General features: G+C 66.6%; 43 protein-coding genes and 4 tRNA genes (1 of these 47 cut by a window edge). 22 read left to right on the top strand and 25 right to left on the bottom strand.

All coding sequences use genetic code 11. The features are described from left to right. Window positions 1-111 precede the first annotated feature (111 nt). On the bottom strand, window positions 112-870 hold the full coding sequence (locus L0C60_RS02255) for an IclR family transcriptional regulator (protein WP_234504672.1): 759 nt from the start codon (window positions 868-870) through the stop codon (window positions 112-114). Window positions 871-969: 99 nt separating this feature from the next. On the opposite strand from L0C60_RS02255, the gene aceB reads away from it, so the two are divergent. The 7 genes from aceB to L0C60_RS02220 all read left to right on the top strand — a co-directional run bounded on the left by aceB (window position 970) and on the right by L0C60_RS02220 (window position 9,162). Further along, a complete protein-coding gene (gene aceB, locus L0C60_RS02250; RefSeq protein ID WP_234504670.1) occupies window positions 970-2,532 on the top strand; it encodes a malate synthase A in 1,563 nt (520 codons plus the stop codon). Between the two features lie 71 nt (window positions 2,533-2,603). Then, window positions 2,604-3,980, top strand: a complete 1,377-nt coding sequence (locus L0C60_RS02245) for an FAD-linked oxidase C-terminal domain-containing protein (protein ID WP_234504666.1) — start codon at window positions 2,604-2,606, stop codon at window positions 3,978-3,980. Beyond that, window positions 3,973-5,022, top strand: coding sequence for an FAD-binding protein (locus tag L0C60_RS02240; protein WP_234504665.1), 1,050 nt, complete (start codon window positions 3,973-3,975; stop codon window positions 5,020-5,022). The genes L0C60_RS02245 and L0C60_RS02240 overlap by 8 nt, the downstream gene beginning before the upstream one ends. A 4-nt stretch (window positions 5,023-5,026) precedes the next feature. Beyond that, on the top strand, window positions 5,027-6,292 hold the full coding sequence (gene glcF / locus L0C60_RS02235; protein WP_234504661.1) for a glycolate oxidase subunit GlcF: 1,266 nt from the start codon (window positions 5,027-5,029) through the stop codon (window positions 6,290-6,292). Between the two features lie 98 nt (window positions 6,293-6,390). Continuing rightward, window positions 6,391-7,611 (top strand): glycerate kinase type-2 family protein, encoded by a 1,221-nt coding sequence (locus L0C60_RS02230; RefSeq protein WP_234504659.1) that lies wholly within the window; start codon window positions 6,391-6,393, stop codon window positions 7,609-7,611. 5 nt (window positions 7,612-7,616) lie between these two features. Continuing rightward, window positions 7,617-8,735 (top strand): radical SAM family heme chaperone HemW, encoded by a 1,119-nt coding sequence (hemW, locus tag L0C60_RS02225; protein ID WP_234504657.1) that lies wholly within the window; start codon window positions 7,617-7,619, stop codon window positions 8,733-8,735. 28 nt (window positions 8,736-8,763) lie between these two features. Next, window positions 8,764-9,162: a PaaI family thioesterase gene (locus L0C60_RS02220; protein WP_234504645.1), complete on the top strand. Its 399-nt coding sequence runs from the start codon at window positions 8,764-8,766 to the stop codon at window positions 9,160-9,162. Here the strand turns inward: L0C60_RS02220 and L0C60_RS02215 are convergent. From L0C60_RS02215 to L0C60_RS02205, 3 genes are all read right to left on the bottom strand, one after another. Then, the gene (locus L0C60_RS02215) at window positions 9,159-9,548 is read right to left on the bottom strand and encodes an NADH-quinone oxidoreductase subunit 15 (protein WP_234504644.1); all 390 of its coding nucleotides are present in this window, start codon (window positions 9,546-9,548) and stop codon (window positions 9,159-9,161) included. The two genes, L0C60_RS02220 and L0C60_RS02215, sit on opposite strands and share 4 nt — an antisense overlap. 71 nt (window positions 9,549-9,619) lie before the next feature. Next, a tRNA-Val gene (locus L0C60_RS02210) sits at window positions 9,620-9,696 on the bottom strand. 7 nt (window positions 9,697-9,703) lie between these two features. Then, window positions 9,704-9,778 (bottom strand) — tRNA-Cys (locus L0C60_RS02205). 83 nt (window positions 9,779-9,861) lie between these two features. Between L0C60_RS02205 and L0C60_RS02200 the strand changes: the two genes are divergently transcribed. Together L0C60_RS02200 and L0C60_RS02195 are read left to right on the top strand one after the other, a co-directional pair. Beyond that, window positions 9,862-11,292 carry an ATP cone domain-containing protein gene (locus L0C60_RS02200; protein WP_234504642.1) on the top strand — a complete coding sequence of 477 codons (1,431 nt, stop codon included), beginning with the start codon at window positions 9,862-9,864 and terminating at the stop codon, window positions 11,290-11,292. After that, window positions 11,285-11,623 carry a hypothetical protein gene (locus tag L0C60_RS02195; protein ID WP_234504640.1) on the top strand — a complete coding sequence of 113 codons (339 nt, stop codon included), beginning with the start codon at window positions 11,285-11,287 and terminating at the stop codon, window positions 11,621-11,623. The genes L0C60_RS02200 and L0C60_RS02195 overlap by 8 nt, the downstream gene beginning before the upstream one ends. On the opposite strand, the gene L0C60_RS02190 is transcribed toward L0C60_RS02195, so the two are convergent. From L0C60_RS02190 to L0C60_RS02175, 4 genes are read right to left on the bottom strand one after another with little or no spacing between them, the layout of a single operon-like run. Next, window positions 11,596-11,892, bottom strand: coding sequence for a hypothetical protein (locus tag L0C60_RS02190; protein WP_234504638.1), 297 nt, complete (start codon window positions 11,890-11,892; stop codon window positions 11,596-11,598). The two genes, L0C60_RS02195 and L0C60_RS02190, sit on opposite strands and share 28 nt — an antisense overlap. Then, a complete protein-coding gene (locus L0C60_RS02185) occupies window positions 11,889-12,203 on the bottom strand; it encodes a hypothetical protein (protein WP_234504636.1) in 315 nt (104 codons plus the stop codon). The genes L0C60_RS02190 and L0C60_RS02185 overlap by 4 nt, the downstream gene beginning before the upstream one ends. 9 nt (window positions 12,204-12,212) lie before the next feature. Beyond that, a complete protein-coding gene (gene thrC / locus L0C60_RS02180) occupies window positions 12,213-13,268 on the bottom strand; it encodes a threonine synthase (protein WP_234504634.1) in 1,056 nt (351 codons plus the stop codon). 24 nt (window positions 13,269-13,292) lie between these two features. Next, window positions 13,293-14,297, bottom strand: coding sequence for a homoserine dehydrogenase (locus tag L0C60_RS02175; RefSeq protein ID WP_234504631.1), 1,005 nt, complete (start codon window positions 14,295-14,297; stop codon window positions 13,293-13,295). 23 nt (window positions 14,298-14,320) lie between these two features. Between L0C60_RS02175 and queG the strand changes: the two genes are divergently transcribed. Continuing rightward, window positions 14,321-15,466, top strand: coding sequence for a tRNA epoxyqueuosine(34) reductase QueG (gene queG, locus L0C60_RS02170; protein ID WP_234504629.1), 1,146 nt, complete (start codon window positions 14,321-14,323; stop codon window positions 15,464-15,466). Here the strand turns inward: queG and L0C60_RS02165 are convergent. Next, the gene (locus L0C60_RS02165; protein WP_234504625.1) at window positions 15,383-16,078 is read right to left on the bottom strand and encodes a metallophosphoesterase family protein; all 696 of its coding nucleotides are present in this window, start codon (window positions 16,076-16,078) and stop codon (window positions 15,383-15,385) included. The two genes, queG and L0C60_RS02165, sit on opposite strands and share 84 nt — an antisense overlap. A 61-nt stretch (window positions 16,079-16,139) precedes the next feature. On the opposite strand from L0C60_RS02165, the gene lnt reads away from it, so the two are divergent. Together lnt and L0C60_RS02155 are read left to right on the top strand one after the other, a co-directional pair. Next, window positions 16,140-17,471, top strand: coding sequence for an apolipoprotein N-acyltransferase (gene lnt, locus L0C60_RS02160; RefSeq protein ID WP_234504622.1), 1,332 nt, complete (start codon window positions 16,140-16,142; stop codon window positions 17,469-17,471). Next, window positions 17,450-17,537: transfer RNA gene (locus L0C60_RS02155), tRNA-Leu, on the top strand. Before lnt ends, L0C60_RS02155 begins: the two co-directional genes overlap by 22 nt. Before the next feature lie 20 nt (window positions 17,538-17,557). Here the strand turns inward: L0C60_RS02155 and L0C60_RS02150 are convergent. The 4 genes from L0C60_RS02150 to L0C60_RS02135 are packed head-to-tail and all read right to left on the bottom strand — an operon-like array spanning window position 17,558 to window position 21,471. Further along, window positions 17,558-18,307, bottom strand: a complete 750-nt coding sequence (locus tag L0C60_RS02150; RefSeq protein WP_234504619.1) for a class I SAM-dependent methyltransferase — start codon at window positions 18,305-18,307, stop codon at window positions 17,558-17,560. Further along, a complete protein-coding gene (locus L0C60_RS02145) occupies window positions 18,298-18,939 on the bottom strand; it encodes a class I SAM-dependent methyltransferase (RefSeq protein ID WP_234504618.1) in 642 nt (213 codons plus the stop codon). The genes L0C60_RS02150 and L0C60_RS02145 overlap by 10 nt, the downstream gene beginning before the upstream one ends. A gap of 4 nt (window positions 18,940-18,943) precedes the next feature. Then, a complete protein-coding gene (locus L0C60_RS02140) occupies window positions 18,944-20,533 on the bottom strand; it encodes an alpha-amylase family glycosyl hydrolase (RefSeq protein ID WP_234504617.1) in 1,590 nt (529 codons plus the stop codon). Further along, window positions 20,530-21,471, bottom strand: a complete 942-nt coding sequence (locus L0C60_RS02135) for an ATP-binding cassette domain-containing protein (protein WP_267962560.1) — start codon at window positions 21,469-21,471, stop codon at window positions 20,530-20,532. Before L0C60_RS02135 ends, L0C60_RS02140 begins: the two co-directional genes overlap by 4 nt. Window positions 21,472-21,615: 144 nt before the next feature. Here L0C60_RS02135 and otsA point away from each other — a divergent pair, with 144 nt between their 5' ends. Genes otsA through treS form a run of 3 tightly spaced genes read left to right on the top strand, consistent with a single transcriptional unit; the run spans window position 21,616 to window position 26,572 of the window. Then, window positions 21,616-22,965 carry an alpha,alpha-trehalose-phosphate synthase (UDP-forming) gene (gene otsA, locus L0C60_RS02130; protein ID WP_234504609.1) on the top strand — a complete coding sequence of 450 codons (1,350 nt, stop codon included), beginning with the start codon at window positions 21,616-21,618 and terminating at the stop codon, window positions 22,963-22,965. Next, window positions 22,962-23,651 (top strand): trehalose-phosphatase, encoded by a 690-nt coding sequence (gene otsB, locus L0C60_RS02125; RefSeq protein WP_234504607.1) that lies wholly within the window; start codon window positions 22,962-22,964, stop codon window positions 23,649-23,651. Before otsA ends, otsB begins: the two co-directional genes overlap by 4 nt. 17 nt (window positions 23,652-23,668) lie before the next feature. Continuing rightward, on the top strand, window positions 23,669-26,572 hold the full coding sequence (gene treS, locus L0C60_RS02120; protein ID WP_234504603.1) for a maltose alpha-D-glucosyltransferase: 2,904 nt from the start codon (window positions 23,669-23,671) through the stop codon (window positions 26,570-26,572). Here the strand turns inward: treS and ttuA are convergent. From ttuA to L0C60_RS02075, 9 genes are all read right to left on the bottom strand, one after another. After that, entirely contained in the window at window positions 26,569-27,528 is a 960-nt protein-coding gene (ttuA, locus tag L0C60_RS02115; protein WP_234504601.1) for a tRNA-5-methyluridine(54) 2-sulfurtransferase, read from the bottom strand. The two genes, treS and ttuA, sit on opposite strands and share 4 nt — an antisense overlap. A gap of 1 nt (window position 27,529) precedes the next feature. Next, on the bottom strand, window positions 27,530-27,727 hold the full coding sequence (gene ttuB / locus L0C60_RS02110) for a sulfur carrier protein TtuB (RefSeq protein WP_234504598.1): 198 nt from the start codon (window positions 27,725-27,727) through the stop codon (window positions 27,530-27,532). A 4-nt stretch (window positions 27,728-27,731) separates the two neighbouring features. Next, entirely contained in the window at window positions 27,732-28,859 is a 1,128-nt protein-coding gene (locus tag L0C60_RS02105; protein WP_234504596.1) for an acetoin utilization protein AcuC, read from the bottom strand. Continuing rightward, window positions 28,853-29,479, bottom strand: coding sequence for a CBS and ACT domain-containing protein (locus L0C60_RS02100; protein WP_234504592.1), 627 nt, complete (start codon window positions 29,477-29,479; stop codon window positions 28,853-28,855). The genes L0C60_RS02105 and L0C60_RS02100 overlap by 7 nt, the downstream gene beginning before the upstream one ends. A gap of 48 nt (window positions 29,480-29,527) precedes the next feature. After that, on the bottom strand, window positions 29,528-30,505 hold the full coding sequence (locus tag L0C60_RS02095; protein ID WP_039458780.1) for an ABC transporter ATP-binding protein: 978 nt from the start codon (window positions 30,503-30,505) through the stop codon (window positions 29,528-29,530). Continuing rightward, the gene (locus L0C60_RS02090; protein WP_039458776.1) at window positions 30,502-31,521 is read right to left on the bottom strand and encodes an ABC transporter ATP-binding protein; all 1,020 of its coding nucleotides are present in this window, start codon (window positions 31,519-31,521) and stop codon (window positions 30,502-30,504) included. Before L0C60_RS02090 ends, L0C60_RS02095 begins: the two co-directional genes overlap by 4 nt. A gap of 72 nt (window positions 31,522-31,593) precedes the next feature. Next, a complete protein-coding gene (locus L0C60_RS02085) occupies window positions 31,594-32,949 on the bottom strand; it encodes an ABC transporter permease (protein WP_243092437.1) in 1,356 nt (451 codons plus the stop codon). Between the two features lie 9 nt (window positions 32,950-32,958). Further along, window positions 32,959-33,942, bottom strand: coding sequence for an ABC transporter permease (locus L0C60_RS02080; protein WP_243092436.1), 984 nt, complete (start codon window positions 33,940-33,942; stop codon window positions 32,959-32,961). Between the two features lie 55 nt (window positions 33,943-33,997). Beyond that, complete coding sequence (locus tag L0C60_RS02075) at window positions 33,998-35,746, bottom strand: ABC transporter substrate-binding protein (RefSeq protein WP_243092435.1); 1,749 nt, start codon at window positions 35,744-35,746, stop codon at window positions 33,998-34,000. 116 nt (window positions 35,747-35,862) lie between these two features. On the opposite strand from L0C60_RS02075, the gene L0C60_RS02070 reads away from it, so the two are divergent. From L0C60_RS02070 to L0C60_RS02055, 4 genes are all read left to right on the top strand, one after another. Then, on the top strand, window positions 35,863-36,894 hold the full coding sequence (locus L0C60_RS02070; protein ID WP_243092434.1) for a zinc-binding dehydrogenase: 1,032 nt from the start codon (window positions 35,863-35,865) through the stop codon (window positions 36,892-36,894). A gap of 75 nt (window positions 36,895-36,969) precedes the next feature. After that, entirely contained in the window at window positions 36,970-37,977 is a 1,008-nt protein-coding gene (locus tag L0C60_RS02065; protein WP_243092438.1) for an NAD(P)/FAD-dependent oxidoreductase, read from the top strand. 57 nt (window positions 37,978-38,034) lie between these two features. Then, on the top strand, window positions 38,035-38,583 hold the full coding sequence (locus L0C60_RS02060; RefSeq protein WP_071677584.1) for a LabA-like NYN domain-containing protein: 549 nt from the start codon (window positions 38,035-38,037) through the stop codon (window positions 38,581-38,583). 7 nt (window positions 38,584-38,590) lie between these two features. Beyond that, on the top strand, window positions 38,591-39,610 hold the full coding sequence (locus L0C60_RS02055) for a hypothetical protein (protein ID WP_243092433.1): 1,020 nt from the start codon (window positions 38,591-38,593) through the stop codon (window positions 39,608-39,610). On the opposite strand, the gene L0C60_RS02050 is transcribed toward L0C60_RS02055, so the two are convergent. Further along, a complete protein-coding gene (locus tag L0C60_RS02050) occupies window positions 39,607-40,131 on the bottom strand; it encodes a ribonuclease FAU-1 family protein (RefSeq protein ID WP_234504574.1) in 525 nt (174 codons plus the stop codon). The genes L0C60_RS02055 and L0C60_RS02050 overlap by 4 nt on opposite strands. Then, complete coding sequence (locus L0C60_RS02045) at window positions 40,128-40,319, bottom strand: YgaP family membrane protein (protein ID WP_234504571.1); 192 nt, start codon at window positions 40,317-40,319, stop codon at window positions 40,128-40,130. Before L0C60_RS02045 ends, L0C60_RS02050 begins: the two co-directional genes overlap by 4 nt. A gap of 75 nt (window positions 40,320-40,394) precedes the next feature. On the opposite strand from L0C60_RS02045, the gene L0C60_RS02040 reads away from it, so the two are divergent. Then, window positions 40,395-40,471: transfer RNA gene (locus L0C60_RS02040), tRNA-Ile, on the top strand. A 44-nt stretch (window positions 40,472-40,515) separates the two neighbouring features. Continuing rightward, window positions 40,516-40,845 (top strand): tRNA-binding protein, encoded by a 330-nt coding sequence (locus tag L0C60_RS02035; RefSeq protein WP_234504568.1) that lies wholly within the window; start codon window positions 40,516-40,518, stop codon window positions 40,843-40,845. Here the strand turns inward: L0C60_RS02035 and L0C60_RS02030 are convergent. Continuing rightward, the gene (locus L0C60_RS02030; RefSeq protein WP_234504566.1) at window positions 40,842-41,873 is read right to left on the bottom strand and encodes an SIS domain-containing protein; all 1,032 of its coding nucleotides are present in this window, start codon (window positions 41,871-41,873) and stop codon (window positions 40,842-40,844) included. The genes L0C60_RS02035 and L0C60_RS02030 overlap by 4 nt on opposite strands. A gap of 61 nt (window positions 41,874-41,934) precedes the next feature. Between L0C60_RS02030 and uvrA the strand changes: the two genes are divergently transcribed. After that, window positions 41,935-42,248, top strand: partial view of an excinuclease ABC subunit UvrA gene (uvrA, locus tag L0C60_RS02025; RefSeq protein ID WP_234504563.1) — the beginning only. 2,545 nt of this gene lie beyond the right edge of the window; the window shows 314 of its 2,859 coding nt (coding positions 1-314); its start codon is at window positions 41,935-41,937; its stop codon lies beyond the right edge, outside the window.

Raw genomic sequence — 42,248 nt, 5'->3', positions numbered from 1 at the left:
GCATCTCCACCAGCTCCGCCGCCACCGAAATCACATAGACCGGGCGGTCCTTGTCCGTGACCCTGTCCATGGTCTTTAGCTCCTCCCGCTAAACCCTACTAACCCTTCTCATTATACGCCCCCTGAAAACCCTAGGCGCAACGAAGCGCGCTTGGCCGCCGCCATCACCCGGGGGGCGAGGAGCCTGGCCGCCTCCAGGGAAAGCCGGCTCGCCGGGGCGGAGAGGGAGATGGCCGCCACCACCTGCCCTGAAGGGCCGAAGACAGGGGCGGCCACGCACCGCACCCCCAGCTCCTTCTCCTCGTTGTCCAGGGCGTACCCTTGGGCCCGCACCTCCCCTAGCTCCTCCAAGAGCTCTTCCAGGCGGGTCTTGGTGTGGGGGGTGAAGGGGGTAAGGCGCAGGCCCTCCGGCACCCCCCTATAGGCCAAGAAGACCTTCCCCACCCCGGTGGCATGGAGGGGGGCCCGGCTACCGGGAGCGGTGAAGAGGCGCACCAGTTGCCTCCCCTCCACCTGGTCCAGGTACAGGGCCTCCTGCTCCCAGGGCACCGCCAGGTTCACGCTCTCCCCCGTTTCCGCCGACAAAGCCTCCATCTCGGGGCGCGCCGCCGAGAGGAGGTCCGGCCGCAGGTACGCCTGGCCCACGGCGAAGGCCCTGGGCCCCACCCGGTACACGCCCCCTTCCTCCGTCACGAAGCCCCGCCGGGCCAAGGACTGGAGGAGGCGGTAAAGGGTGCTCTTGGATAGCCCCGTGGCCTCGGCCAAGGCGGCAAGCCCCGCTTCCCTGGCCTCCGCCAAGGCCTCCAGCACCCGTAGCCCCTTTTCCAGGGTCTTGACCTCGCTTGCCCCCTTTTCCCTCGGCCTCGGCACGGGGGCTTAGGTTAGCATGGCCCGGGCAGTTTTTCAAGATGTGAAAAAGCATTCCGTCTATTGACAAACCCGGCCCCGCCCCCGTAAGCTCGGGGCACCATGAAGGGCGTGGAGATCACCAAAGACCACCCCCTCCTTAGGGAGGTGCTGACGGAGGAGGCCCTGAAGTTCGTGGTGGCCCTGCACCGGGAGTTCAACCCAGTGCGGAAAGCCCTTCTTGCCCGCCGGCACGAGCTTTGGGAGCGGTACAAGGCCGGGGAAAAGCCCGACTTCCTCCAGGAAACCGCCTTCGTCCGGGGCGGGGACTGGCGGGTGGCCGAGGCCCCCCAGGACCTCCTGGACCGCCGGGTGGAGATCACCGGCCCCGTGGACCGCAAGATGATCATCAACGCCCTGAACTCCGGGGCCAAGGTCTTCATGGCGGACTTTGAGGACGCCCTCTCCCCCACCTGGGACAACGTCATCCAGGGGCAGAAGAACCTCTACGACGCCGTGCGCCGCCAGATTGACTTCGTTTCCCCCGAGGGCAAGGAGTACCGCCTAAAGGAGAAGACCGCCACCCTGGTGGTGCGCCCCCGGGGTTGGCACCTGGTGGAAAAGCACGTGCGGGTGGACGGGGAGCCCATCTCCGCTAGCCTCTTTGACTTTGGGCTCTACTTCTTCCACAACGCCCACGAGCTCCTAAAGCGGGGAAGCGGGCCCTACTTCTACCTGCCCAAGATGGAAAGCCACCTCGAGGCCCGCCTCTGGAACGAGGTCTTCAACTTCGCCCAAGATTACCTCCAAATCCCCCGGGGCACCATCCGGGCCACGGTGCTCATAGAGACCATCCTGGCGGCCTTTGAGATGGAGGAGATCCTCTACGAGCTCAAAGAGCACGCCGCCGGGCTCAACGCCGGCCGCTGGGACTACATCTTCAGCTGCATCAAGAAGTTCGCCACCACCGCCCCCATCTTCCCCGACCGGGCCCAGGTCACCATGACCGTGCCCTTCATGAAGGCCTACACCGAGCTCCTGGTGAAGTCCTGCCACATCCACGAGGCCCACGCCATCGGGGGCATGGCCGCCTTCATCCCAAGCCGCAAGGACCCCGAGGTGAACGAGCGGGCCTTCCAGCAGGTGCGGGCGGACAAGGAGCGGGAAGCCTCCCAAGGCTTTGACGGCACCTGGGTGGCCCACCCCGACCTGGTGCCCGTGGCCCAAGAGGTCTTTGACCGCTACCTGGGGGATAAACCCCACCAGAAGCACGTGAAGCGCCTGGATGTAGAAGTGAAGGCGGAAGACCTCCTCCACTTTGAGGTCCCCGGGGGGAAGGTGACGGAGGGAGGCTTGAGGAACAACGTCTCCGTGGCCCTGCAGTACCTGAACCAGTGGCTTTTGGGGAACGGGGCCGCCGCCATCTTCAACCTCATGGAGGACGCCGCCACCGCCGAGATCAGCCGGGCGCAGCTTTGGCAGTGGGTCCACCGGGAAGCCAAGTTGGAGGACGGGCGCACCGTGACCCCGGAGCTTTACCAAAGGATCAAGGAGGAGGAGCTCGCCAAGCTGGGGGGCCGGGAGAAGGAGCGGTACAAGGAGGCGGAGGAGATCCTGGACAAGCTCGTCCTCTCGGAGGAGTTCATAGAGTTCCTCACCCTGGTGGCCTACGAGTACCTGGACTAAGGCCAAGGGCGGGGAAGGGGCGGGGAGCTTCCCCGCCTTTTGCCCTAAAGTGGGAGGAAAGGAGGGAAGCCGTGGGCTTTTTGGAAGAACTCAAGGCCCTTTTGCCGGGCAGGGTCCTCACCCAGGAGGCGGCCCTCGCCCCCTACGAGTCCGACGCCCTCACCGCCTACCGCAGGCGCCCCCTGGCGGTGGTCTTGCCGGAGAGGAAGGAGGAGGTGGTCCAGGTGGTGCGGCTTTGCCACCGCCACGGCGTCCCCTTCGTGGCCCGGGGGAGCGGCACCAGCCTAAGCGGCGGCTCCTTGCCCGTGGAGGGGGGGATCGTCCTTGCCTTAAACCGTATGAACCGCATCCTCAGGCTGGACCCCACCGCCCGCATCGCCGTGGTGGAGCCTGGGGTGGTGAACCTGGAGGTTTCCCGCCAGGCGGCCCCCTTCGGCCTCTACTACGCCCCGGACCCCTCCAGCCAGCCCGTGTCCACCATCGGGGGCAACGTGGCCTTCAACTCGGGGGGGGCCCACTGCCTGAAGTACGGGATGACGGCGAACCACGTGCTGGGCCTCGAGGTGGTGACCCCGGAAGGGGAGGTGGTGCGCCTCGGGGGGGAAAGCCTGGAGGGGGTGGGCCCTGACTTCCACGGCTTCTTCGTGGGCACGGAGGGGCTTTTGGGGGTGGCGGTGGAGATCACCCTAAGGCTCCTCCCCAAGCCCGAGGCCTACCACACCCTCCTCGCCGCCTACGACAGCCTGGAAAAGGCGGGCGACGCCGTGAGCCTCGTGATCCGAAGGGGCCTCCTCCCCGGGGCCCTAGAGATCATGGACCGCCTGGCCATTGAGGCGGCGGAGAAGGCGGTGCGGGCGGGCTACCCGCAGGCGGAAGCCCTCCTCATCGTGGAGCTTGAAGGCCCCAAGGAGGAGGTGGCGGAGGAGGCCCGGGTCCTGGAGGAGGTGATCCGGGAAAGCGGAGCCTACGCCGTGCGGGTGGCGCAAAGCGAGGCGGAGCGGCAGGCCATCTGGAAGGGGCGCAAGGCGGCCTTCAGCGCCGTGGGCCGGCTTTCCCCGGACTACCTGGTCCAGGACGGGGTGGTGCCGCGAAGCCGCCTGGGGGAGGCCTTGCGGGAAATCCAAAGGCTTTCCCAGGCCTTCGGGCTTAGGGTGGCCAACGTCTTCCACGCCGGGGACGGGAACCTCCACCCCCTGGTCCTCTACGACGGCAAAAAGCCGGGAGAGCTGGAGCGGGCCGAGGCCCTGGCCGGAGAGATCCTGAGGCTATGCGTGCGCCTTGGGGGGTCCCTTACGGGCGAGCACGGGATCGGGGTGGAGAAGAAGGCCTACATGCCGGAGATGTTCGCCCAGGAGGACCTTTTCGCCATGGAGAGGGTGAAGGCCGCCCTGGACCCCAAGGGCCTCGCCAACCGGGGCAAGGTCCTCCCGGAGGTGGTCCATGGTTAGGGCCTCCACCCTGGCCGAGGTGGTGGAGGCGGTGCGGGCCTACCCCCGCCTGAGGCCCAGGGGCGGGGGAACGAAGCCCGCCCTCTCCGCCCCCCGGGAGGGGGAGGTGGAGCTAGCCCTCGGCCTTTCCGGCATCCTGGAGTACGAGCCCGAGGAGTTCGTCTTCACCGCCTGGGCCGGCACCCCCGTCGCCGAGGTGGAGGAGGCCCTAAGGGCCCACGGGCAGTACCTCCCCTTCCACCCGCCCCTAAAGGCCCAGGGGGCCACCCTGGGGGGCACGGTGGCGGCGGGGCTTTCCGGGCCCTTGCGCCACCGGTTTGGGGGGGTGCGGGACTTCCTCCTGGGGGTGCGCTTCGTGGACGGGGAAGGGAGGGTGGTGCGGGGCGGGGGCAAGGTGGTGAAAAACGCCGCCGGCTTCCCCTTCCACCGGCTCATGGTGGGCTCCTTGGGGGCCTTTGGCGTCATGGTGGAGCTCTCCTTCAAGGTCTTCCCCTACCCTAGGGCCACGAGGACCCTCCGGGCGGAGATGCCAGGCCTACACGAGGCCCTTTCCGCCCTGGAAAGGCTACGCCTCCTCCCCCTGGACCTCCTGGCCCTGGACCTCATCCCCCCCGCCACCCTCGAGGCCCGCCTGGGGGGCTTTCCCGGGAGCGTGGCGGCCCGCCTGGAGGGCCTAAAGCGCCTCCTGGCCCAGGAGGGGGCCCAAAGGACCGAGGTCCTGAAGGAGGACGAGGCCCACTGGGAGGGGGTGCGGGACCTCCGCTTCCTGGAGGAAAGCCCCATCTGGGTGAAGGTGCCGGCGGGGCCTCTATCCATCCCCCGCCTCGAGGCCCTCCCCTTGGGGCCTAGGCGTTACCTGGACGGGGGGGAGGTCCTCTACGCCGGCACGGGACCCGAGGGGCTAGAGGCCCTAAGGCGGGCGGGCTTTCCCCACCTGGTCCTCCGCGGGGCGGAAGACCCCCTCTACCCCCCGCCCCCCGAGGCCTTTTTCGCCAAGCTGAAGCGGGCCCTAGACCCCACGGGCCGGTTTCCCTTAGGGTGAGAGCATGCAACACCGCATTCCCGTGGAAGCCTTGGGCAAGGAAGGGGAGGTAATGGCCCACGCCATAGAGGCCTGCGTCCACTGCGGCTTCTGCCTCCCCACCTGCCCCACCTACGTGGTCCTGCAGGAGGAGATGGACTCCCCCAGGGGGCGCATCTTCCTCATGAAGGAGGTCTTGGAAGGGGCCCTGCCCCTGGAGGAGGCCCTCCCCTACCTGGACCGGTGCCTGGCCTGCCAGGCCTGCGTCACCGCTTGCCCGAGCGGGGTGCCCTACGGCGAACTCATCGCCACCTTCCGCCTCCACACGGAGGAGAAGCGCCACCGCTACCCCCTGGAAAGGGCCTACCGCCTAGCCCTCCTCCGCACCCTCCCCTACCCCGAGCGCTTCCGCCCCCTGGCGGCGCTGGCCACCCGGCTTAAGCCCCTCCTTAAGCCCCTGCCCCTGCCCAAGCCCCTTAAGGCGCCCTTAGCCCTCCTCCCCGAGCGCCTGCCGGAGGAAGCCCCCTACCTAGAGGTCTACCCCGCCAAGGGGGAGAGGAAGGCCCGGGTGGGGCTCCTCCTGGGGTGCGCCCAGAGGGTCCTCCGCCCCTCCATCAACGAGGCCACCCTCCGGGTCCTCCAGGAAAACGGGGTGGAGGTGGTGGTGGCCCGGGAACAGGTCTGCTGCGGAGCCCTAAACCTCCACGCCGGGGACAAGGAGGGGGCAAGGGCCCTCGCCCGCAAGAACCTAAAGGCCTTCCAGGACGTGGACTACGTGGTCACCAACGCCGCCGGTTGCGGCTCGGGGATGAAGGAATACCCCCTCCTCTTCCTGGGGGAGCCCGAGGAGGAAGAGGCCAAGGCCCTGGCCGCCAAGGTCAAGGACCTCACCGTCATCCTGGACGAGCTCGGCTTCACCCCGCCCCCACCCCCCAAGACCCCCTTAAGGGTGGCCTACCACGACGCCTGCCACCTGGCCCACGCCCAAGGGGTGCGGGAGGCCCCCCGGAGGGTCCTGAAGGCGGCGGGGGTAGAGATCCTGGAACCCAAGGAGTGGGAGCTCTGCTGCGGGTCCGCCGGCACCTACAACCTCTTCCAGCCGGAGATCGCCGAGGCCTTAGGGAAGCGCAAGGCGGAAAACCTTAAGGCCACCGAACCCCACCTGGTGGTTACGGGCAACATCGGCTGCCTCACGCAGATTAGCGCCTACCTCCAGGGCATCCCCGTCCTCCACACGGCAGAACTCCTGGCCCTCCTCTACGAGGGGAAGAGTCCCCTCGAGGGCAGGTAGAAAGCGAGCCTAGGGGACTGCCTGAGCTCCGCCATGGCCCAGGTGGAGGAAGCCCCTCTCCTCTATAAGGACCAGGGCTTTGACCCAACCGACCTGGCATGGAAACTCTCCTGAAAGATGCCTTCTTCCACGCCCTGCAGGCCACGGACCCCTACCGCCTCACCCTAAAGGCCCTTCCCCCTTCCCGGCCCGACCTGGTCCTCGCCGTGGGCAAGGCGGCGGCCCCCATGCTTCGGGCGGCCCTGGACCGGTACGGGGAGGTCCCCTACCACCTCACCCTGCCCCAAGGCCAAGACCCCTTGGGCCTGAAGGCGGTCTTCGCCCGCCACCCGGTGCCCGATGGGGAAAGCGTGCGGGCGGCGGAGGAGGTCCTAAGCCTCCTCGCCGCCCTTTCCCCCAAGGCCCGGGTCCTCGCCCTCCTCTCCGGGGGCGGGAGCGCCCTCTGGTGCGCCCCTTTGGGGATAAGCCTGGAGGAAAAGCAGGCCCTCACCCAGGCCCTCCTCCAAAGCGGGGCGAGCATCCGGGAGATCAACGCCGTGCGCAAGCACCTCTCCCGCATCAAGGGGGGAAGAGCCCTCCTCGCCACCCGGGCCAGGGTCCACGCCCTCCTCCTCTCCGACGTCCCCGGGGACGACCCCAGCGTCATCGCCTCCGGCCCCTTCCACCCCGACCCCGCCACCTACCTGGAGGCCCTGGCGGTCTTGGAGCGGTACGGCCTGGCCTTTCCCGAGGCCCGGGCGGTGCTGGAAGCGGGGGCCGAGGGGCGGCTTCCCGAAACCCTCAAGCCGCAAGACCCCGCCCTTAGGCGCCTCACCTGGCGCCTGGTGGGCACGAACCTCCACCTTCTAAGGGCGGCCCAGGCCTTCCTGAAGGGCCAAGGCCACCGGGCCGTGGTCCTCTCCGACCGCTTCGGGGGGGAGGCCAGGGCCCTCGCCCGCTTCCACGCCGAGCTGGCGGAGACCATCCGCGCCCACGGGGTGCCCTTTCGCAAGCCCCTTTTCCTCCTCTCGGGGGGAGAGGCTCAGGTGAGGGTGACGGGCCGGGGCAAGGGGGGGCGGAACCTGGAGTTCCTCCTCGCCCTCTACGCCCATCTCCCAAGGCCCCTCTACGCCCTGGCGGCGGACTCCGACGGCCTGGACGGGAATAGCGGGGCGGCGGGCGCCCTCCTCACGCCCGAGGTCTGGGCGCGGGGCCTAGACCCCAGGCCCTTCCTGGAGGAGAACAATAGCCTGGGCTTTTTCCAAGAAATAGGCACCCTCCTCCACACGGGCCCCACGGGCACGAACCTGAACGATTTTCGCCTCCTCCTGGTAGACTGAAGGGGTTGACGAGCCTCTACGTCCACGTCCCCTTCTGCCCCACCCTTTGCCCCTACTGCGACTTCCACGTGGTGCGCCGGGGGCCTGGGTGGGTGGAAGCCTACCTGAGGCGCCTTAGGGAGGAGGCGGAAGCCCTCCACGCCCGCTACCCCCATCCTCTAAAGACCCTCTACCTGGGCGGGGGCACGCCCAGCTACCTGCGGGACCAGGAGCTTTTGGCCCTCTTCCAGGCCCTCCCCTGGCCCTTGGCCGAAGGGGCAGAGGTGACCCTCGAGGCCAACCCCGGCACCCTGAGCCCCGCCCGGCTCCGGCTCCTCAAGGACCTGGGCGTCAACCGGCTCTCCTTGGGGGTGCAGAGCTTCCAGGACCCGGTGCTCCGGTTCCTCGGCCGGGCCCACGGGCGCAAGGGGGCCCTGAGGGCGGTGGAGCTCGCCCTGGAAGCGGGCTTCCGCCTTTCCCTTGACCTCATCCTGGGCCTCCCCATGCAGGACGTGGAGAAGGACCTAAAGGAGGCGGCAAGCCTTGGCCTAGGCCACGTCTCCGCCTACACCCTGCAGGTGGAGAAGGGAACCCCCTTCGCCCTCCTGGGGCTAAGGGAGGATCCGGAACGGGAGGCCTGGGCCATGGAGCGGGCGGAGGAGATCCTGGGGGAAGCAGGGCTAGAACGCTACGAGGTTTCCAACTTCGCCCGCCCTGGGGAGGAGGCCCAGCACAACCTGGTCTACTGGCGCAACGGCTTCTGGCTCGCCCTGGGGCCTTCCGCCACCGGGCAGTACCCCGGGGAAGGCCCAGCCTACGCCCTGAGGCGCACCCACCCTCCCCTCCCCCGCTGGCTCGCCAAAGAAGCCCCAAGGGAAGAGCCTATAAGCCCCCTGGAGCACGCCAAGGAAAGCCTCATGCTGGGTCTAAGGCTTCGGGAGGGGGTGGACGTGGCCCAGGTGGAGGCAAGGGTAGGCCTCACCCTCTTCCCCCGCCTGGCAGGGCGGGCCCGGGAGTTGGCGGAAGCCGGCCTCCTTCGGGTGGAGGGAAAGCGGCTACGCCCCACCCCCAAGGCCTTTCCCCTCCTCCACCGGGTGGTCCTGGCCCTTTGGGAAGCCCTTGAAGGCCCGGAAGGGGCGGGCTAAACTTTGACCAAGTCTAAGGAGGTGGCCCATGGACCTGAAAGCCTTGGCAGAACAGGTGGCCCAGGCCCAACCCTTCACCCAGCACCTGGGGGCGGAGGTGGTGCGGGTGGAGGGAGAGGTAGTGGAGTTCGCCCTAGAGGTGCGGCCCGAGTTTTACCAGCACCTGGGGGTGGTCCACGGGGGGGTCATTAGCGCCCTCTTGGACAACGCCCTCACCTTCGCCGGGGGGCTCGCCCTGGGCCCCAACGTCCTCACCGTGGAGTTCAAGGTGAACTTCCTCCGCCCGGCCAAGGGGAAAAGGCTTCGCGCCCTAGGCCGGGTGGTCCACGCCGGGAAGCGCCTCGCCGTGGTGCAAGGGGAGGCCTACAGCGAGGAGCCCGAACCCCGGCTCATCGCCTTGGCCCAAGGGACCATCAGCCAAGTCTAGGCCAGGGCCAGCGCCTCCCGGGCCCGGTCCGCCAGGGCGAAGAAGCGCTCCTTGGTGAGGGGGACCTTCCCCGTGACCAGGCCCTTGCCGGGCTCGTAGTGGGCGTGGAGGTGGATGTGGGCCCGGGGCAGGCGGAGGCCGATGCGCTTCAGCTTGGCGTGGCGGGGGGAAACGTCCGCGAGGAGGAAAGGCTCACCCAGGGCGTCGGAAAGGGAGGCGGTCATGATGGTGGTGGGGAGGTCGTAGGGCCTTTCCATGCGGTAGATGAAGTCGGGGAAGTCCGCCTCCTTTTCAAAGCGGACGCCCCTTTCCTTGGCGTACTCCCGCATCCAGGAAAGGAGCTCCACCCAGGCCTGGTACAGCTCGCGTTCGTGGGCCGCGCTCATGGCCCGAGTATACCCCGAGGAAGCCTCGCCGCAAACCGAAAACCCCCAGGGGGATCCCTGGGGGTCCAGCCTGGTGGGCGCGAGTGGACTTGAACCACCGACCCCTACCGTGTCAAGGTAGTGCTCTGGCCACCTGAGCTACGCGCCCGCGCTTTTGGAGGCGCCGGCCGGATTCGAACCGGCGAATGGAGGTTTTGCAGACCTCTGCCTTACCACTTGGCTACGGCGCCAAGCCGTAAGGTAGCTTAGCACGGGGCCACGAGGAGTGTCAAGAAAGCCCATAACCAAGGGAAAGGTGCTATGATGCCAGGCAATGAGCGACGTTTTCGTGCGCCTCAGGCGGGGGCGGTGGCCCTTCTCCAAGGGGCTTTTGTTGGAAGCCCTCCTGCCCTTAGGGGTCCCCCTCGAGGCCGCCCAGGCCCTGGCCCACACCGTGGAGGAAAGGCTTAAGGAGGAGGGGCGCAAGGAGGTAACCCCGAGGTACCTCCGCCAGGTCCTCTTGGCGGAAGCCGCCAAGGCCCTAGGGAAGGAGGCGGCGGAGGCCCTGGCCCAAAGGACCTTGCCTTTTGAGGAAATCCTGGTCCTGGAGGGCAAAAGGCGCCGCCCCTTCTCCAAGGGGCTTTTGGTGCGGAGCCTGGAGGAGGCGGGGCTTTCCTTAAAGGAAGCCCACGAGCTCGCCAAACGGGTGGAGGAAAGGCTACGCCAGGAGGGCGTGCGGCAGATCGCCGCCCGCAGGCTAGAGGAGGTGGTGGCCCAGGAGGTGGCCAAGGCCAAGGGCCAGGCGGCGAGGCGGCGCTACCTGGAACGCCGGGCCTTCGCCGGGGAGCTCTTTGTGGAAGAGGAGGGCGGCGAGCCCCGCATGCCCTTCTCCAAGGGCATCCTGGCCCAGTCCCTCATGGGCATCGGCCTCTCCCCGGAGGGGGCCTACCGCCTGGCCCGGGAGATTGAGGGGGCCTTGCGGCGGGAAGGCCTTAAGGTGATCCGCCGCCCGGAGCTTCGGGAAAGGGTCTACCAGGCCCTTCTCAAGGAGGCGGGGGAGGAGGTGGCCCGGCGCTACCTCCTCCTAAGGCACCTCCGCCGGAGCGCCCGGCCCGTGCACATCCTCATCGGCGGGGTCACGGGGGTGGGCAAGAGCGTCCTGGCCTCGGCCTTGGCCTACCGCCTGGGCATCACCCACATCGTCCCCTCGGACGCCGTGCGGGAGGTCTTCCGCGCCTCCTTGTCCAAGGACCTCCTCCCCACCCTGCACCTCTCCACCTTTGAGGCCTGGAAGGCCCTCCTGCCCGAACTTTCCCAAGAGAGCCACGAAGCGCGGGTGCTGAGGGGCTTTCTGGACCAGGTGGCCCGGGTAGCGGTGGGGCTCAGGGCCATCCAGGAACGGAGCGCCCTGGAGGGGACCTCCATCGTCCTCGAGGGGGTGCACGTGGTGCCCCGCTACCTGGAACACCCCTACCAGGACCGGGTCCTCACCGTGCCCATGCTGGTCTACCTGCAGGACGAAAGGCTTCACCAGGACCGCTTCCGCCTCCGGGACCGGGAAACGGGCCACGCCCGGCCCAAGGAAAAGTACCTGGCCCACTTCGCCGAGATCCGCCTGATCCAAGAGCGCCTCCTCCTCTGGGCCCAGGAGGAGGGCATCCCCCTCATCCCCGGGGAGGACCTGGACGAGGCGGTGGAGAAGGCCCTGGAGGTGCTGGTGGCCTACCTCGAGGCCCGGGGCCAGGCGGAGGTGGCCCGTGCTTGAAGCCTTAGCCTTTTCCCTCCTCCTCGCCCTGGCCTTCCGTTTGGAAAGGCGCCTGCCCCTTTGGGCGGTGGGGGTCTGGCTAAACCTCCTCTACTTCGTCTACCAAAACGAGCTGGGCTCGGGCTGGCTCGCCTACCTCAGGGGGCTTGGGGCGGGGCTATTCCTGGCGGCGGGCTACGGGCGGCCGGACCTGGCCTGGGCCCTCACCCCCTGGCCCCTCCTCCTCTACCTAAGGCTGGACGTAAGGGAGTTCCTCCTCTACCTCCCCACCCTGGGGGAAGGGATGCTCCTGGGAAGCCTCCTCTACTTGGCGGGTTTCCGCAAGCGGTAGAGGAGGTAGGGAAGCCCAAGCCCCAAGGCCCCCCCGAGGAGGAAGGGCCAAGGGTGGCCGAAGAGGAGCTGGAGGAGGAAAAGCACCCCGTAGAGCCCCAGGAAAAAGGGCACGGGGAAAGGCTTCTCCCCATAGGCCACCCCCATGGTGGCCACGAAGAGGCCCACGGCCAGGGCCATCCCCTCTTGGTTTGGGCGCAGGAAGAGGAAGTAGGCGTAAAGGGCCACCCCAAAGAGGGCAAGGGCTTGGGAAAGGCGGTTCGGGCTCATTCCTGGACGAAGCGGCGGACCAAAACCTGGGAAAGGACCAGGGCCACCCCGCCCCAGGCCACCTGGGGCTCCCGCCCTAAAAACCCCATGACCGCCGAGAAGACCCCGGCCAGGAGGAAAAAGGGGACGTACTTGGGGTTCACGGTGAGCCCCAGGACGAAGGCCACCAAAAACCCCGCTACCCCCGGGGGAAGGCTCGCCCCCAGGTAGAGGAAAAGGAGCATGAGAAGGATGGTGATGGCCCCCGCCAGGTAGTAGGCCCCGGGGAAGGGCTCGGGCACCTTCTTTCGGACGCGCTTGGCCTCCGGCATACCCGAAGCCTACCAGAGGCCTGCGGCCTTCGCCACCCTCTCGAGGGTGGCCGGCACCGGGGAGTCAAGCCGCGCCACCCGTTCCGCCGTGGCGGGGTCCTTGAGGCCGTGGCCCGTGAGGGTGAGGACCACGGTACTTTCCGGCTCCAGGCGGCCTTCCTTAAGGAGCTTCCACACCCCGGCCATGGCGGCGGCGCTGGCCGGTTCGCAGAAGATGCCCTCCTCCTCCGCCAAGTAGCGGTAGGCGGCCAGGATCTCCTCGTCCGTGACCGCCTCTATCCTCCCGCCGGACTCCTCCTTGGCCCGCACCGCCCCCTCCCAGCTCGCCGGGTTGCCGATGCGGATGGCGGTGGCCAGGGTTTCCGGCTTCTCCACCGGGTGCCCCAGGACCAAGGGGGCCGCCCCTGCCGCCTGGAAGCCCAGCATGCGGGGAAGCCGCCTAGCCTTCCCCAAGGCGTGGTACTCCTTGTAGCCCTGCCAGTGGGCGGTGATGTTCCCGGCGTTCCCCACGGGGAGGGCGTGGTAGTGGGGCGCATCCCCGAGCTCGTCCACCACCTCAAAGGCCAAGGTCTTCTGGCCTTCCAGGCGGAAGGGGTTCACGGAGTTCACCAGGGCCACGGGGTAGCGCTCCGTGAGCTCCCGGGTGAGCCTTAGGGCCTCGTCAAAGTTCCCCTCCACCTGGACGATGCGGGCCCCGTGCACCAGGCTTTGGGCCACCTTGCCCAGGGCCACGTACCCGGCGGGCAGGACCACGATGGCCCGAATCCCGGCCCGGGCGGCGTAGGCGGCGGCCGAGGCGGCGGTGTTCCCGGTGCTGGCGCAGGCGATGGCCTCCGCCCCCGCCTCCACCGCCTTGGAAACCGCCAAGGTCATCCCCCGGTCCTTGAAGCTCCCCGTGGGGTTCAGGCCCTCGTACTTGGCGAAAAGCCGGATGCCCCTCTCCCGGGCCTCCTTGGGGCCCTTGAGGGGGATTAAGGGGGTGGAGCCCTCCAGGAGGCTCACCACCGGCGTCCTCTCGGAAACCGGCAGGTGGGGGCGGTAGCGCTCTATGAGGGGAAGGCGCATGGGGATATGCTCCCAGGGAAGGGGCTAGCGGGTCAAGACCTCGGGGAAGGGGTTTCCCTCGGCCAGGGGCGGCCTGGCCCGGGGGGCGGGCAGGTGCCCCGGGGCCCCGGAGAGGAGGCGGAGGAGGTCGGCGAAAAGCCCGCTCGCCGTGGCCCCACCCCCCGCCCCGGGCCCCGTGACGAAGACCTCCCCCAAGGGGTGGGTGCGCACCCAAAGGGCGTTGCCCTGGGCCTGGGCCAAGGGGTGGCCCTGGGGCAGGTACCGGGGGGCCACCTCCGCCCGCCACCTGCCCCCTGCCCCGTAGAGGCTTGCCACCAGGCGCACCCGCTTCCCTTGGGCCTCCGCCTCTTTTAGCGCTTCCGGGGTGAGGCGGGTAATCCCCTTGGCCGCCACCTCCGAGAAGGGGAAGCCGGGGTCTAGGAGGAGGCGGGCGAGGAGGGTGAGCTTGTGGGCGGCGTCTATTCCCTCCACGTCCAGGCTGGGGTCGGCCTCGGCGTAGCCCAGGCGCTGGGCCTCGGCCAGGGCCTCGGCGTAGGTCCTGCCCTTTTCCATTTCCTGGAGGATGTAAAGGGTGGTGCCGTTCAGGATGCCGTGGAGCTCCAAGACCTCGCTCCCCCTCAGGGTTTCCAGGAAGGAGAGGGCGGGGGTGCCCGCCATGACGCTCGCCTCGTGGTAGAGGAGGCCCTCCTCGGCGAAGGGGCGAAGGACCTCCCAGGCCTCGGCCAAGAGGGCCTTGTTGGCGGTGATGAGGGGGATGCCGGCCTCGAGGGCAGGGAGGACGAGCTTCAAGGGCGCCTCCACCCCCCCAAGGGCCTCCACCACCACGTCCGCCTCCAGGAGGTCAAAGGGCTCCACCCGGAGGAGCTCTTGGGGAATGGCCCTGGGCTTGGCCTTGTCCCGCACCAACACCCCAAGGAAGCGGGGGACAAAGCCTAAAGCGGCGAGCTCCTCCTGCCGCTCCTGGACCAGGGTGTAAAAGGCGCTCCCCACGGTGCCCCCTCCAAGGAGGGCGAGGTTTAGCCGTTCCATGGAAGGGATTATAGGCTAAGGGGGTGGAGGCCAAGGCCCTTCTGGAAGAGGCCGCCTTGGAGCGGGGCCTAGGGGTGGCCTGGGCCCCCCTCGCCCCCCAGGAGAAAGCCCAGGCGAGGTTCCAGGCCTGGCTTGGGGCGGGGCGGCACGGGGGCATGGCCTACCTGGAAAGGCGCGTGGAGGAGCGCTTTGACCCAAGGCGCCGCTTCCCCATGGCCCAAAGCGCCCTCCTCCTCTTCGCCCCCTACGCCTTCCCCGACCCCGGGAAGCCCGCTGGGGGCCTCCGGGTGGGCCGGGTAGCCCGCTACGCCTGGGTGCGGGACTACCACCTCCTCCTGGGGGAGGAGCTTAGGCGGCTTGAGCGGGTGGCGGAAAGCCTTGGGGTCTTCGCCAAGGGCTACGTGGACCACGGGCCCCTTTCCGAGCGCACCCTGGCCGCCCTCTCGGGAACGGGCTGGATTGGGCGAAACGGCTACTTCCTCTCCCAAGGCTTTGGGGTCCACGCCTTCCTCGCCGTGCTCCTCACCTCCTTGGAGGTGGCGCCCTCCCCCCTTCACCCCTTCCGCTGCGGCCGGTGCACCCGCTGCCTCCCCGCCTGCCCCACGGGGGCCCTCCTAGGGGACGGCACCCTGGACGCCCGCCTTTGCGTGAGCTACCTCACCGTGGAGCACAAGGGCTTCATCCCCCCTAGGCTTTGGCCCGGGATAGGGGAATGGCTCTTGGGGTGCGACCTCTGCGGGGAAGCCTGCCCCTGGGAGCGGTTCGGCAAGGCCTGGCGGGGCTTTGCCCCCGAGCCCGAGCTGGCCCACCCGGACCTTCGGGACTTCTTCCGCCTCTCGGGGCACGCCTTCCAGAGAAAGTACGCCGGCACCGCCTTCCTAAGGCCCGGCCGGGCCCGCATGGCCCGGAACGCCCTCATCGTCCTGGCCAACCTGGGCCTGGGGGAAGACCTGATGCGGGAAGCCGCCCAGGACCCAAGCCCCCTGGTGCGCCGCACCGCCCTCCACGCCCTCTTCCTTGCGGGAAAGCCCATAGAGGGCTTCCTAAAGGACCCCGAGCCCGATATACGCCGGGACGCCCAAGCCCTACTGGAAGCGCCCGGTGCGGTAAACCTTCTCCAGGGCCTGGGGCAGGCCCCAGGCCCTCAGGTCAAAGAGAAGGGGCCCTAGGTCGTAGGGAACCTTGAGGAAGCGGGCCTCCAGGGTGTCCGTGTCCAGGACGAGGGCATCGGCCCCCGGCTCCCCGGAGAGGCTTAGGCCCACGCTCCCCGGGTCCGCCACGAGCCCCTGGCCCACCCGCCGCGCCAGGGGCAGGTGCCGCCCCCCGAGGAGGAGGGCTTTGGCCCCGTAGCGCTCCAAGAGGGCCAGGAACTCCCGGGCCGGGCCCAGGAGGTCCACGCCCTCCTCGGGGCGGCCCGGCCTGCCGTGGAAGGCCACGAGGCGGGTATCCCCGTAGCTTCGCCGGTGGGAAAGCCGGAGGGAGCGGAGGTAGGCGAGCTCCTTCTCCCCCAGTTGGCTCCGGGTCCAGTCCAAGGTGGCCTTGCCCAGGCCCTCGGGGAGGGCGTGGTCCACGGGGTAGGCCACCCGCAGGTCCCAGGCCCCGGCGATGGCGGGAAGCCCCTCCTGCATGAGGCGCCGCACCACCTGGCGGGGATGGGGGCCATAGCCCACGATGTCCCCCAGGACCAGGACCTCGTCCACCCCCTCGGTGCGGAGGGCCTCGAGGGCGGCCTCGAGGGCGGGCAGGTTAGCGTGGATATCGGAAAGGACCCCGAGGCGCATGGGACCATTCTGCCATAGCCCCCGCCTGGTCAATCTCACAGAGGAACCGTATGGTGAAAGGGTGCGCCCTTTCCTCCTGGGCCTGGCCCTGGCCCTCACCCTTCCCCCCTTCCCTTTGGGCTTCCTCGCCCCTTTGCCCCTCGCCCTCCTCCTCCGGGGCGGTTTCCGGGAAGGCTTCCTCGCCGGGTTGGGCTTCTTTGGGCTCCACCTCATCTGGCTTCCCCAAAGCTTCGCAAGCCTCTTCGGCCCCCTAGGGGCGCTCCCTTTTCTGCCCCTGGTCCTCCTCAAGGCCCTCTCCTTCTGCCTCCTCTTCGGCCTCACCCCCTCGCCCTTAGCCCGCCTCGGGGGGTGGGTGGTCCTGGAGTGGCTCACGGAGCAAGGGGAGTTGGCCTTCCCCTGGGGGCTTTTGGGCTACGCCCTGGTGGAGGCCCCGGGGCGGGCGCTCGCCGCCTGGGGCGGGGTCTACCTCCTCTCCCTCCTCGTCCTCCTCACCGCCTATGGCCTCGCCCATAGGCGCCCCTGGGTCCTCCTCCCCTGGGCCCTCCTTTGGCTCTGGCCCCTGCCGGAGGCGCCGGCGGACCGGTGGGCCCTCCTCGTCCAAGGAAACCTGAACCCCCTGGCCAAGGTCCAAGGGGAGCTGGACGAAAAGGTCTACCTCCGCCTTACCCAAGAGGGCCTCGCCCAGCACCCGGAAGCGGGGCTTGTGGTCTGGCCGGAAACCGCCATTTGGCGCATCCCCGAGGGCCTAGACGCCCTCCTCCAAGACCGCCCCCTCATCACCGGGCTCAACCTCTTTGGCCCCAACCGGGCGGTCCTCTACCAAGGGGGAGAGGTCCTGGCCCACTACGATAAGGTGCGCCTGGTGCCCTTTGGCGAGCGGTTTCCCTTCCGGGAGGTTCTGGGCGGAGTCTACGGCTTCTTCTTCCGCGCCTTCGGCCTAGGGGAGCTCGCCGACCGCGCCCCCGGGAAGGGTTTTGCCCCCTTGGGGCCTTACGGGGCCTTTATCTGCTACGAGTCCGTCTTCCCCTCCGTGGCCCGAAGCCTGGCCCGGGAAGGGGCCAAGGTCCTCGTCCTCCTCACCAACGACGCCTGGTTCGGTTCCTCCTTTGGGGGGCGCCAGCACTTCGCCATGGGAAGGCTTAGGGCGGTGGAAACGGGCCTCTGGCTCCTTAGGGCCGGGAACGACGGCATCACCGCCAGCGTGGACCCCTGGGGCCGGGTGGTGGCCGCCATCCCGCCCCACCGGGAAGGCTTCCTCCTTGCCCCCTACGCCCTTCGGGAAAGCCCCACCCCCTACGTGCGTTTTGGGGACTGGGCGGTGGCCCTGGCGTTGACCATTTTCCTCCTTGGCCTTATCCTTAGGGTGCGTCTGCCGGGGTGGCGGAACAGGTAGACGCGGCAGACTCAAAATCTGTTGCCCGATGAGGGCGTGCGGGTTCGAGTCCCGCCCCCGGCACCAAAGGGCCCCGCAAGGGGCCTTCACGCTTTTTCCCAGAGGGCCAGGGTGTACCCCGCCTCCAGGTGGAGGCGGGGTGGGCTCCCCAGGGCTTCCTGGAAGAGGGCCCGAAGGGCCTCCGGGGAAAGGCGCCGGGCCAAGGGCGGGCCCATTTCCTCCTCCCGGTAGGGCCACTCCAGCACCGCCACCCGCTGGGCCACCCGCGCCGCCTCTTTGAGGGCGGGGACGGGGTTTAGGTGGTGGAGGGAGAGGCCAAAGAAGGCTAGGTCAAAGCTTCCCTCGGGAAAGGGGAGGCTTTCCGCCCTGCCCTCCACGAAACGGGCCCCCTTCACCTTGGCCCGGGCCACCTCCAGGCGGTCGGTCCGAGGGTCCAGGCCCACGGCGAAAAGCCCGAGCTCGGCGAAGGCCTCGGCGAAGACCCCTGTGCCGGTGCCGATGTCCAGGGCGCTTTTGGCCTCAAGGCCCTCGAGGGCACGCCGCGCCACCTCCAAGGGGGGAAAGCGCTTTAGGCGTTCGGGCAGGCGGAAGGGGTCTTGGGCCTCGCAAGCGTTGGTGAGGAGGGCCCACAGGACCACAGCCCCCTCCTCCGCCGCCTCGGCGAAGGCCCCCTCTAGCGCCCGAAAGACCGCCGCCTCTTCCCCGGAAAGCTCGGTGTGGGTGGGGAAGACCCGGTGCTCCACGCCGCTTCCCTCCAGGGCCAGGAGGGCTTTTTCCACCGCACGGTAATCCCCTTGCCGGAGGGGGTAAAGGGCGAAAAGGGCCTTTAGCGCCATCGCCCTAAGTATAGGGCGGGGCGGTTCCCCGCCCGCCTCCCCGCCCGGTCCGCCTCCTCGTACGGGGGTTTGGCCTCCGGAGCGAGGTAGACCGCCTCCCCTTCCGCCTCCGGGGGGCCCAGGAGGGCGGTGAGGTCCTCCCGGGTGAGGAAGCGGGCGTGGGTCCAGGGGCGCACCCCCTTCTCCCCCAGGCGGCGGTAGAGGGCAGCCCAGGGGGAGAGGGCCTCGAGGAGGCCCACCACCAAGGCCCCGCCCGGCCTAAGAACCCTCCTGGCCTCCCTCAGGGTTTCCTCCACGTCCTCCACGAACTCCAAGGTGGTGAAGAGGAGGACCACGTCAAACCGCCCAGGAGGAAAGGGCAAGGCCTCCCCGTGGGCGGCCACCCACTCCACCCCGGGAGTCCGCTCCTCCCCCACCCGGCGCATGGCGGCCGAAGGCTCCACCCCTACCTTCTCCCGGTAGGGAAACCGCCTGAGCCAGTACCCGGTTCCCGCCCCCACCTCTAAAAGACTCTCCCCCGGCGGGAGGAGGGCCCTTAGCGCCCTTTCCTCCTCGGCGATGACGTAGGCCCCCAAGGGGGTCTCGTACCAGGCCTCGTAGGCCTCCGCCAGGCCGTGGAAGGGGTCCTCCACGCCCTCAGTCTAGCCGCACCACCACCCCCTCATCGGGCCTGAGGCGAAGGAGGTCCCCCACCCGCTCCTCCCGGTCCAGGTGGGTGGAGAGGACCACCCGTCCCCCTCGAGGAAGGGGAAGCGCCTTTTCCTTATCCGTGAAGTTCAGGGCCACGAGCCACCCCTCCCCCCGCAGGTAGGCGTAAACGCCCTCCCGGGCCCAGTAGGTGCGGTAGGCCCCGTAGAGGAGGCCAGGGTCCTTCCTGAGGGCGATGAGGCGGCGCACCAGGTGGAGCATGGAACGGGGGTCCTTCTCCATGGCCGCCACGTTGCGCCTTTGCCAGTCGGGGTTGAGGGGAAGCCAAGGCTCGGCGGTGGAGAAGCCGGCGTTGGGGGAGTCGTCCCAGGGCATGGGGGTGCGCTCGGGGTCGCGGCCCGGGGGAAGGCCGTGCTCGCCCTGGCGGTCCCTTTGCCTTAGGGCGGCGGGGTCTTGCACCTTCTCCGGGGGGATCTCCCCGTTGGGGAGGGCGAGCTCGTCCCCGTAGTACCAGGTGGGGGTGCCCCTCAGGGTGAAGAGGAGGGTGGCCGCCACCCGGGCCTGGGCCTCCCCCAGGCGGGAGGCTAGGCGGGGCTGGTCGTGGTTGCCCAGGACCCAGTTGGGCCAGTCAAAGCGGGTGAGGAGGCGCTCGTACTCCTCCACGATGCGGGCGATGTTCTCGGGCCGCCAATCGGGTAGGCCCTGGGTGATCAGGCTGAAATTGAAGGGCAGATGGCACCCGGCGGCATAGTAGCGCACAAGCCGGTGGAGGGGCAGGTAGATCTCCCCCACCATAACGCGCGCCCGCCCATCCTGGGAAAACTCGTCCAGAACAAAGCGCATCTCCCGCACGTAGGCGTAGGTCTCCGGTTGGTCCTCGGTATAGAGGTGCTCGTGGCGCGCCCGATCCGGCAAGCCCAGGTGCCAAAAGGAGCTTCCAGGCTCGTCCCGCAGAAGGGGGTCCTTGCCCAAGAGCCAAAGCGTATCCACCCGAAACCCGTCCACCCCCCGCCGGAGCCAGAAGCGCATGACCTCGTGCATGGCCTCCCGCACCTCGGGGTTCCGCCAGTTGAGGTCGGGCTGCTCTGGCAGAAAAAGGTGGAGGTAGTACTGCCCCGTCCCCTCGTCCAGGGTCCAGGCGGGGCCGCCGAAGAAGCTCTGCCAGTTGTTGGGCGGGCCCCCGTCGGGTGCGGGGTCGGCCCAAATGTACCAGTCCCTTTTGGGGCTTTCCCGGGAGGCGCGGGACTCCAAAAACCAAGGGTGCTCGCTGGAGGTGTGGTTGGGCACCAGGTCTATGAGGACCCTTAGCCCCAGGGCGTGGGCCTCCTGAAGGAGGCGGTCAAAGTCCTCCAGGCTCCCGAAGATGGGGTCCACATCGCAGTAATCGGCCACATCGTAGCCGAAGTCCTTCATGGGGCTCTTGTAGAAGGGGGAAAGCCAGAGGGCGTCCACCCCGAGGGATTTGAGATAAGGGAGGCGCCGCCTTACGCCCTCGAGGTCCCCGATGCCGTCCCCGTTCGTATCCTGGAAGCTCCGGGGGTAGACCTGGTAGATAACCGCTTCCCGCCACCAGCTCATGCTCCGGAGTCTACCCCGTGGTCGCCCTCGGGCAAAGGGGGCGTTTGGGTGGGAAGAGAGCGCCTAGCCATGGCGCCAAGAAGCCGCTCCCGGGTGACGATGCCCAGAAGGCGTCCCTCTTCATCCACCACCGGCACAGGCAACTCCGCCCCCGCCGCCAAGGGCAAGGCCTTCTCTAGGGTTTGTTGAACGTTCAAAGTGGGAATAGATTCCACAAACTGCTGTAGGTCTGGCGTTTTCCCCCAAAGCCTAAGGGCCTGAGCCAACCGCTCAGCCCGCACCACCCCCAGGAAGGACCCGTTGGGGTCTACGGCATAGGCGCTGGCCACCCCCATCCGCCCCATGCGGTACAGGGCCACCCGCACCCCATCCCGCCCCAAGGTAACCGTGACCGGCTCCTGCAAGATCGCCCCCAGGCGGTATACCTTTGCCGGGTTAACCCCCTCCAAAAAGGCTTCCACATACGGATCCTCCGGACGGTCAAGGATTTCCTCAGGGGTACCCACCTGCACCACCTCCCCATCCCGCATGATGGCGATGCGGTCGCCAAGCCGCAGTGCCTCGTCTAGATCATGCGTCACGAAGAGGATGGTCTTCCTAAGATCCTTTTGCAAGCGCAAAAGCTCATCCTGCATTTCCCTTCGGATCAAGGGATCTAAAGCGCTAAAGGCCTCGTCCATGAGGAGAACGGGTGGGTCGGCGCAAAGGGCGCGGGCTAAGCCCACCCGTTGCTTTTGCCCTCCGGAAAGCTGGGCCGGAAAGTGCCGCTCATAGCCCTCGAGGCCCACCCGGGCAAGCCAAGCCCGAGCCCTTTCCTCCCGCTCCCGGCGGGAATACCCCTTAAGCTCCAAGGGCAGGGCCACGTTCTGCAAGGCCGTGCGGTGGGGAAGGAGGGCGAAGTGTTGGAAAACCATCCCAAACGTCTCCCGACCATGCAAAGGAAAATCCCCTTCCAAGAACGGCTTTTGCCCGCAGACTGTCCCGAGTTAAGGAGCGTGCAGATTTTGTGAAGGCTTCGTAAATGTTCTTTAGCATTTTCCAACATTTCACAAACAAACCACCCGCGGGCTATCATGAAAAACATGGGTCTCATCATCGTGGCCAACCGTGCTCCCTTTCGCCGAACGCCCCAAGGCCTGGTGCCGGCGGTGGGAGGCCTGGCCACGGCCCTGCTTCCCGTTTTGGAAGCCCAGGGGGGGACATGGGTCGCAGCCAGCACGGGATTCAAACCCCACCCGGGTACCACACTCCACGATGGGCGGGTGCGCGTTGAAGAGGTTCCCCTTCCTGAAAAGGAGTGGCAAGGATACTACGGGGGCTTTTCCAACCGCGTCCTCTGGCCCCTATGCCACTATTTCCTGGAGAAAGTGGAGCTCCGTCGGGAGTTCTACCTGGACTACCAACGGGCCAACCGCCGCTTTGCCGACAAAGTAGCTCAGATCTACCGCGAAGGGGATACGGTCTTCGTGCAGGACTACCACCTTCTCCTCCTCCCTCGCCTTTTGCGCGAGCGCATATCCGGACGGATTGGGTTTTTCTTCCACATTCCCTGGCCCTCTAGCGGGGTCTTCCGTATCCTCCCTTGGGGCCGCTCCCTAGTAGAGGGAGTTCTAGGCGCCGATCTCATCGGCTTCCATACCCAGGAATACGCAGAAAACTTCCTGCGCACCGCCGCCTACTATGGGTACACCGTGACAGGCCAAAGGGTACAGGTGGGAGAGAGGTGGGTGCGGGTGGAAGTACACCCCCTCGGGATTGACAGCCAACGCTTCGCCGAGCTTGCCCGCCAACCCCACGTCCACCTCCACGCCCAGGCCCTCAAACGCCTTGCAGGAACGAACCACCTCATCCTGGGAGTGGACCGCCTGGACTACACCAAGGGCATCTTGGAGCGCCTACTGGCCTACGAGCGCTTCCTGCAAGCCTATCCCCACTGGCGTGGGCGGGTAGCCTTTTTCCAAATCGCCACCCCAAGCCGCACCTCCGTGTCCGCCTATCGGGAGCTCAAACGCAAGGTGGACGAGGTGGTAGGGCGCATCATCGGCAGCTTCCTACGGGAAGACTGGGTGCCCCTGCGCTACTTCTACCAAACCTATACCCAAGAGGACCTGGCCGCCTTCTACCTGGCTGCCGATGTGGCCCTCATAACCCCCCTACGGGACGGGATGAACCTTGTGGCCTTAGAGTACGCCTACACCTCCCAAAACGGCGTGCTCGTCCTCTCCAACCTGGCCGGCGCCGCCGAGTATCTGCGGGAGGCCATCCTGGTGAACCCGTACGACCTAGACGGCATAGCCGCCGCCTTGGACCAGGCCCTTCGTATGCCCCAACGCGAAAGGCAGGAACGCCTATCCGCCCTTAAGGAGCGCATATCCCAGATGGACGTCCAAGGGTGGGCGCTACGCTTCCTGGAATCCTTAAAGAGAAAATGAAAAGGGAAAGGCTAATCTTCCTTCTAGACTACGACGGAACCCTAGCCCCCCTTGCTCCCAGGCCCGAGGAAGCCTTGCCCCACCCCGAGGCCGCCGGAATCTTAAGAGCCCTAAGGGAGTGTTACCCCGTTTACGTGATCACCGGCAGAAGGGTAAAGGACCTAGAGCTCCTCCTTCCCCTTCCGGGCCTGGCCGTGGTGGGAGGGCACGGGGTGGAGGAAGGCGTGCTAGGAGGGGAAAGTCGTCTCCTGTACCACATAGATTTATCCCCCCTCCGGGCAAACCTTCCCCGGTGCCCTGGAGTTTTCGTGGAGGACAAGGGCTTCGCCCTGGCCCTCCACTACCGGGGCGCACCAGACGAGGGCCAGACCCAACGTTGCCTGCGGAGGTGGCTAAGGGGTGTAATCCCCCTTCTGAGGAGCCTAGGCCTCGAGGCCCTCCCTGGGAAAAAGGTCTTGGAATTAAAGCCCAGGGGGGCCAATAAGGGACAGGCCGTCCTAAGGCTCTTGGAACGCTACCCAGACCACACCCCCATCTACATAGGCGACGACCGCACGGACGAAGCCGCTTTCCGGGCGCTTCGGAAGAAGGGTCTCACCTTCAAGGTGGGGCCAGGGTTTACGGCGGCCGCGGGAAGGCTTCGGGACGTGGATACGGTCATGGCCTACTTGAAAACTTATCTCTAGCCCCCTAGCGTAAAGAAGTGGACCCTCTGTGGTACAAGGATGCGGTCATCTACCAACTCCACGTGCGCTCCTTCTTTGATGCCAACAACGACGGGTATGGGGACTTTGAGGGCCTGAGGCAAAAGCTCCCCTACTTGGAGTCCTTGGGGGTGAATACTCTTTGGCTTATGCCCTTCTTCCAATCCCCCCTGCGGGACGACGGGTACGATATTTCGGACTACTACCAGATCCTTCCCGTCCACGGCACCCTCGAGGACTTCCAACGCTTCCTGGATGAGGCCCACGAGCGCGGGATCAAGGTCATCATAGAGCTTGTCCTCAACCACACCTCCATAGACCATCCCTGGTTCCAGGAAGCGCGGAAGCCCGGAAGCCCCAAACGGGACTGGTACGTCTGGAGCGACACGCCGGAGAGGTACAAAGGGGTCCGGGTCATCTTCCAGGATTTTGAAACCTCCAACTGGACCTTTGACCCGGTGGCGGGGGCTTACTACTGGCACCGCTTCTACCACCACCAACCCGACCTCAACTGGGATAACCCCGAGGTAGAGCGGGCTATGCACCAGGTAATGTTCTTCTGGGCCGACCTGGGGGTAGACGGCTTCCGCCTGGACGCCATCCCCTACCTCTACGAGCGCGAGGGAACTTCCTGCGAAAACCTCCCCGAAACCATCGCCGCGGTCAAGCGCCTGCGCCGCGCCCTGGAGGAGCGCTATGGCCCCGGGAAGGTGCTCCTCGCCGAGGCCAACATGTGGCCTGAGGAAACCCTCCCCTACTTTGGCGACGGGGACGGGGTCCACATGGCCTATAACTTTCCCCTCATGCCCCGCCTCTTCATGGCCCTGCGCCGGGAGGACCGGGGGCCCATAGAAACCATGCTCCGAGAAACCGAGGGAATCCCGGAAACGGCCCAGTGGGCCCTCTTCCTGCGCAACCACGACGAGCTGACCCTAGAAAAGGTAACGGAGGAAGAGCGGGAGTTCCTGTGGGAAGTCTACGCCCCGGATACCCGGTTCCGCCTCAACCTCGGAATCCGCCGCCGGCTCATGCCCCTCTTGGGTGGTGACCGAAGGCGTTATGAACTCCTTCACGCTCTCCTGTTCACCCTCAAGGGTACGCCCATCATCTACTACGGGGACGAGATCGGAATGGGCGACAACCCTTTCTTGGGCGACCGCAACGGGGTCAGGACTCCCATGCAGTGGTCCGCAGACCGCAACGCTGGCTTTTCCCGAGCTCCTCACCACCGGCTCTTCCTGCCACCCATAGGCGAAGGCCCCTATAGCTACCAGTTCGTCAACGTAGAAGCCCAAGAGGATAACCCCCATTCCCTCCTAAACTTCATCCGCCGCTTTCTCGGCCTCAGAAAGCAGCACGCCAAAACCTTGGGACGAGGAAGCCTGATCCTTCTTCCCGTGGAAAACCGCCGTATTTTGGCCTTTCTCAGGGAGTACCAAGGGGAGCGTATCCTGGTGGTGGCCAACCTTTCCCGCTACGCCCAGGCCTTTGACCTGCCCCTGGATCCCTACCAGGGCCTCGTGCCCCTGGAGCTCTTCTCCCAATCCCCCTTTCCCCCCATTGAAGGACCCTACCGGCTCGCCCTTGGTCCACACGGCTTCGCCCTTTTCTCCCTCGTACCCCAGGAGCACGTGGAGACCCTTAGGGTCCAGATCCCTGACTGGGCAGAGGAGGCTGCACCCGAAAAGCTACCCCTCGTGCCCCTGCGGGAAGGTCCGGAAACGCTCTTTATAGAGACCCTCGCGGACAAGGAAGGGCAGGATGCCTTCCTCAAAGCGCTGGCTAGGGCCCTGGGGGAGCGAAGCTGGCTCCCCCTAAGGCCCCAAGGCGCCACCCTACTGGACGCCCTCCGGCTGGAGAAGGATCCTCCCCTCTACCTTACCCTGGTACGCCTGGAAAACCACGAGAGGACCCTAGTCTTCCTGCCCATCGGATTCAGCCCCGTGCGCAAAGAGGGCATGCCTGGGCTCTTCGCCCAAACGTGGCCTAAGGAGGGGTACCTCTACGAGCTCTCCCAGGACCCCACCTTCTATGCCCTCCTCCTTAAGCGGCTGGCGGCTGGCCTGGAAGGACGTAGCCTCATGGCCTACTACCGGGGCAGCCACCCAGGCCCGCTGCCGGAAAACCTCACCCTGCTGCGCCCAGGACTGGCCGCCCAGGACGGCGTTTGGCTCCAGGTGGGATTGGTGCAGGATGGTGGGCTGGACCGGACCCTTCGCCTCTTGCCCCACCTCTCCCTCCCTTGGGTTCTCCCGCCCCAAGGTCATCTGGTGTGGCAGCGGGGCTCCGAAAGGCGGGTGCTCGCCCTTACCGGCACCCTACCCCCTGGACTCCCCCAAGAGGCCTTTGCCGTGGCCCAAACCCTGGCCCGCGAGGGCCTCTCCCGCCTGCAGGGACATAGCCCTGAAAGCCTGAGCCTGGGCCTCCTGGCGGAGGCCTTCAGAGAGCTAGAGGGGTTGGCACGCCTCCTCGGCGTACGGCTTGCCCTCCTCCACCGGGCGCTCGCCGAAGCGGAAGGGGGAAGCCCCCAACCCCTCCTGCAGCGAGGCTTGGGGGCTTTTCTGGTCCTAGAGGGGGAAGTGTACCTCTTGGCCTTGGGCCCCCAAGGCTACGGAAGCCCCCTGGAAGACCTTGCCCGGCTGGCTTATGACCTGGAACGGGCGGTGGAGCTGGCCTGGGAGAGCCTCGAGGGGCTACACCCGGACTTACCCGGCCTGGTGAGCGACTTCCTCATGGAGAACGCCCTCATCTCCGCCTACCGGGATGCCGCCGAAGCTTCTTGGGTCGGGGAAGATTGGGTCCGGACCATGGCCCGAATGGCCGAAAGGCAACGGCACCGGGAAGCCCGCCCCGCCCGGGAGCGCATCTACGAGCGCTGGAGAAGGCGGGCCCAGGAAGGCTAAACCCGGCGCACCGCTGCCTTGGGGCTGAAAGTGGCCTCCTCCGGAAGGAGCCGCCGCTTCTTGGCCCTCCGGTACACGGCGTCCCACATGCGGCAGAAGGAGCAGACGGCCCCCGTGGTGGGGTAGCCGCACCGCTCGCACTCCCTTAGGGCCACCTCCTCCCCCGCCTGGAGCCTTGGTTGCACCTTATCCAAGAAGCCCTCGAGGAAGCGGAGCTTGGCCCCCGGCATCTCCTTCTCCACCAGGTTCAGGGCCTCCTTGTAGAGGAGGCTTTTCGCCCCCTTGGCGTTGGGGCACTCCTCGTGCAGGTAGCGGATGCCGCGAAGGAGGGTATAGGAGAGGACCTCCCGCTCGCTAAAGCGGTAGAAGGGCTTGACCCGGGCGGCGAGGCCCGGCTTTTCGGGGAGGACCGGCCCCTGCCGGACCAAGGCGTCCTCCTGGGGGTTCAGGAGGTTGCCGAAAAGCACCGCGGCCTCATCGTCCAGGTTGTGGCCCGTGGCCACGGCGCGGAAGCCCCCTTCCACCGCCACCTGGTTGAGGATGTAGCGCTTGGAAAGCCCGCAGGCCGAGCAGGCCACCCGCCCGGAGAGGGTGGCAAGCTCCGGTACCCCGAAGCCATAGGCCTCCTTGAGGTCCACCACCCAAAGCTCCAGGCCCCTTTCCCGGGCGAAGGCCTCCGTGACCTCGAGGCTCCGCCTGGAGTACTCCCCGATGCCAAGCTCAATGTGAAGCCCCACCGCCTCGTAGCCCAGGCGGCTTAGCACGTCCCAGAGGGCCAGGGAGTCCTTTCCCCCGGAAACCGCCACCAAGACCCGCTCCCCGGGCCTAAGCATATTGTGGCGGCGGATGGCCCTCTCCGTCTCCTTCACGAACCAGTCCAGGTAGTGCGCCCGGCAGAGGGCGAACCCCCTGGACACCGCCACCTGGGCCTTTTCCCCGCAGACCTTGCAGACCACGCTAGCCTCCCGAGATGGCGGAAAGCACCTCTATCGTCTCCCCCTCTCCCACCACCTGGTCCAGGGTGAGGAGGTCTTCCCCCCGCACGGCCACCACCGTTTCCGGGTTCAGGCCAAGCTCCAGGAGAACCTCCTTTAGGGGCCTATCCCCCCTAACCTCCACCTCCTTGCGCTCGGGTAGGCGCAGAATAACCTTCACCCCGCTAGTCTAGCAGGTAGGGGGAGACGAGCTCTGTGAGCCGGCTTAGGGTAAGCCGGTTCCGCTTTTCTATCTCCAGCCGCCTGGGGATTTCGGGGTAGGGCTCCTCTGGGTCGTGGAGGGTGGGGGTAAGGGGCCGCCCAAGCCTTGCCTCCCAAGCCCTAAGCCACCCCTCCGGGAGGCGCTCGGGCAAGGGCAGGCCGTGGAAGACGTGGTAAAGGAGGGTCCAGACCCGCACCGCCCCGTCCAGGCTATACCCGCCCCCCAGGGTGAAGAGGACCCGCCCCCCCGCATAGGCCTCGGCGTACTCCAGGATGAGGCGGAAAAGCCTCTCGTAGGCCCGGGTGGTGAGGAGGAGGTCCGCCAAGGGGTCCAAATAGTGGGCGTCCGCCCCCGCCTGCACCACGAGCACATCGGGCCGGAAAGCCCTTAGGGCCCAAGGCACCAAGGCTTCAAAGACCTCCAGGTAGCTTGCGTCCTCGGTGAAAGGCTCCAGGGGGAGGTTCAGCTTCCTCCCCACCCCCTCCCCCCGGCCCAGCTCGTGCACGTGCCCGGTGCCCGGGAAGAGGTAGCGGCCCGACTCGTGGAGGCTTAGGGTGAGGACCTCCTTCTCCTCGTAGTGGATCCACTGCACCCCGTCCCCGTGGTGGACGTCAATGTCCAGGTAGGCCACCCGAAGCCCGGCCCGGGTCAGGTGGCGGATGGCCACGGAAAGGTCGTTGTACACGCAAAACCCCGAGGCCCGGTCGTACTGGGCGTGGTGCAGGCCCCCACCCAGTTGCAACACCCGCTTCTCCCCGGCAAGGATCCGCCTCGCCCCCTCGAGGGTCCCCCCCACCAGGATGCGGGCCGCCCGGTCCATGCCCGGGAAGACGGGGGTGTCCCCCGTGCCCAGGCCGTAGTGTTCCAGGTCCGGCACCCTCTCCCCAAGGCTTGCCGCCTCCACCCGCTTCACCAGGCGCTCGGAGTGGACGGCAAGCACCTCCTCCCGGGTAGCCTCCGGGGGAAGGTGGGGCGCCCGCCAAGCCCCCAGGGCCTGGAGAAGGGAGGTGAGCATCTCCAAGCGCACCGGGGAGAAGGGATGGTCCGGGCCGAAGTTGTAGAGGCGGTACTCGTCCCGGTAGATCACCATGGCTTCTTGGGGGGCCAGAGCACCTCAAAGCCTTCCCGCCTCAGGCCCTCCGCCAAGAGGTGGGTTTCCAAGGTGTTCACCCGCACCACCGCCCGCACGAAATCCCCGTCCTCCGGGTAGGAGAGGAGGGAGTGGATGTTCACCCCCCGGCCCGCCAAGAACCCCGTGAGGCGGGCCAGCTCCCCCACCTTGTCGGGCAAGCGGACCTCCAGCCTCCCCGAAGGCTCCGTGACCCCGGTGAGCTCAAGCAAGGCATCCAGCAGGTCAATGCCCGTGACGATACCCACCAAGGCCCCGTCCTCCAAAACCGGCAGCGAGCCGATCTTCCTCTCCCGCATCACCCGGGCCGCCTCCTCCACGGGGTCCAGGGGGTGGGCGGTGACCACCTTCTTGGTCATCACCGCCGCCACCTTCTCGCCGATGGGGCAAGGGCCCTTGGGGTTCAGGTGGCTCGTGGCCAGGCGGATGTCCCGGTCGGTGATGATGCCAAGAAGCCTCCCCTCCGCCACCACGGGCAGGTGCCGGATGCCCCTTTCCAGGAGGAGGCGGTAGGCCTCTTCCAGCGTGGCGTCCGGCCCCACCGTGACCACGGGGGAACGCATCACGTCCTTGACCAGCATGAAACGAGTATACCCCCCACGAAGGGGGGTACCCTGCCCGCCAGGGCCTCAAAGGATGTCGTCCCGGATGCAGGCCTTGTAGTGGCCCGGGGCCACCTCCTTGAGTTCGGGCACGGTGTGGGCGCACTCGGGGAGGGCGTAGCGGCAACGGGTGCGGAAGACGCACCCCGAAGGGGGGTTGATGGGGGAAGGAATATCCCCCTGGAGCACAATGCGCTCCCGCTTCACCGTGGGGTCAGGAATGGGCACCGCCGAGAGCAAGGCCTCCGTGTAGGGGTGCTTGGGGTTGCGGTAGAGCTCCCGCGAAGAAGCGATCTCCATCACCTTGCCCAGGTACATCACCGCCACCCGGTCGGAGATGTACTCCACCACCGCCAGGTCGTGGGCGATGAAGAGCAGGGTGAGGCCCAGCTCCTCCTTCAGGTCCTGGAGAAGGTTCACCACCTGGGCCTGGATGGACACGTCCAGGGCGGAAACCGGCTCGTCCGCCACGATGAACTCCGGTGCCACCGCCAGGGCCCGGGCGATGCCGATGCGTTGCCTCTGCCCCCCGGAAAACTCGTGGGGGTAGCGGCGCATGTGATCGGGAGAAAGCCCCACGAGCTTGAGAAGCTCCGCCACCCGCTCGGTCCGCTCCTGGGGCGTCTTGCCGATGCCGTGAATCACCAGGGGCTCGGCGATGATGTCCCCCACCGTCATCCGCGGGTTCAGGGAGCTAAAGGGGTCTTGGAAGATGATCTGCATCCGGCGGCGGTAGGGCCTTAGCTTGTCCTTGGGCAGCTCGGTGATGTCCTCCCCGTCAAAAAGGATCCTTCCCCCCGTGGGCTCAATGAGGCGCAACAGGGTGCGGCCCACCGTGGTCTTGCCGCTCCCCGACTCCCCCACAAGCCCCAGTACCTCCCCCCGCCGGATGGCGAAGGATACCCCGTCCACCGCCTTCACGCTCCCCACCACCCGGGAAAGCACCCCGCCCCGGATGGGAAAGTGCTTCTTGAGGTCCTTGACCTCCAGCAGGACCCCGCTCATGCCCTAACCTCCCGGATCTCCCGCCAGCGCACGCACCGCACCTGCCGCCCGTCCCCCACTTCCTCCAAGGGCGGCACCTCCCGGTCGCAAAGCCCCTCCACGTAGTGCTTGCACCGGGGGTGGAAGGCGCAACCAGAAGGCAGGTAAAGCGGGTTCGGCACGTTCCCAGGAATGGCCTCCAACCGCTCCTTGCGCTCCGCCGCAAGGTCCAGCCGGGGCACCGAGTGGAGAAGCCCCCGGGTGTACGGGTGGAGCGGTTCCCTGAAAAGCGGCACCACGTCCGCCTGCTCCACCGCCCGCCCCGCGTACATCACCACCACCCGGTCCGCCATCTCCGCCACCACCCCCAGGTTGTGGGTGATGAAGAGAATGCTCATCCCGATCTCCTCCTGAAGCTTCTTCATCAGCTCCAGGATCTGCGCCTGGATGGTCACGTCCAAGGCGGTGGTGGGCTCGTCGGCGATGAGAAGCGAAGGGTTGCAGGAAAGCGCCATGGCGATCATCACCCGCTGCCGCATCCCCCCGGACATCTGGTGGGGGTAGTTGGCAAGCCGCTTCTTGGGCTCAGGAATCCCCACCAGGTCCAGCATGTGGGCGGCGAGCTCCATGGCCTCCCTCCGGCTTTTCCCCTGGTGGAGCATGATGGCCTCGGCGATCTGGTCCCCCACCGTGTACACCGGGTTCAAGGACGTCATGGGTTCCTGGAAGATCATGGCGATGTCGTTACCCCGGATGCGCCGCATCTCCGCCTCGGAGAGCTTGGTGAGGTCCCGCACCTGGCCGTCCTTCCCCCGGAAGAGGATCTCCCCGCCCACAATCCGCCCCGGGGGCGTGGGAATGAGCCGCATGATGGCCAAGGAAGTCACGCTCTTCCCCGAGCCCGACTCCCCCACCACCGCCAGGGTCTCCCCTTTGTCCACGTGGAAGGACACCCCGTCCACCGCCTTCACCACGCCATCGTCCGTGAAGAAGTGGACCTTAAGGTCTCTCACCTCCAGCAGCCGCTTGTCGTCCATGCGCACTCCTTCGGGCACTGCCCTTAAAACACCTCACCCGTTATACGCCATGCCCGGTCAAAAGAGAAGAGCCTACCGCCTCCTCCTTGGGTCCAAGGCGTCCCGGAGCCCATCCCCCAGGAAGTTCCACGAAAGCACAGCCAGGAAGATGAAAAACCCAGGCCAAAGCACCCAAGGGCGGTCGGTAAAGGAAGCGAAGCCGCCCTGTTGCGCCGCCTGGAGCAGGAGCCCCCAACTGGTGTACGGCTCCGTAACCCCAAGGCCTAAGAAGGAAAGCCCGCTTTCTCCCAGGATAAAGCCGGGGATGGTGAGGGATAGGCTCACGATCACGTAGCTCGCCGTGGCGGGAAGAACATGCCGGGCGATGATGCGCCCATCCGAAGCCCCCAAGGCCCTGGCCGCCTGCACGTAGTCCATCTCCCGCACGGAGAGGACGATCCCCCGCACCACCCGGGCCAATCCCCCCCAGCCGATGAAGCCCAAAAGCCCCACCACCAGGTAAAAGGTGAAGAGGGGGTCAATGTTGGTGGGAAAGACCGCCCTAAGGGAGATGAGGAGGAAAAGGCTTGGGATGGCAGCGATGATCTCCACCGTGCGCATGATGAGGTCATCGGGGTCCAAACGGATCGGCTCGGAAAAGACCCGGCGCAGGATGAGGTAAGCCGCCCCCAACCCGAGAAGGAGCACCGCCCCGTCCACCAAAAGGGAATAGGCTTCCTTCCCCGGGCTTAGGCGCACGAAGGACCAGGCCAGGAACAAAGCCCCCGCCGCCACCCCAAGCCAGAGGAGGAGGCTTAGGGGGCCTAGGACCATCCCCACACCCCGCCAAAGCCCCGGCGGCAGGGAAAGGGCGAAGGGCCTGCCGGAAAAGTAGCCGGCGATGCCCCCCAAAAGAAGCCCCAGGGCAAAGGACACCAAGGCGGAGAGGATGCCGATGGTCAGGGAAACCTGGCCGCCATAGACCACCCGGCTAAAGAGGTCGCGGCCGAAGTTGTCGGTGCCCATGAGGAAGATCCTTCCGGGTGGGTCCACCCCAAACAGCCGGAGGTCCGAGCGAAAAACCTTAAACACGGTGTAAGGCTGGTCTGGGGTGCGCACGAAGAAGCGGATGTAGAACTTCCCTTGGGAAGGATCCTCCTCATAACGGGGCTGCAACGTGACCGGGTCAATGGTCCGGCGCGTGGCGTAGACGAAGGGCCGGGTCAGCCGGCCCGTTTCCGGGTCTATGAAGTGGATCCGGGTGGGTGGGTGGTGCCCCTTGGGTGGGTAGAGCTCGTAGTAGTTGGGGTCGTAGGGGCTGAAGAAGCCGGCGAAGGCGGCCATCAGGTAAAGTACGAGAAGGATCCGCCCGCCCCAGACCGCAAGCCGGTGGCGGCGGAACTGGCGAAGGGCCAGGGTAAAGCCGCTAGAAGGCGCTAAGCGTTCCACAAGACCCCCCTACTCATAGCGAATCCTGGGGTCCACCCAGGCCAAAAGCAAATCGGAGATCAGGTTGCCCACCATGAGGAGAACCAGGCTCACCGTGAGAAAACCGGCGATCACGTAAAGGTCCTGGTTGGCGATGGCGTCCAGGAAAAAGGGGGTAATACCCGGCCAGGCCATAACCACCTCCACGAACCCCGCTCCCGAGATCAGGCTGGGAAGAAGCCCGCCCAAGGTGGCCACAAAGGGAATCACCGCGTTGCGAAAGGCATGCTTGTACAGGACCACCCGCTCGGCCAAGCCCTTGGCCCGGGCGGTTCGGATATAGTCCTGCCCCAAGACCTCTAGCATCTGTCCCCGCATGAGGCGGGAAAGCCCGGCGATATCGTTGGCGGTGGCCACCAGCACAGGCACCACCGCATGCCAGGCGATGTCCAGGATCTGGCGCAAGGGCGGCATCTGCTCAAAGCCGCTGCTGGTCATGCCGGAAACCGGAAAGATAAGGGTACCCGTGCGGAACTTGATCTGGAGAAGCACGTAGATGGCGATGAGCGCCAGGAAAAAGCTGGGCACCGAGAGCCCGATGTAGGCCAGAAAGGAGAGGAGGCGGTCACCCAAAGAGTACTGGCGCACCGCCCCGTAGACCCCGACGGGAATGGCCACCAGGTACAGAAGAAGGGTGGAGGGGATGACGATTACCATGGAGTTCACCACCCGGGGCCAGATCACCTCCAGGACCGGCGCCTGGAAGGCGAAGGAGTAGCCCAGGTTCAGGTGCAACAGGTTATCCATCCAAAGCAGGTACTGCTCGTAGATGGGGCGATCCAGGCCGAACTGGACCCTAAGGCGGGCGATGGTCTCCGGGGTTACCTTGGGATCCAGCTCCAGCTGGGTCAGGTAATCCCCCGGGGCCAGCTGGATGATGAGGAAGGCCAGGAAGGTAGCCCCGAAGAAGGTGGGGATCAGGTACAGGATTCGGCGAAGGATATATGCGGTCATGGCTTCCCAAAGTATCCCCGGGGCCGATAGACCCCGGGGATACTCTACAGCTAGCTCACTTCTTGATGAAGGTCAGCTCCAGCTCCCGCTGGCCCCAGATGGCGCTGATGATGGCATCCGGGTGCTCCCCGCCCAGGCGGTTGTTCCAAGCGGGGTGGTAGTTGGGCCCGGCGATGTAGATGACGGGGAGGAGCTCGGCCTCAATCTCCTGCATGCGGTAGCCGATCTCCTGCCGCTTTTTAAAGTCCAACTCGGTGCGGCCGCGGGAGTAAAGGGCCTCCAGCTGGGTTTCCCGGGGATCCAGGCACTGGCCCGACTTGTTCCACATATGCAGGTTGCCCTTGCAGGGCACCACGTTGGAGCCAAAGGGCCAGTCCAGGTCCCCGCCCGAGAGGCCGATGATGATGGCGTCAAAGGGCCGGTCGGGCCCGGAGGAGAGGAGCTGCCCCACCAGGGTGTTGAAGTCAATGGCGGTGAAGTTGACCTTCACCCCCACCTTCTTGGCCTCGTCCACGATGAGCTTGGCGATCTGCTCCCGCTGGACGTTGCCGGCGTTGGTGGCGAGGTTGAACTCCAGCCTCCGCCCCTTGCTGTCCACCAGGTACCCCTCCCGGTCCTTCCGGGTGAAGCCGAGCTCAGCGAGGAGCTTGGCCGCCTGCTGCGGGTTGTACTCGTACTTGGGCACCTTGGGGTTCACCCACTGGGTGAGCACCGGGTAGACGCTGGAGTACATGGGGGTGCCCAGACCGCCGTAGACGATCTCCACCACCGCCTGGCGGTTCACGATGTGGCTCATGGCCCGGCGGAACTTTTCGGAGCGGAAGAGGCTTTGCTTGAAGGGATCGGAGGCTTTGTTCCAGTTGAAGACCATGAACTGGCTGCTGGCCACCGGGGAGGCGTTCACCTTGATGGTGGCGTCCAGACGGCCCTGCTGGATGGCCTGGCGGATCTGGGAGATGTGGTCCACGGTGGAGGGAGCCATCAGGTCAATATTGCCCGCCAGGAACTCCGCCAGCTGGGCGTTGGTGTCCTTGACGATCTTGATCTCGTAGCGGTCCAGGTAGGGCAAGGGGTTCCCCGCCTCGTCCTTGTTCCACTCCCCAAAGGCGGGGTTGCGCTTCAGCACCAAGCGCTCGCCCGGACGGTAGCTTTCCACAAGCCAAGGCCCCGCCGAAACGATGTTTTCGGGCTTCTCGTTAAGCGTCCACATCTTCTTGATGCCCTCGGCCCCTTCTTTCTGGTAGACCGGCCCAAAGATGTGGGCGGGCCAGGGGGTGAATTCAGCCACGGCAAAGGCGGTGGCGTCGGGCCGCGGGTAAGTGAAGCGGAGGGTGTAGTCGTCAATCTTCCGAAGGGTAATGGGCTTCCCGTCAATGAAGAAGGAATCGTAGCTGTTGGAGCCCACCGCCTTGTCGGTGTGGATGCGCCAGGTCATGATCCAGTCGTCGGCGGTGATGGGGCGGCCGTCGGACCACTTCATGCCCCGGCGGATCTTAAAGGTGATTTCCAGCTTGTTGGGGCTGATGCTGAAGGACTCCGCCATGTAGGGAATCCAGTCCCCAGTGGTGGGGTCGCGGCGCACCAGGCCGTAAGGGGAGATGGTGTCCGGAACGTTTCCCGCCTCGGCGGTAACGAAAGGGTTGAACGTGCGGTAATCGGAGATCACCGCCGCCCGCAGGGTACCGCCCCGCTTGACCTCGGAGGGCTTGGCCACGGTCCACTTCTGGGGCCAGACAAAGGTCTGGGCGCTGGCCACGCCGGCCAGAGCGATAAGACCTACCATCCACACCAGGGCTCTTCTCATGTTCTCGCCTCCTCTTGCCTTACGGCGCTAAGGCTACAGGTTCCGTTTAGCCCCTGTCAAGCACGCTTGACCAGCGGGGGGGTTCGTGAAAAAATCCCCTGCATAAGGAGGCGGCCATGAAAGCGGTGGTCATGGAGGCGAGAGGCGGCCCGGAGGTGCTCAAGGTGGCGGAGGTGCCTACACCCGAGCCAGGGCCCAAGGAGGTGCGCCTCCGGGTAAAGGCTGCAGCCCTCAACCACCTGGACATCTGGGTACGCAAGGGGGTGGCCAGCCCCAAACTTCCCTTACCCCACGTGCTAGGGGCTGACGCCAGCGGGGTAGTGGACGCGGTGGGCCCTGGGGTCACGGGGTTCGCTCCGGGAGACGAGGTGGTGGTGAACCCCGGCCTCTCCTGCGGGCACTGCGAGCGCTGCCTGGCGGGGGAGGATAACCTCTGTTCCCGGTACGAGATCCTGGGGGAGCATCGCTGGGGAGCCTACGCGGAGTACCTGGTGGTGCCCGAGGTCAATCTCGTGAGGAAACCGCAAAACCTCTCCTTCGTGGAGGCGGCCGCCATTCCCCTCACCTTCCTCACCGCCTGGCAGATGGTGGTGGACAAGCTCCAGGTGCGTCCTGGGGAAGAGGTATTGGTGATGGCTGCGGGCAGCGGGGTGAGCGTGGCCGCCATCCAGATCGCCAAGCTCCACGGGGCTCGGGTCATCGCCACGGCGGGTTCCGAGGAAAAGCTCAGGAAAGCCCGGGAACTGGGGGCGGACGAAGCGGTGAACTACACCCACCCCGAGTGGTTTAAGGAGGTGCGCCGCCTCACCGGGGGCAAGGGGGCGGACAAGGTGGTGGACCATACCGGCGCCCTTTACTTTGAAGGGGTGATCAAGGCCACGGCCAACGGCGGACGCATCGCCATCGCTGGCGCCTCCTCGGGTTACGAGGGAACCTTACCTTTCGCCCACGTGTTTTTCCGCCAGCTTTCCATTCTTGGGTCCACCATGGCCTCCAAGAGCCGCCTTTTCCCCATCCTCCGCTTTGTGGAAGAAGGGAAGCTTAGGCCCGTGGTGGGGCAGGTGCTGCCCTTGGAAGAGGCTGCGGAGGGCCACCGGCTATTGGAGGAGCGGCGGGTGTTTGGCAAGGTGGTGCTTCGGGTGAACTAAGGGCGCTTTGTCCCTTTTCTAAAGGGGACGTGGTTCAAGGGCTCAGGACGTACAATACCAGGCGAGGTGGTGCCCATGGAACACACGGACGTGATCATTATCGGTGCGGGACCAGCGGGGCTTTTTGCAGGGTTTTACGTGGGGATGCGGGGGCTTTCCTTCCGCTTTGTAGACCCTTTGCCGGAGCCCGGAGGGCAACTTACCGCCCTGTATCCGGAAAAGTACATCTACGACGTGGCGGGCTTTCCCAAGGTGTACGCCAAGGATCTGGTGAAGGGCCTGGTGGAGCAGGTGGCCCCCTTCAACCCCATCTACAACCTGGGCGAGCGGGCGGAAACCCTGGAGCGGGCGGACGGCCTTTTCCGGGTGACCACCTCCCAAGGGAACACCTACACCGCCAAGGCGGTGATCATCGCCGCTGGCGTGGGGGCCTTTGAGCCCAGGCGGCTGGGAGCCCCAGGGGAGCGGGAGCTGGAGGGCAAGGGGGTCTACTACGCGGTGAAGTCCAAAGCGGAGTTCCAGGGGAAGCGGGTCCTCATCGTGGGCGGGGGGGATAGCGCCGTGGACTGGGCCCTCAACCTCCTGGACACCGCCAAGGAGATCACCCTCATCCACCGCAGGCCCCAGTTCCGGGCCCACGAGGCCAGCGTGAAGGAGCTTTTCCAAGCAGCGGAGGAAGGAAGGCTCACCGTGCTCACCCCTTACGAGGTGCGGCGGATAGAAGGGGAGGCTTGGGTAAAGAAGGCGGTGATCTTCCACAACCAAACCCAGGAGGAAGAGGAGTTGGAGGTGGACGCCGTACTCATCCTAGCGGGTTACCTCACCAAGCTGGGGCCCTTGGCCAACTGGGGCCTGGCGTTGGAGAAAAACAAGATCAAGGTGGACACCACCATGGCCACCAGCATCCCCGGGGTTTACGCCTGCGGGGACATCGTCACCTACCCGGGGAAGCTTCCCCTCATTGTCCTGGGGTTTGGTGAGGCCGCCATCGCCGCCAACCACGCCGCCGCCTACGCCAACCCGGCCCTTAAGGTGAACCCGGGGCACTCTTCGGAAAAGGCGGAGGAGAAATCCCCCGCCTGAAGCCTCCTCCCCCCAGGGCCACCCCTGGGTGGCGCTTTTGCCCTATCATGGGGGCATATGCGGGTTGCCCTCTTCATTGATGGTTCCTACATGTACCTGGCGGCTAAGCGCTTAGGGTGGAACGTGGACCACCGGCGCGTCCTCACGCAGTTCGCCACCCCCGAGCAGCTTTACAACGCCTTCTACTACGTGCCCATCACCGACCCCGAAGACGAGCGACAACAACGGTTCATTGACGCCCTGGTCTTCATGGGCTACACGGTGCGAAGCCGCCTCATCCGGGGGGAAGCCCGTTTTGAGGCCATGATCGCCACCGACCTCCTCACCACCGCCCCCCGCTGGGACCGGGCCATCGTGGCGAGCGGCTCCGGGGACCTGGCCCACACCTTTGCCGCCCTTAGGGCTATGGGCAAGGAAGTCCACCTCCTAGGCGTCCACGAACTGGCCGACCTGGAGCTCCGCAACCAGGCGGACCGTTTTCTGAACCTACCCGAGTGGCGGGAGGTGCTGGAAAGGACCCTAGGGGGCCGGCGCACCTACGTGGGCTACCCTGTGGAGGCCACGGTGGAAGTACCCCCCGCTACGGTGGAAGAGGGAAAACCCTGAAAGGGCCATGCGCCCTGGGCCCTGGCTCGTCCTCCTGCTGGCGGGCCTTCTTTTTTGGACCCCGCCCACCTTCCCGGAAGCCCCACCCTCCCCGAGCCTGCGGGCGCTTCTCCCCTACCCCAAGGCGGTTCGGGAGAGGCTTGTGGCCCTGCATCTTCGGAACAAGGCGAGCCTTCGCCTCCTCCTGGGGGAAGGGGCGGCCCGGGCCTATGACCGGCTTTTGCGCCTGGAGCTAAGCAACCAGCAGGCGGGGAAGCGCTCGGCCTTTGCCGAACCCCAGGCTGCCCTGGCCGCTGCCGAGCGGTGGGTGGAGGCCATCGGGCAGGCCCGCAGGGGGCAAAGGGTAAACCTTCAGGGCCTACCCATCGCTCCCCACCACGTCCTGCCTCACGCCAGGGAAATCCGAGCGGCGGCGGGGGCCTTGCGCATCCCCAAAGGGACCCTGGCGGCCATCGTGGACAACGAGCAGTACGGGGGGGACAAGGCCCTGGGGCTTTCCCGGGGGGTGCGGGAGGCGGTAGATGCCCTTGCCCAGGACCTGGCCGCCCTCCAGGGCCAAGCCCCCTTTAGCCGCACCTTGGGGCTTGCCCAGATGAGCTGGGAGGATGCCCTGAGGCAGGAGGAAAGGCTATGGCGGTTTGGCGCCTGGGACCCCGCAAGGCCCTTCCCCCGCACGGAGGCCGAGGCCCGGGCGGCCTTGGAGGACCCCTACCTCAACCTCCTTTTCACGGCAAGCCGCCTAAGGGGCTATTTCAACGCCATTTTTGGGCTTTCCCCCGAGGATGCCCGGCCCCTCGAGGACCCCTGGCTCCACTACCTAGGCCCCGCCTGGCACAACTACCCCCTAAGGGCCCAGAACCTGGAAACCTGGGAGGATAGCTTCCACGGCTTCTTCAAGGGCCTCCTCTACGAGGTGGTCCTGGAAGGGCACTGGCACCTCGAGGGCCAAACCCTCATCCCCCTACGGGTCTACGGCCCTGGAGCCGAGACCCCGAGCAGCGCCTACCCGCCCTGCCTTCTCCCCTAAACCCGCTCCATCCAAGGAAGGGGCTCCCCCGGGGGCAGAACCGGCCAACGCCCTTCCCGCATGTGCCGGAAGATGGCCTCCACCGCCTTTTCCGCCTCCGCCACCCAAAGGGGGGGATAGAGGGCCTTTTTCGCCAAAAACTCTTCCTGGTCAAACACCGCGCAGGTGTGGTCCGCCCGGCACTTCACGTCCAGCTCCAGGTCGTACTGCCGCAAGGCCTTCCCCGTCCACTCCGCCGGGGTCTGCACGTTCCAGTAGTACTCCAGGACCCGGCCCTCCCGCACGTCGGGCCCGCCTGAGTACCAGGCCCCTGGGAAAAAGGCCACGTAGGCGTCGTGGTCCAGGGCAAAGGACCGCCCCTTGGCCACGTGGTGGAAAACCCCGCCGCGGGGCAAGAGGGTGAGCACGCCCTCAGGCCGCACCTCCACCACCCGGGCTTCCCAGTAGTAGTGGAGGACCTCCTCCGGGTATTTCCAGAACTCCACCCGGATGAGGTCCCCTAGGGCGAGGGGCCAGCTCACCGCCTGGTGCTGATGCCCAAGACCTTGTAGAGGGCGCAGAAGCCGGTGATGGCGGTGAAGAGAAGGACCACGCCCACGATGCCCAAGATCCAGTTCCACGGGGAAGCGGACTGGAAGGCGAAGTAGAAGAGGACCAGGGCCAGGACAAACCGGACCACCCTATCGGCGGTGCTTTCGTTCACCGTCATGGCTTACCTCCTGGGGAAAAGCATACACCATGGGCCCAGGGCCTTTGGCCTTGTGCTACAATAAGCCCTTGGCGTGGGCCGTTAGCTCAATCGGTCAGAGCGGCCGGCTCATAACCGGTTGGTTGCAGGTTCAAGTCCTGCACGGCCCACCAACGAGGCCCCTTGGGGGCCTTTTCCTTTTTGGCAAAATGGGGCTATGAACGCCTTGGAAGCTTTCCAGCTCCTGGAGTTGCGCGTGGGCCGGGTGGTGAAGGCGGAACCCCACGAGAAGGCGCGAAAGCCCAGCTACAAGCTCTGGATTGACCTGGGGCCTTTTGGGGTAAAGCGGAGCTCGGCCCAGATTACCGAGCTCTACACGCCCGAGGACCTGGTGGGCCGTTTGGTGGTCTGCGCCGTGAACCTGGGCACCCGGGTCATCGGGGGGTTTCCCTCGGAGGTCCTGGTCCTGGGCGCCAAGGACGAGGGGGGCCGGGTGGTCCTCCTCACCCCCGAGCGCGAGGTGCCCCTGGGGGAGAAGGTCTTCTAGCGGGTCCGGGTCACCTTGCTGAGGTACCGGGGGCGGTCGGGGTCCTGGCCGCGGGCCCGGGCCAGGGCCTCGGCCAAGGGATAAAAGGCCTGGGCGAGGAGAAGCGGGGTGAGCTCGGGGGCAAGGGCCACGGGAAGCGCCAAGGGGGCGTGGGCCAGGGCCAAGGCGTCGGGCTCGGGGGAGAGGACCAGGAGGTGGGCGCCCTTGGCCCGTAGGCCCTCCAGGGTTTCCAAAACCCCTTCCAGGGCCTCGTCCTTCTGCACCAGGGCCAACACGGGAAACCCCTCCTGCAAAAGGGCCTGGGGCCCGTGGAGGAACTCTGCCAAGGAAAGCCCTTCGGCGTGGAGGGCCGCCACCTCCTTTAGCTTCAGGGCCGCCTCGAGGGCCACGGGAAAGGTGAAGCCCCGCCCCAGCACGAAGAGGTCCTCCGCCTCCTCCAGGTACCCCAGGTCCCCCTTCGTTTCCAAAGCCCGCCCCAAGGCCTCGGGCAAGGCGGGCAGGGCTTCCCTAAGCCGGGGGTCTTCCAGGAGGTGGGCGAGGAGATGGGCCGTGGCCGCCAGCATGGCGAGGAAGCTCTTGGTGGCCGCCACCGCCTTTTCCTCCCCCGCATGGAGGGGAAAGACCACCTCCGCCTCCCTCGCCAAGGGGCTATCCTCCCGGTTCACCAGGGCCACGGTGAGGACGCCCCTCCCCCGGTAGGCCCGCACGGCTTCCAGGAGGTCCGGGCTTTCCCCGCTCTGGCTGTAGGCGAGGAGGAGGGCGGGGTGGGGAGGCTTGGGCCGCGCCCGGTAGAGGGTGAGGACGGAAGGGGCCAAGGGGAGCACGGGCCACTCCAGGCGGGCCTCGAGGAGGTACTTGGCGAAGAGGGCGGCGTGGTCCGAACTCCCCCGGGCCACGGTGAGGGCCAAGGCCGGGGGCTTGCGCTTTAGGAAAGCGGCCAGGCTTTTCACCTCCGCTTCGTTCTCCCTTAGAAGCCTCTCCACCACCTGGGGGGCTTCTTCCGCCTCCTGGCGCATGAAGGAAGCCATGTCCCCCATTGTAGCCCGCCCACCCTACCCCCTGCCCCAAAGGGGTGGTATACTTCCACGGATGGACCGCATCGTCATCCGGGGCGCGAGGGAGCACAACCTCAAGAACATCCACCTTGAGCTCCCCCGGGGCAAATTCATCGTCATCACCGGGGTTTCGGGCTCGGGGAAGAGCACCTTGGCCTTTGACACCATCTACGCCGAGGGGCAACGGCGGTACGTGGAAAGCCTCTCCAGCTACGCCCGCCAGTTCCTCGGGGTCATGGACAAACCGGAGGTGGAGAGCATTGAAGGCCTCTCCCCCGCCATCTCCATTGACCAGAAGACCACGAGCCACAACCCCCGCTCCACCGTGGGCACGGTGACGGAGATCCA

The organism is Thermus hydrothermalis, assembly GCF_022760925.1.
GTDB classification, from domain to species: domain Bacteria; phylum Deinococcota; class Deinococci; order Deinococcales; family Thermaceae; genus Thermus; species Thermus hydrothermalis.
The sequence above is the reverse complement of the archived record's forward strand: the minus strand, read 5'-3'. Positions and strand labels throughout refer to the sequence as shown.

Bases quoted from the DNA above. Each gene is read 5' to 3' on its own strand.
- L0C60_RS02150 (WP_234504619.1), bottom strand. From the start codon at position 18,307: ATGGCGCTAAAGGCCCTTTTCGCCCTTTACCCCCTCCGGCAAGGGGAT.
- aceB (WP_234504670.1), top strand. From the start codon at position 970: ATGAAGGGCGTGGAGATCACCAAAGACCACCCCCTCCTTAGGGAGGTG.
- L0C60_RS02185 (WP_234504636.1), bottom strand. From the start codon at position 12,203: ATGCCGGAGGCCAAGCGCGTCCGAAAGAAGGTGCCCGAGCCCTTCCCC.
- L0C60_RS02220 (WP_234504645.1), top strand. From the start codon at position 8,764: ATGGACCTGAAAGCCTTGGCAGAACAGGTGGCCCAGGCCCAACCCTTC.
- L0C60_RS02055 (WP_243092433.1), top strand. From the start codon at position 38,591: ATGCGCCCTGGGCCCTGGCTCGTCCTCCTGCTGGCGGGCCTTCTTTTT.
- L0C60_RS02230 (WP_234504659.1), top strand. From the start codon at position 6,391: ATGGAAACTCTCCTGAAAGATGCCTTCTTCCACGCCCTGCAGGCCACG.
- L0C60_RS02070 (WP_243092434.1), top strand. From the start codon at position 35,863: ATGAAAGCGGTGGTCATGGAGGCGAGAGGCGGCCCGGAGGTGCTCAAG.
- L0C60_RS02060 (WP_071677584.1), top strand. From the start codon at position 38,035: ATGCGGGTTGCCCTCTTCATTGATGGTTCCTACATGTACCTGGCGGCT.
- L0C60_RS02090 (WP_039458776.1), bottom strand. From the start codon at position 31,521: ATGGACGACAAGCGGCTGCTGGAGGTGAGAGACCTTAAGGTCCACTTC.
- L0C60_RS02175 (WP_234504631.1), bottom strand. From the start codon at position 14,297: ATGGAACGGCTAAACCTCGCCCTCCTTGGAGGGGGCACCGTGGGGAGC.
- glcF (WP_234504661.1), top strand. From the start codon at position 5,027: ATGCAACACCGCATTCCCGTGGAAGCCTTGGGCAAGGAAGGGGAGGTA.
- L0C60_RS02200 (WP_234504642.1), top strand. From the start codon at position 9,862: ATGAGCGACGTTTTCGTGCGCCTCAGGCGGGGGCGGTGGCCCTTCTCC.
- L0C60_RS02075 (WP_243092435.1), bottom strand. From the start codon at position 35,746: ATGAGAAGAGCCCTGGTGTGGATGGTAGGTCTTATCGCTCTGGCCGGC.
- L0C60_RS02190 (WP_234504638.1), bottom strand. From the start codon at position 11,892: ATGAGCCCGAACCGCCTTTCCCAAGCCCTTGCCCTCTTTGGGGTGGCC.
- L0C60_RS02240 (WP_234504665.1), top strand. From the start codon at position 3,973: ATGGTTAGGGCCTCCACCCTGGCCGAGGTGGTGGAGGCGGTGCGGGCC.
- L0C60_RS02035 (WP_234504568.1), top strand. From the start codon at position 40,516: ATGAACGCCTTGGAAGCTTTCCAGCTCCTGGAGTTGCGCGTGGGCCGG.
- L0C60_RS02065 (WP_243092438.1), top strand. From the start codon at position 36,970: ATGGAACACACGGACGTGATCATTATCGGTGCGGGACCAGCGGGGCTT.
- L0C60_RS02105 (WP_234504596.1), bottom strand. From the start codon at position 28,859: ATGGTGATCTACCGGGACGAGTACCGCCTCTACAACTTCGGCCCGGAC.
- otsB (WP_234504607.1), top strand. From the start codon at position 22,962: ATGAAAAGGGAAAGGCTAATCTTCCTTCTAGACTACGACGGAACCCTA.
- L0C60_RS02165 (WP_234504625.1), bottom strand. From the start codon at position 16,078: ATGCGCCTCGGGGTCCTTTCCGATATCCACGCTAACCTGCCCGCCCTC.
- L0C60_RS02100 (WP_234504592.1), bottom strand. From the start codon at position 29,479: ATGCTGGTCAAGGACGTGATGCGTTCCCCCGTGGTCACGGTGGGGCCG.
- otsA (WP_234504609.1), top strand. From the start codon at position 21,616: ATGGGTCTCATCATCGTGGCCAACCGTGCTCCCTTTCGCCGAACGCCC.
- L0C60_RS02215 (WP_234504644.1), bottom strand. From the start codon at position 9,548: ATGAGCGCGGCCCACGAACGCGAGCTGTACCAGGCCTGGGTGGAGCTC.
- L0C60_RS02140 (WP_234504617.1), bottom strand. From the start codon at position 20,533: ATGAGCTGGTGGCGGGAAGCGGTTATCTACCAGGTCTACCCCCGGAGC.
- L0C60_RS02045 (WP_234504571.1), bottom strand. From the start codon at position 40,319: ATGACGGTGAACGAAAGCACCGCCGATAGGGTGGTCCGGTTTGTCCTG.
- L0C60_RS02095 (WP_039458780.1), bottom strand. From the start codon at position 30,505: ATGAGCGGGGTCCTGCTGGAGGTCAAGGACCTCAAGAAGCACTTTCCC.
- L0C60_RS02080 (WP_243092436.1), bottom strand. From the start codon at position 33,942: ATGACCGCATATATCCTTCGCCGAATCCTGTACCTGATCCCCACCTTC.
- thrC (WP_234504634.1), bottom strand. From the start codon at position 13,268: ATGCGCCTTCCCCTCATAGAGCGCTACCGCCCCCACCTGCCGGTTTCC.
- L0C60_RS02030 (WP_234504566.1), bottom strand. From the start codon at position 41,873: ATGGCTTCCTTCATGCGCCAGGAGGCGGAAGAAGCCCCCCAGGTGGTG.